The organism is Longibacter salinarum (assembly GCF_002554795.1).
Taxonomy (GTDB): Bacteria; Bacteroidota; Rhodothermia; order Rhodothermales; family Salinibacteraceae; genus Longibacter; species Longibacter salinarum.
This window is the reverse complement of sequence record NZ_PDEQ01000008.1, coordinates 135001-187939: the sequence shown is the minus strand read 5'-3', so window position 1 is coordinate 187939 and position 52939 is coordinate 135001. Positions and strand designations below refer to the sequence as shown.

Genomic DNA, 52939 nt, shown 5'->3' with positions numbered 1-52939 from the left:
AAGGTCGCCCTCGTCGCCTGCATGCGCAAACTGCTCGTCTGGCTCAATGCCATCATGCGCGAACAAGAGCCGTGGAATCCAGATTATCACGGCCTCACCTCTTGATCTTTAAGACAGTTGCTCCATAACCTGTTTGGCGGATGGATCGCAACAAAGTAAACGCGGTCGTTCGTTTTTATTCGCACGCCTGAAGGTGATCCTTTGGCACGGGCGATGTAGACTCGGTGCGCGAAATCGAGGACGCCTCGTGTTGCGAACGCAGCAAGGACCGACCACTGGAAGGTCTGGCCCTTTGGGTGGCCAAAGGCTGTCCTCCGACACGTTAACACGTCAACACATTCACACTTTCAAACGTCCAGCCCCGCCGATTTTCTGTTAAGGTGAGGCCTCTGGCTTGCTTTCTGCGCTCCGGTTCGTAGGTTATCGTGCTGATTTGACAGCGTCTTCGCGTGTTCTGGGCAAAACAACTCCCCGCACGCGTCGTTATACCGAATCAGAGTTTTCTCGCCGAGCAACAGACTGAGCGCCATGCCTAAGCGTACGTACCAACCCAGTAAGAAGAAGCGGAAGAACAAGCACGGCTTCCGCGCCCGCATGAAAACGAAAAGCGGTCGTGAGATCCTCAAGCGTCGCCGCAAGAAAGGCCGCAAGAACCTGACGGTCAGCGACAAGGACAGCGGCAAGCCTGTGTAGCATCCGCTTCCTAATGAGCCCTGGCACGTGGCTGACGATTCCGACGCTTCGCCGCGCCTCACGTTTCCGCGCACGCACCGCCTGAAGCGCAAGCGACTGATCCGGTCCCTCTTCGACCGCAGCCGCGACGACGTGCAGACCGTGGCCGTGGGATCCATCCGGTTACTGTACCGGACGGCGTCCACGGACGAAGTCGGATACGACGTGCCCATACAGATTGGATTTGCGCCCGGACGCCGCGTCTCTCCCGGCGTGGAACGAAACCGCGTCCGGCGCCTGCTGAGAGAGGTCTACCGGGTCCACCAGCACCTTCTGGTAGACCTCTTCGTGCGACGCCCCGATGTCCTGCTGGTGATGGCACTCTTTCGGGGAGACCCCAATCGCGCTGATGCCATCTCGCGTGACCTTCCCCGCGCCATGCAACGCCTGGCCGATCGCCTCTCGTCCCCTCCGCCCCCGGCCGCGGACCCCGCATAATCCCCGCACGTGCTGTCGTCGACCCAATTCATCGGTTGCGACGGCCTTTGCGTACGGCCTCCCGTTCCATTAACCCGTCTGCACGCCTGTGCCCCGCTCGCTCCGCAACACTCCCTCGTCTGAGGACCAGCGGAACCTGATCATCGCTACGGTCCTGTTTGCGCTGATCATGTTCGGTTGGACGTTCTGGTTCGGCCCACAGCCGCCCGAGCAATCTCAGCCGACCGCCTCTGACACGACCGCGCAGACGGCGTCCCAGCCTTCTGCCACAGCAGATACAGCCGCTGAGCCCGCCCCGTCCGGGCAGGACACGACCGGCGACGCTGCAGGGGAGGCGACGGCAGCCGCCGACACGTCTGCCGAATCGCAGCAACCCTCGATTCCGGACGATGCGGTTACAGCCGCCGCGCGCACCGGAACGGAGCGCATCATCGTCGTGGAGACGGACCTCTACACGGCCCGCTTCTCCACGAAGGGCGGAACGCTGGAGCAGCTGACCTTCAAGGAGTACAAGAATTTCGACCAGGAGACGCCCGTTCAACTCGTCGATGCCTCGACCAGCGAACGGGGAGCGACGGCGATTCTGTTTACCACGCCATCGAACCGCCGGGTCGACACGCGCGATCTGTTCTTCTCAAGCGATGTGGAGTCCGATACTCTTCGCATCACGGATGAGGCTCGAAGCCTGACATTTGAAGCGGCCTTAGGGGAAGGGACGCTCCGGCAGACGTTCACCTTTCAGCCGGACTCCTACGACCTCGGGCTCGATGTCCAGCAAGTGAACGCCACGGCCTTCGCCAGCAATGACGGCTACGAGCTCGTATGGGATGGCGGTCTCCCGCTGACGGAAGGAGGCACACAGAATGAGCTTACCAGCTCGGGCGTCTTCGCGATGGGGGCGGACGAGGAACTGTGGTCGGTTCGTCTGGAGGGAGATGACCAGCATGCGGAGAAGCAGATCTCCGGCGGCGTCTCGTGGATGGCCGTGAAAAACAAGTACTTCACAGCGGCCATCATGCCGGATAATCCGGAGAACGTCCGCGGCGCCGAGATCGTCGGCGATCGTCTGAGCGGGGAGTCCGAAGCGGCCCTCGATTCGAAGGTGCTCAGCGGCCGGATGCAGATGTCGCCCCTGTCTGCGCGGCGCGACACCGACACGTTCCACTTCTACACCGGACCGCTCTACTACTACCAGCTGGTCGATTACGACCGTGGTTTGTACGAGATGGTCGACTACGGCTGGGACTTCTTCGAGTGGATGACGCGTCCGCTCGCCAAGTTCCTCTTCATCCCGATGCTGACGTACCTCGGCGGCTACCTGCCGTACGGCATCGTGGTGATCCTGATGGCCGTATTCGTCAAGATGCTGGTGTATCCGCTGACGAAGAAGTCGTATCGCTCGATGGCGCAAATGCGCGAGCTTCAGCCGCGGATGGAAGAGCTGAAGGAGAAGTATGGCGACGACCCGCAGAAGCAGCAGGAGGAGATGATGAATCTTTACCGCGAGACCGGGGTGAACCCGCTCGGGGGCTGTCTGCCGATGGTCCTCCAGTACCCGATTATTATTGCGCTGTACCAGTTTATCCCGCAGTCTATTCAGCTGCGGCAGCAGAGCTTCCTCTGGGCGGCCGACCTCTCGGCGCCGGATAAGATCATCATGCTGCCGTTCGATGTGCCGTTCCTCGGCGACTACCTGGCCGGCTTTACGCTGCTGATGGGACTGTCGATGGTTGTCACGATGCGCCTGCAGTCGACGCCGGGAAGCGCCGGCGGTCAGGCGAAGATGCTGATGTACGGCATGCCAATCTTCATCTTCTTCATCTTCAACCAGTTCGCCTCGGCGCTGAGCCTCTACTACCTGTTCTACAACGTGGTCACCGCCGCGCAGCAGAAGTGGATCAACTACCAGCTTGAGCAGGAAGATGACGTCGTCGATGCCAGTAAGAACGGCAAGAGCAAAGGCTTCCTCGGTCGCCTGATGGACGCCGCCGAAGAAGCCCGCGAGCAGCAGAAGTAAGTCTTCTGGATTGTTCTGGTTGTCTTGGGCCCGGGTCGGCGGATCGCTGATCCGGGCTTTTTGTCATACTCCTATTGTCTCATTTTTTTGGGTCACCAAAAAAACGAGACGCAAAAAAAGCGACCGGCGGTCCGCACTTCGTCTAGCGCTCCGCCTTCGCCACTCAACGAATCTAAACTCGCCCACTAAGTGGGCTCAGACAGAGATTCGTTCGAGTCGTGGCTTCGTCTCTGCGCTCAAGACGACGAACTGCGGAAGGCCGGGGGAATGTCCCGAACTTTCAGGAAGAGCGATACCCGACTATGCGCAGTTTCGGCCCTTGCGAAGATCGGCGAAGCGAGGGGCCTGGAAGCGGAGCGTCCCATCACTTCCACGGGCCGCGGATTGGCGACTCGCATCGGCGGGGAAATTCTTCTTGTCTGAAACCTCGAAGCGATACGCCTAATTTCGAATCGAAGGCCTACAGAGAGGTTGAGTTTGAAGAATTTCAGCGAAGTGGACGGGCCCGTCAGCCGATCTTCGGCAGGCCTTGACTTTTTTACGCCGGTTTTTTGGTCAAGCAAAAAACCGGCACCAACCGGACGGAAAACCAGCAACGCCTCAACGGCTCATCCAAAAGAACGTAAGCCAGACCAGAGACGTACGTTCGATAGCATCATACAGCAGGACTGAGGCAGCAACGCTCTAAAGAACACCGCCAGAATGACCACCGCCACGACTGACACGATCGCAGCGCAGGCGACCGCCCGCGGACGCGCCGCCCTGGCCATCATCCGCACATCCGGGCCCGACGCGATCTCCGTGGTGGATCAGTGCTTTCGCGGCGCCGACCTGGCGGAGGCGGAGTCGCACACGGCGCACGTCGGATACATCGTCGACGCCGACGGGGAGGATGTCGACCAGGTCGTGGTCACGATCTTTCGCGCGCCCCGCTCGGCCACGGGCGAGAATGTCGCGGAGGTGTCGTGCCACGGTGGCGATCTGGCGCCGAAGCTGGTGCTGCAGACGCTCCTCGCGCACGGCGCGCGCATGGCGGAACCGGGCGAGTTCACTCAGCGCGGATTCCTCAACGGGAAGCTGGATCTCGCGCAGGCTGAAGCCGTCGCGGATCTTATCCACGCCTCGTCCACGCGGGCGCATCAGGTCTCGCTTCAGCACCTGCAGGGGCGCTATTCGGAGCAGCTGAACGAACTCCGCGAGGAGTTGCTTGACCTCTGCGGGCTCATGGAACTGGAGATCGACTTTACAGAAGAAGATGTCGAGTTTGCCGACCGGGAGCGGCTGGAGGAACTGCTCGGTCGCGCTGCCTCCCTTCTCGATACGCTTCTCGCAACGGCCGACACAGGGGAGACGCTGAAAGATGGCGTTCGCGTCGTCATTGGCGGACGACCCAACGCGGGCAAATCGACGCTGCTCAACGCGTTGGTTGGGCGGGATCGGGCGATCGTCAGCGCGACGCCGGGCACGACGCGTGATGAGATCGAGGCGGAGGTGGAAATCGACGGCGTGCTCTTCCGCTTCGTCGACACCGCAGGGCTTCGCGACACGACGGATCAGATCGAGGCGGAGGGCGTCCGGCGGGCGGAGCGGTCCATCGAGCAGGCGGACGTGCTCATATACGTGTATGACCTGCAGGAAGGGTTAGACGCTGAAGAGCAGGCGTTTCTACGCGACGTAGCGGACGAGAGCCATGCAGTCGAAACGATCGTGGTCGGCAACAAGGTCGATCTTGTGGAGACGCCGAGCGGCGACGGACAACCCGCGCGGGCCGCCGAGGTTGTCGACGACGTGCTGTACCTGTCTGCCGATGCCGCCCGCCGCGATGTCGACGCGCTTGAACCGCTACGCGACCGGCTGGCCGAAACAGTCGCCGACCAATTGAGCCGGGCAGACGCCAGCCTCATCGTCACCAATCAGCGTCACCGCAGCCACCTGCAGAGTGCGCGAGAGGCCATTCAGAACGCGCGAAACGCGCTCGACGCCGGTGTGTCCGGTGATCTGCTTACGCTGGACCTCCGGCAGGCACTTCACGAACTGGGGTCGATCCTCGGCACAATCACGAACGAGGACGTGCTGGGGCAGATCTTTTCCCGCTTCTGCATCGGGAAATAGACCGTCCGATTTGGGGGCGGTGCAGTTCTACCGTGTCGTTTCGACGAGCCGGAGGGTAGCGTCGACGGTCTGGGCGGTGACGTCTTCCCGTGAAGCGGATAGCAGATCGGATCGCTGCAGGACAATCGCACGCTGAGCCAGGCCCACGATCCATCCGGTGGCGAGCACCGGCGGGACGTCGCGAAAGACGCCGGACGTGGTCCCCGCCCGCAGCGTCCTGGTGAACAGTTGCATGGGCAGCGGCTCGTGGCTTGTGTCGACGCGGTTGAGGACGCCCTCATGAACGGAAAGCAGGTAGGCGAAGGCCGCCGGGTACTGTTCCGCAAAGTCAAAGATGCCCCGAACCATCGCTTTCAGTTGTTCACGGGGCTCCGTCTCGGTCTTCGCAGAGCGGGCGAGCACGTCGTGAAAGAGCGAGGTGTTCTCCTCAAAGAGAGAGCGCACCAGATCGTCCTTTCCGTCAAAGTGCCGGTAGAGTGTTCCTTCGGCGGTGTCCGCGCGCTCGGTAATCTCACGCGTCGAGGTGGCGTCCACGCCCTTTTCGGCAAAGAGCGCCAGCGCGGCCTCGATGATTGCGTCGCGTTTGGTTGTGGCCATGGGGGCGAAGGGTGTTGGTCGTGGGGGCGGCTGCGTCAAATCCGTCGACTCAGGTCAGGGGGTGAGCACGGGCCGGAGACGGTCGCGATACGCAGTATGACATCCCATGCATCCGTTCCGGAGACGTGTATGGGCGTCGAGAACACGCGACAGATTCTCGTTCGACGCCGCTTCAGCAAGCTCGGCTGCGGTCTTGTGCACGGTCTTGTCGTACTGGACGAACGCCTGAAACTCGTTCTCGAGCGCCGCCTTGATCTTCTTCATCTGCTCGGGCGGGATCTTCGGGTGGCGGGCGATGGCTGCAGCACCCTGTTGCATCAGGTCGTAATCCTCATGCCAGAGGCCGGTGCTGATCCGGTCCATGTCCTGTGCGAGTCCCACCATCAGCAGTCGGAGCCGCTTCGTTTCGACCGTATCTACGGAGGTCGATGAACGAAAGGGCGAGGAGGAAGAAGCAGGCGCGGCGGGCGCGCTCGACCAGAGAAGGCCAAAGCAGAGCGCACCCGCCGTCGTGAGGATGGAGAGAAGTCGCATGGTGTGAGGAGCGAGAAGAAAAAAGCTCGATGGATGCAGAAGCAGCGGCTTACACGGTTTCTGCGATGTCCCGTAGAAGCTTCTCCGTCTCCTCCTTGTGTTCGGTCTCGTCGCGGATGATGTCGTCGAGGTCTGTCGCGAGGCCGTACTCGCCTGCCTCTTCGGCCTGCCGGCGACGCTCGACGTAGCGGTCGATCGTTTCGGACTCGGCCTCCAGGACCTGGTGGAGCATGGCTGTCGGCTCGTTGGCCAGGGTCAGCGGGGCTGGTTCGGTCGTCGGCGTCCCGCCCAGCGCCGTGATTTTGTCCGCCAGCAGCTGCGCGTGGGCCAGCTCTTCCGGAAGCTCACCCTCAAAGAACTGCTTCAAAGTGGGGCGGTGCATGCCGTAGACCATCGCGGCGTAGCTGTTATACATCAGGATGGCCTGGTACTCGTGGGCGAGATCCGTATTCAGGCCGTCAATCAGAGCTTTTTTGGAGACACTCATGGGATGATAGGAGCTGATCTAGTAATGAGTGAGCATTCACTCACATCAAATCGCTCACCTTTGGAAAGGTTTCTCGATTGGGCTGCCCCGCGCTCGAATCCTATCGGCGGGCGAGGACGTTCCCCTCTACTACGATGCTCTCTTTTCTCTACCGACGAGTCGTCCCGGATTCATGAACGAGAACTACTTTGACTACGACGTCATCGTCGTCGGCGGCGGTCACAGCGGCAGCGAGGCGGCAGCCGCGGCAGCCAACATGGGCGCCAAAACGCTGCTCATCACGATGAAGCTCGACGCCATCGGCCAGATGTCGTGCAACCCCGCCATCGGCGGCATCGGCAAAGGACATATTGCCCGCGAGATCGACGCGATGGGTGGTCTCATGGGCCGGGTCACGGACCGGGCCGGCATTCAGTTTCGCATGCTCAACCGGAGCAAGGGACCGGCCGTCTGGGGCCCACGTGCGCAGTGCGACCGGGCCGCGTACGCTACGGCGGTGCGCGAGGAACTGGAGGCGATCCCGAACCTCTACATGCGCGCCGACATGGTGACGGAGGTCCTCACGTCCGAGGATGGCTCCACGATCGAGGGCGTGCGCACGAACCTGGGCCAGTCCTTTCACGCCCCGGCGGTCATTCTCACGACGGGGACGTTCTCCAACGGCGTCATACACGTCGGGGAAAAGAACTTCGGCGGTGGGCGGATGGGCGAGAGCGCGTCTCGTGGCATCACAGATTGCCTCCACGAGCTCGGCTTCGAGAGCGGCCGGCTGAAGACGGGGACGCCGCCGCGACTGGACGGTCGCACAATCGATTACAGTGTGATGCGGGAGCAGCCGGGCGACCAGGACGCCACCTCGTTCTCCTACATGTCGGACGAGCTCCCGCCGGTGGAGGATCAGCTCTCCTGCTGGCTCACAGATACGACGCCGGAGGTGCACGAAACGCTGCGCACGGGATTCGACCGGAGCCCGATGTTTGCCGGACGGATCGAGGCGAAAGGGCCTCGCTATTGCCCGTCGATCGAGGACAAGATCGATCGCTTCTCGGAGAAAAACTCCCACCAGATCTTTATCGAGCCGGAGGGGCGTCACACCGATGAGGTGTACGTCAACGGCTTCTCCACGAGTCTCCCGGAGGACGTACAGCTGGAGGCGATTCGAAAAGTCCCTGGGCTTGAGGATGTGCACGTGCTGCGCCCCGGGTATGCCATCGAGTACGACTTCTTCCCGCCCTACCAGATTCGCTACAGTCTGGAGACGAAGTACGTCGATGGGCTGTTCTTCGCGGGCCAGATCAACGGGACCACCGGGTACGAAGAGGCCGGCGCGCAGGGCCTGATGGCGGGCATCAACGCCGTGCAGAAGCTACGCGACGAGGATCCGATCATTCTCAAACGGTCGGAGGCGTACATCGGCGTTCTGATCGACGATCTGGTCGCGAAGGGCACCGACGAGCCGTACCGCATGTTTACCTCGCGCGCGGAGCATCGGATCCTGCTGCGTCAGGACAACGCGGATCAGCGTCTCACGGAGTTAGGCTACCGGCTGGGGCTTGCCTCACAGGAGCGGTATGATCGCATGGTCGAGAAGCAAGAGGCCGTAAAAGCCACGCGCCGGGCACTCGAGTCGACCAGCGTACGACCCGAGCAGGTGAACGACTACCTGGAGGAGCAGGGTACATCGGCGATTACGCAGCCCGGCCCGGTCATTCAGCTCGTGAAGCGGCCGCAGGTGGATGTGGACGACCTCCTCCGCCACGCCGGTATCTACGATGACGTCGTTACGCCGACGCCGGGCATGCTAAGCGCGTCGCGGCTCGTCGAGATCGACCTGAAGTACGAGGGCTACCTCGACCGGCAGCAGCAGATGGTCGAGAAGATGGAGGAGAAGGAGCGCTGGCCCATCCCGGAGGACTTCGACTACCACGAGCTGGACACGATCTCGAAGGAGGCCCGAGAGAAGCTCGACCGCATCCGACCCGGTAATCTCGGTCAGGCGTCTCGTATCAGCGGAGTCCGCGCGTCCGACGTGTCTGTTCTGATGGTGCTTCTGAAGCAGAAGGGTGTCAAGCCGTTGCCGAAGGAGCGTACGATCTCATCGCATTCCGACGTTTCGGCTTCCGGCGATGGTGCACCTGCATCCGCTGACGCGGTCACGTGATCCCGCCCGCAACCACGCATGGCGGATGGGCCCCGTGTTCACCCCTTTTCATTGCTAGCTTTCCTGATGCCTCAGTCCACCTGGGACCCCTTCGATGGACTATCGGACGCACAGGTCGAACAGCTCTCGGCGTATGAGTCCCTGCTTGAGCAGTTTAATCGCCGCGTCAACCTCGTTTCGCCAGAGAGCGCTCAGCGGATGTGGAACGAGCACATCCGCCACTCGCTCTGTCTCACGCGGCGGTCGTTCCCGGCCGGTTCGTCGATCGTAGACTGGGGGACGGGCGGCGGTCTGCCGGCCATCCCGCTTGCGATCGCCTTTCCCGACATCACCGTTTATGCGGTGGATTCCGTCGGGAAAAAGGTGCGCGCGGTTCGGACCTTCGCGCGGCGACTGGAACTTGAAAACGTGTTCGCGTGGAACGGTCGCGCGGAGGAGTGGACCGGCTCTGCTCATTTCTCCGTGTCTCGCGCCACGGCACCACTGGCGGACCTGTGGAGTTGGCACGAGCGCATCGTCGCGCCGATCGATGCGGATTCGAGTGATCACTGGCCGCCCGGGCTGATCTGTCTGAAAGGGGGAGATCTGTCTGTCGAAATTCAGGAACTCCACCATGAAGCAGATGGGGTCGCCGTGGTAGAAGAAGGGATCTATCCGCTGCTGAAGAACGACCACTTTCGGGAGAAGAAAATCGTCGCGGTGACGCGTCCGCCCAGTCCATCAGGTGATCAGTAGACATTTGTAAGACCAATAAAAACAGTGACCTGGGCGTGGTGTACCAGCGTGTAGTTTGTTCTTCGGATGCGATTGATCGACGTGTATCTTTGTTTGACAACCTGTTTCGCGGATGGATTGCGAAAACGTAAGTGCGGCCGTTCATGTTGATCGTCAGACTGACGATCTTTCTTTCGCAATGCCGTTGTAGACACGGCGTCTGAGATGGACTAGGCCTCGTGTTACACGGGTCGCGAGGACCGACCATCGGGAGGTCCGTGCTTTCGGATTGCCGAAGGCTGTCCGCGAAACAGGTTCTGATAACGCCAGACCACCGTTAGGCGTACACCATTTCGTTGAACAAGGGGGACGAGGGCAGTCATGTCGAGCCACGATCGGGACTTAAATCGAACGGAGCGGTTGTTTGCCGAGGTTCTGTTGCTGCAGAATCGGCCGAACATGACGTCCCGCGATCTGGCCGAGCACTTCGGCGTGAGTCGGCGCACGATCTTCCGTGACCTCCGTGCCCTGAGCGAGTCTGGCGTTCCGCTGACGTATGCGGAAGAAGGCGGCTACGAGATCCTGGAGGGATACCAGCTTCCCCCGTTGATGCTCTCGGCGCAGGAGGCGGCCACACTGCTGATCGGGACGGAGTTCACGAAGCTGCAGCCGGATCCGTCGCTCCGTCAGCAGGCGGACGAGGTCGAGCTGAAGATCCGATCGGTGTTGCCGCAAGAGGTGCGTGATTACATCGATCGTCTGCAGGAGCGGACCGTTCTGGATCCGTACTGGCTACACGCGGTGCCCGGCCCGTCGGACGACGACGAGGGGAGGTGGTATGAACTCAGCCGGGCGGCGGCGCAGCAGTTCTCCGTCGCGATGCAGTATTACGTGCCGAGCCGCGACGAGGTCACGCAGCGTACGGTCGACCCGCTCGGTCTGGTCTACTACACCGATCGGTGGAATCTGATTGCTTACGACCATCTGCGAGATGACATCCGCAATTTTCGTCTCGACCGGATGGAGTCGATGCATGTGACGATGAACCGGTTCGAGCCGCCCGAAGGCTTCGACCTGGAAGAGCATTTGGAGGCGCGGGGCGCGAATCAGGCGCACGAGGAGGTCGTCATTCGATTCGACAAGCGGGCCTACGAACGGGCCCGCCGCTACATTCCGGCGCAGGTACAGGAGGAGCGAGAGGTGGACGGCCGAATTGAGGTCACATTTTATTTCGAAAACCTCGACTACGTCGCCCGCTGGCTCCTCCGATATGGCATCGAAGCCGAGGTGCTAGCGCCCGATGCGTTGAAGGTAGCGGTCCGAGAACGAGCGGAAAAGGTGGCCGAGCAGTATAGCTAAATCGCGTGCCCCAGGACGGGGATTGGCGTCTGAGGCCGCTAAAGGCCGATATTTAAGGTTGTTTCACGTGAAACGGGATGCACTCTCCTCATTCAGAGAAGACCGCAATCCTCGAGTTGCCGGCTCCAGTCGTTTCCTGGGCGTGCCATCAGGATCAGTGTGCGCGGATCGTCCGTCACGCTGATCCGCGCACGATGCGATCGGTATCGTGAGCTAGCGTACGACCGTCATTCGCCGTGTCATCGTTTGCGAATCGACCTGGAGTCGATAGAAGTACGAGCCGCTGGGGAGGGTGCTAGCGTTCATGCGAATCTCCTTTCGCCCGGCCGTCTGTGGTCCGTCAACCAGTGTCCGCACTCTGCGGCCGAGTAGGTCGAAGACAGCCAGTTGCACCTCGCCGGCTTCGGGCAACTCATAGCGAATGGTGGTCTCGCTGCGGACGGGATTCGGAAAGTTGCCGTGTAGCGTGACATTATTTCCTGTGCGGATGAGCACCTTGGCCTCCCCGTAATACGTTTCCGTGCCATCAACATCGACCTGCTTGAGGCGGTAGTGAACCGTCTGCGCTTCGTATGGCACGTCCGTATCTTCGAATCGATACGTTTGCGGCTCGTCGGTCGTCCCGGCAGCCTGTTTATGTCCGATAGCGGACCATTCGCGATCGCCCGGATCGTCGAGCGTAGAGGTGGAACGCTGAATCTCGAATGTTGCGCTGTTCTTTTCTGAAAGTGTCTTCCACCTCAGGGTGACCGTATCGTCGTCGCGGAGGGCGTCGAAGCCAGCCAGTTCGACCGGGAGAGGCGCACCGCTGCTCGTCGCGGTCCACCGAGAGAAGGAATCGATCCCGCTCATAGCGATCACGTCCACGGAGGGGGAGACTGTCCCGCCCTGCGCCGTAAACGTGCTGCCACCGTCGTCGGAGCGCCATAATTCGAGTGTGGTCTCGTCGAGTCCGTTCAGCTCCGTGTCGTCGTAGAAAAACTCGAGCGTCGCGTTCAGACCGCTGTTTACGCCCGGTTGAATGTCGAAATACCGGGCGATTCCCTCGTTGCTGCTCGAACCGGTCTGGGGAGCATGACCGCGGGTTACCGTGGTGGCGCTCATGTTTTCGTCGGACGTGATGCGGGCGCCGAGACCGCCGACGTTGACGGCGTTCGGGGCGTTGAGGAATCGCGTGGCTGTGATATGACCGCTCGTTCCCGTCACGGTCTGTCCATCGGCCTCATCGAGCATTCCGGTCGTTCCGAGATCGATCACCTGACCGTTCAGGTTGAGGTCCCCGTTCGACACGGTTAGAAGCCCCGTGACGGAGAGGGGGTTGGCGAGCAGAACTGCATTCGCGGAGGCCTGATTGACGGTCAGGGACTGAATCGTCGCACCGGCGCCAGGGCTGAACGTCTGGTTCGTCGTGCCGATAAACGAGACGGTGCCGTTGCTGGCGTCGAAGGTGCCGTTATTTGCAAAATCGCCGCCCAGGTTAAGCGCGCCGTTGGAGACTGTGACGGTGCCTCCGGACTCGACGGTGAGTTGAGGTTGTGCTGCTGCAGGCACGGCGATCGTTAGCAGAAGCAAAACGGTGATGAGGCGACGCTTCCCGCGTAGCGCCTGCCTCAATTGTCGTAAACAGGATAGAAGAAAGGTAGTCATAGGGCTGGGCCAGGTTGAGGAGATCTCGCGCGGCAGGGGTAGATGCTTTACGCTACCGTCGAGCGACGGCGCCAGATAGCCGCGGCTCCGACCATGGCTAAGGCGAGCAGGGCCACAGGGCCGTATCCGCCAAATCCAGCCAGTACGCCATTCTGCTGCTGTATCGCTTCTTCGAGGCGCGCGACCCGTGCCTCGAGCGCTTCATTCTCCTCCTTCAGCGTTCGCGTGCGCTGCTCCAGGGCCTGGATGGCGCGCATGTTCACGCCGTCGATGTCCACTGTGCTGATCGCCTTCTCGCTGTCTCCCAGACCAAAGGCTGCGTGGAAGTCCTGGGCGGTCGGCCCCATGTGGCGTACCGATTCCGACTCCGCCTTGTAGCTCCACGTCTGAACAGAAATGTCGCGGAGCGCCTGCAGGACATTTTCGCCATCAACGGGGCGGTACTCCGCCTTCTTCGTTGAATCCGACGAGTTGGTCCAGGTGCCCCCATCCGTGAGGTACGCGCCGGATGACGTGGAAATCAAGTGTCCACTGTTGTAGGTGACACTCGCATTGTCTCCGAACCAGAAGTGGCGGGCGTTGGCTGCAAATTGCCCCGTACCCTGCAGCGAGGGGCCAGGTCCCGATGCCGTGTAATCGGCACTCAATACCATTCCACCTTGGTTCGCTGCCCCCGTGGACGCTTTCCACCCGATCGCGACGCCGGTATAGCTATTGACTTTCGCCTGCGAACCCAAAGCCAGCGCGTACCGGTCGTTTGCTTCGGCTTCGTCGCCGATTGCCACCGACTGATAGCCGCCAGCCACTGCACGATACCCCATCGCAATGGAATAATCGCCGTTTGCCTCTGAAGAAACTCCCGCTGCGAATGAGACCGGCCCACTTGCCGTAGACGAACTTCCTAGTGCGATGGCCGCACTCCCGGAGGCAGTCGTATTGCTTCCCAAGGCAACTGAACCGTTTCCGACATTCGCTGCGTCCCATTGCGTGCCAAAAACCCGACCTGCGCGGAAGGCGTAGGCTTCGGGATACCACATCATCCGTCTACCGGCGCCCGATGCAGGGATGCTGCCGGTGTTGCTTGCATCAGTGGCCACGAAGCCACCGTCGTCGTGAATCTGAAGCACTGCTTCGTCGTTGCTATTTGCGGCTTCGACGATAGGAGACTGCGCCTGCACCGTAAAACAGGTCGCAAGAAGGCCGAGAAGAGCAAGGGCAACGGTGCGTCGTATCAGTTTAGCGTGCATCGAGAGGCTGGGACTCTTATCTGTGGCGTGGTCGAAATGTGCAGGGGAGAGAAGGGATACCTCACCCCGTATACATTCATGCGCGGAAGCGCCCTTCGACCGGACAGTTCTTCGATCTGCTGTATCCTGATTGGCTTTATTTCCGCTATCATGTCCTATAGAGACTCGCACCGTGCATACCAATGCTTCCTCGCTTTTCGCGACGGGCCTGGTTCTGCTCGGCCTCTACGCGTGCGTCGTTCTCCTCGCCTTCGCGCTTCAGGACTGCCTCCTGTTCGTGCCGTCGTCAGATCTGATCGCTACGCCCGCGGACGTCGGAATGCCGTACGAGGAGGTGACGGTACGGACCGAGGACGACGAACGCCTGCACGGCTGGTGGATTCCCGCCTCGAATCCGAACGGAAAGACGATCCTGTTCTTCCACGGCAACGCGGGCAACATCTCCGGCCGCGTCTACTTCGTGCACCATCTCTGGGACGCGGGATACAACGTCTTCCTCGTCGACTACCGGGGATACGGGAAGAGCACCGGTTCGCCCTCTGAAAAGGGGTTATATCGGGATGCGCAGGCCGCCTGGCGCTGGTTAAGGGGCGAACGCTCGCTAAGCCCGCAGGACATCGTGCTTTACGGTCGATCGCTCGGCGGCGGGCCGGCCACGTGGCTTGCCACACAGACGTCGCCCGCCGCGCTGGTGCTGGAGTCGGCGTTCACGTCGGTACCCGACATCGCGGCGCACCACTACTCGTTTCTGCCGACGCGTCTGCTCTCGCGCATTCAATTCGACAATGAGGCTAGAATTGCAGACATCGATGTCCCGGTCCTGATCCTGCACGGTCGAAACGACGAAATCGTGCCGTTCTCGCACGGCCAGGCGCTGTTTGACGCCGCCAATGAACCCAAGCGCTTCGTTCCGACCGGCGAGAGCCACAACTCGCATTCGGCGGCGTCCGACCGGAAGCGGATCGAGGCGCTGCGTGAGTTGCTTGGCGGTTGACCCGGATGCCTACGCCGCCTTGGCGATGACCTCCTGATCGAGCTGCAGATTTTCCATCACGTCGACGGCGTCGTCGAGCGTGTGCACATCCTGCACGATCGCACGGAGTAGCTTCTTGTCTTTCTGATCTTTGAGCACGTACCGCTGGTCCAGTTCGGTGAGTACGCCCAGGAGTGGCTGGAAGACGTTTTCGTAGAAGTACGGGTCCGCGTCCTCGCTCGGAAGATAGAGGAAGAGGCGCTCGTTCTTGTAAAGCACCTTCGGCAGACGGAGGCGCTGTCCGTGGAGGCGGAGCGTGGCGGCCGTGAGAAGGTGCTCGACGGCCTCGGGGAAGGGGCCGAAGCGGTCGCGCATCTCCTCGCGCAGGTCCTCGAGGGTCTGGGCGTCCGGTGCATCGCTGATCCGGCGGTAGAGGTTCAGGCGTTCGACGTTGTTGGAGAGGTACTCGTTCGGGATGTACGCGTCTTCTTCGACGTCGACAGAGGTCTCGGGGCCCGGGGGCACGGCCTCGCCATCGAACACATCGGCGAACTCGTCCTGGCGTAGCTCTTTGACGGCCTCGTCCAGGATCTTGTGGTAGGTCTCGTACCCGACATCGGCGATGAAGCCGCTCTGTTCGGCACCGAGAAGGGAGCCTGCGCCTCGGATGTCGAGATCGCGCATCGCGAGCGAGAAGCCGCTCCCGAGGTCCGAAAACTCTTCGACGGCTTGCAGGCGCTGGCGTGCTTCGTCCGTAAGCGAGTGAATCGACGGGACGAGAAGGTAGCAGAACGCTTTGCGCTGCGACCGCCCGACGCGCCCGCGGAGCTGGTGGAGCTGTGAGAGCCCGAAGTAGTCGGCCCGGTTGATGATCATCGTATTCGCGTTGCTGATGTCCATCCCGTTTTCGATGATGGACGTTGAAACCAGCACGTCGTAGTCGTTATCGATAAAGCCCTTCATCACGTTCTCGAGCTTGCGACTCGACATCTGGCCGTGACCGACGCGCACGCGAATCCCGGGTACGATCGCGCGAACCATCTCGGCAACCTCGTGAATCGTTTTCACGCGGTTGTGGATAAAGAAGACCTGACCGCCACGGCTCGTCTCGTAGACAATGGCGTCGCGAATGAGGTCGCGGTCGAACGTGTGAATCTCGGTGAGGATGGGCTGTCGGTTGGCGGGAGGCGTGGAGATGATCGACAGGTCGCGTGCACCCAGGAGAGAAAACTGCAGCGTCCGCGGAATCGGTGTCGCCGTTAACGTCAGCGTGTCTACATTCTCGCGCATCTTGCGCAGGGCCTCTTTTGTCTTGACGCCGAAGCGTTGTTCTTCGTCCACGACCAGCAGTCCGAGGTCGTTGAACTCGATGTCTTTCGACGTGAGGCGGTGCGTGCCGATCACGATGTCGAGCGAACCCGCTTCGAGTCGTTCGAGAATGTCTTTCTGCTCGGCCTTCGTGCGGAAGCGCGAGATCGACTCGATGGTGACCGGATACCGCTGCATCCGCTTGACGAACGTATCGTAGTGCTGCTGCGCGAGAATGGTTGTCGGAACGAGGACGGCGACCTGTTTGCCATCCTGTACCGCCTTGAAGGCTGCGCGCACGGCAACTTCTGTTTTCCCGAATCCGACATCGCCGCATACGAGTCGATCCATCGGGACCGGCTCTTCCATGTCTTCTTTCACCGCCTCGCTCGCAGAAGCCTGGTCGGGTGTGTCCTGAAACTCGAACGATGCCTCCAACTCACGTTGCCACACCGTGTCGGACGAAAAGGCGTATCCGTCGCTGGCTTTTCGTTTTGCGTAGAGCTTGATCAGGTCGCGCGCGACCTTTTTGACCTTCTCTTTCGTCCGCGACTTCGTCTTCTCCCATTGACCGGAGCCGAGCTTTGTGAGCGACGGTTGGTGTCCTTCTTTCCCCGTGTATTTATTGAGCTTATAGAGAGCATTGACGTTGACGTAGAGCACATCCCCGTCAGCAAAGTTGAGGCGTACGGCCTCCTGTTTCTTCCCTCGCACCTCGATCTTCTTCATCCCGGCGAACTTGCCGATGCCGTGGTCCACGTGGACCACGAAGTCGCCTGGATTCAGGTTCTGCACGTCGCGTACAGTGAGTCCACCCTGGTACTGCTTCCGCTTCTTGGTGGAGGGGCGGTGGTACCGGTTGAAGACCTGGTGGTCGGTGTAGACGGCGAGGCCTTTTCCATCGAGTTCGTCCCACTCGAACCCTTCGTGCAGCGACTCGACCATGAGTCGCGCCATCCCGCGGTCGATCTCGGACTCCAGCAGGTCCCGGAGGCGCGAGCTCTGGCCCGAGCTATCGCACAGGATGAAGGTCTGCCGATCCTGCTTGCGGTTCGACGCCAGCTGCTCCCGCAGCACGTCCATGTTGCTGTTGAACGACGGCTGCGGTCTAGCCCCCACGTCCAGCGTCCGCGTTTCCGTATCTGTTCGCACCGTATCGGTAAACGTGCCGAAGAGGATGCGGGGTAGACCGTGAAGCGCCTTGCGGAGTCCGTCGCTGTCGAGATACTTCTCGTGTGGGCGTGGAAGGTCGAGGTCCGCATCCGGGTCGTCCGGGTCCATGCTTTCCTCCGCGACCGTAGCCATCATTTTCTCGAACGACTCGCCCGCTTGCTCGAACCGATCCTGGATGTGCTCCAGCCCCCGGGCCTCGTCGAAGGTCGCGAGGAGCGTGTCGTCCGGCAGGTAGTCGAAGAGGGGGATCGCACCGCGCGCACTGTTGTCTCGCTCCAGGTTGGGCACGAGTCGCGCAGACGTGAGCCGGCTCACAGACCGCTGGGTCTGCGGGTCGAACTCACGGAGCGAGTCGATCTCATCGCCGAAGAACTCGATCCGAATCGGGTACTCTCCGGCGAAGGGGAAGATATCGAGGATGCCACCGCGCTGCGCGATTTGTCCGGGATGGTCGACGAACTCGACGTGGGTGAAGCCCTGATCGATCAGGCGTTCCACGAGATCATCCGGCGGAATCTCGTCGCCCTGTTCGACGGCGAACGTTTCGCGCTGGACGGACGTCGGGGGGGGAACGAGTTCCGCGACGGCGTCCACGCTCGTCACCACGATGCCCTCGAAACCCTCGGCCAGTATTTGAAGAGCGTCGGCGCGCTCGATGATCGGACCGGAGTCCGTCATCTGCTCATTGTCGTATGGCTTCCGTTGCGTGGCCGGGAATCGAAGAACCGGGTCGTCTCCGATGATCTGCTCGAGGTCGGCCTGCAGATAGGCCGCCGCGTCCTCGTCCGGCATAAGCGCTACCATCGTCTCGGCGCGCCCGGTTAGAGGTGCCAGGAGAAATGCCGGAAGAGAGCCCGCCGCGTTCTTGACCTGGAGAACCAGTTGCGTGTCGTCGGATCTGTGAGATTGCATCGCCGCGTCCGCCCAGTCGTCTAGTTTGCGGACGGTGTCGGACGCGTTGATGCGCTGGGAAAAGTCGGTCAGTGACACGGAAGAATGTGGTGCTTGAGTAGAGCTGTGTGGCGTCGATGGATGCGCGAATCGTGTCGCGCTCGATGGCTGTGGTTCCCGCTCGATCACGCGCCTGACCCCGGCGTTAATCAGGGGGAGATCTGTATCGGAATTACATGCCGAAAGGCCGATCCCGGCGGGGCAGGATCGGCGTTCAAAATGTGGGCGTGCGCTGCGAGATGTCGCCGGTCTCCGTCTCTCAATCTGGTGCACGAACGGCGTCTGATCAAGCACGCGAAGACGGCCTTCGCCTCGTTCATCGTGGCGCGATATCAGCTTCCGACTCGGGGACTTCTCGCGCTGAAACGCTCGGGCATATACCATGCTGTGGTCGCACGTCACACGTCATCCCGCAATGGGTAACCATTCGGGTTGGTTGCGTGCTTAGGACAAACGACCCTGTTCATGGAGAAGGTTCTGGAGGATTCGCGAAAACCAAGGTTTGCGCGTAAAAATAGCCTCGTTGTTTCACGTGGAACAGGTCCAACCGTGTTTAGCGGCTTTAAGCGGGGGTCGTAATGTTTCACGTGGAACGAAACGATGGTTGCGTGAAGCCTTCCGGCCTCTGTTGTTTCACGTGAAACGTTCGGGTGCCGCCGGTTTAGGCCTCTGGAAATGCCCGTTCCAGAGGTTTGGGAATGTCTGTGTTTGTCTCTGGAAACCGGTTGTTCTTGCGTGAGGAAGAGCAAGTTCTGACCTTGGTTTTGCCGGTGGCGTTATGGTTCTTTCGGGATCGGTTGTTCGATAAATGTCCCGACCTCATCGAGAAATATTCAGCCTGCCAAATCGCCAGTGAGACGTCTGGTTGGATCGGGAAATATCGCGACGTCTAACGTCCAAAGTTCGAGTCTCGAGACGCATGTTCGACGGCGAAATGACAGCCTTCAGTTGGCGGCTTGCGTGGTCCGGTTCTGTGTCCCATCAGTGCCCCGAACGAGACCGTGCTGGTGGTTGAGATTGCGCCTTCGATAGGCGAAAATCGACTCGTCTACAGGGCGGGAAATGCGAGTGAGCCGGTCGGAGGTCCGCACGCCGAAATGGATCAAAATCGATGGCTCCGCCCTACCGTTTACGCTGACTGGATCGCCGGGCGAACGAAGCCGTCGGACTCGGAGAGTCGGCGCCTTGCTTCCTCTGCATCGACGTCCGCGAGCACCATCACGATGGCTGTCTTTACGTGACCGTCAGCGGCATCGACTGCCGCAACGGCGTCCTCGTAGTCGAGCCCTGTGACCATCATCACGGTGCGGTGCGCACGCTCCACGAGTTTCTCGCTCGTGCGCTGCAGGTCCACCATCATGTTCTCGTAAACCTTGCCCATGCGGATCATCGCCGCCGTTGTGATCATGTTGAGCACGAGCTTCTGCGCGGTTCCGCTTTTCATTCGCGTCGATCCCATGACGACCTCGGGTCCGACCGGGGGGCAGATTGCGACGTCCACATCGACGGCAAAGTCCGCCCGCGGTATGGTCGTGAGGAACAGCGTGCGAGCGCCGATTGTCGTTTTCGCATGATTGACTGCCCCGACGACGTAGGGCGTGCGGCCACTCGATGCAATGCCGCAGACCACGTCGTTGGACGTAACGTCGTGCTCGTCGAGTGCGGCGGCTCCGTCGGCCTCCACGTCCTCCGCGCCTTCCTGCGACTCAAAGACGGCAATGCGTCCGCCTGCGATGATGCCCTGCACCTGCGACGGATCCGAGCCAAAGGTGGGCGGGATTTCAGATGCATCGACTACGCCCAGGCGTCCACTCGTTCCTGCGCCGACGTAGAAGAGCCTGCCGCCCTTCTGGAACGCGTCGACGACGATCTCGACGGCCTCGGCGATGTGCGGGATCTCCTGGCGCACCGCGATGGGTACGCGATGGTCTTCGATGTTGATGACGCGCAGGATCTCACGAATCGACGCCGTGTCGATGTGAGATGAGAGCGGATTGCGTTGTTCGGTCGCGAGGCGTTGAAGCTGCTCGAAGAGGGCGGAGCGGTCGGACATAAACGGCGAGGCATAGACGGGATGAACGAGGGACGGCAACGAAGGTCGTCGCACATTGAAACGTACGAAGGTCCCATCGGAAAACCGAAGCCCCGAATACTCACCGCGTCACGCAGCCATTGGGAGCGGCGTCGCGTCGCACAGACCCGCGTATCGAGAGCAGGTGCTCAGGAGCTGGTCGTGCGTCCCGTATCCGACCACGCGCCCGTCTTCAATGACGCAGATGCGATCGGCATAGCGCGCGGACTCCACGCGGTGCGTCACAAAGAGCACCGTCTCGTCTTGAAGCGCCTCGAACATCGCGGGGAGCAGAGCGGCCTCTGTCTCCATGTCGAGGTTCGACGTCACCTCGTCCAGCAGGTACACGGGCGCCTTCCGGAGCAAAGCCCGCGCGAGGACCAGCCGTTGGCGCTGACCGCCCGACAGAGAGGCGCCCCATTCCGCGACGGCAGTATCGTAGCCGTTCTCCGTGTTCTGAATGACATCGTACACCTGGCAGAGCTTCGTGACGCGGTCGAGTTCGGCATCTGTGACGTCATCCAGTCCGAGGGTCAGGTTGGAACGAATCGTTCCCTCGAACAGCGTGAGTTCTTGCCACACGGGCATCACCTGACGGCGGACATCCGCAAGGGGAAGCGCGTCCATTTCCGTGTCGTCCAGGAGGATGTCACCGCATGTCGGCTGCTCAAGGCCGGATAGGAGACGGAGCAGCGTCGTCTTGCCTGAGCCACTTGGGCCCACGACCGCGACGCTTTCGCCGGGTTCGACGACCAGGTTGACTTCCTCCAGGATCGCCTCATCGTCATATCCGAACGATAGATCGCGCAATTCGACCTTGCCGTACAGTCGGCGCTTGATCGGGGTCGGTACATTTTCGTACACGCGCGTGGGATCTTGTTCTGGCTCGATGTCGAGATACTCAAACATACGCCAGAGATTGACCGAGGACTGCTGCAGCTTCGCGTAGAGGTCGACGAGTTGCTTGAGCGGGTCGTAGAGGAAGCCGACGTACGCGGTGAAGGCGATGTAACTGCCGAGCGTCAGCGAGCCGTCGAGAATGAACGTCCAGCCGAGCCAGGTGAACAGGGCCATATTGAAGGAGCGAAGCCCGTCGTTCGCGGCCTGCACGGCCTCTCCGATGTTGCTGGAGCGCCGATGTGTCTCCGTCGCCCGCGTCATGTGGTCGCGTGCCCGCTCGAACATGGTGTGCTCCACGGAAAGTGACTTTACCATCCGAATCTGGCTGAGCGTCTCCACGTTGTGCGCGTAGAGATCAGCGTACGCCTCCGACGCGTCCTGCCAGGCTTCTCGCCACCTGTTTCCGGCGATGGTGACGACCGCAACCGTCGCAGGAATGGCGATGACGGCCACGATGGCCAGCTTCCAGTGCAGGTAAAACAGGAAGGGGGGCACGAGAAGCAGGTAAATGCCCTGGGTAATACTCGTGCGGAAGAGGGTCGTCAGCGTGATGAGCGCCCCGGATGCATCCTTAAAACGCGACGTTATTTCACCCACTTTATGATCGTTAAAAAAAGAAGTGGGGAGGTGCTGCATGTGGTTGAAGAAGAGAAGCCGGATCTTATTTCGCAGCTCCACTTCGAAGTGCACGTTGTAGATACGCTGCAGATACCGAATCGCTGTCGACGCCACGGTAACGCCCAGAATGCCTCCAACGAGAACGTGCATGAGACCGACGTCCTGCGACGGATAGACCTCGTCGATCAGCAGCTTCGACAGATACGGCGTGGCCATGCCGAGGAATCCAACGATGGGACCCAGCAGGATGCCCTTGAGCAACGGCGTCCAGTACGAACGGATGAGATGAAGCAGACGCCAGACGTGATGAGCTGCAGAAGATAAAGACGGAGACTCAGAAGAGGCAATGGACATAAGTGCCGGTATCGGTCAACGGACGAAGCGAGCTGGCGCCCACACCGACGACCGGCCCCGCATGCGTTGCACGACCCAAGGGATGGTGCCACGCCACAACCCGGGAGCGTCCCCGATGGCGCCGAGATAGTAAGACGTACCGAGATTAATCGGCAATCACACGTGACGTCAAAGCCTGATCATCAAGGCATGCGTCGTTATACAGTATGACCGGATGTATATCGTATCCCGTCTGTCTGTAACCTCGATTATAAAACTAGACACCATTGCATTGACGAATGGATATTCGTGCCCTAAAATTGCATCCGATGGTAAAATAAGTGCCATTAAGTCCATCGAGAACGACTTGGGGATGGATTGCGGACGTATGCATGTGGCCTGAATGTGCGAGTCTATTGCGCCGGAGGCGACGTGAGGCCATTCCCTTTCGGTTATGGCTTCATGACGAACGAAGCGCTGTAACGTCACGTATCATTTCCGACCGTAGACTTTCGTCCCGCCTGTACCTTCATGATTCTTCGCACGCTTCGGTTGCGCTCGTTCCGGGCGCACGACGAAACCACCCTCGAGCTTCGGCCGAAGGTGAACCTGCTGCATGGAGCGAACGGCGTCGGCAAGACGAACGTGCTGGAGGCGATCCACTACGTGTGCCTGACAAAGAGCTTTGCGGCGTCGAACGACCGCTATGTGGTCCGCCAGAACGCCCCGTATTTGGAGGTGGAAGGGCTGTTCGAGGGTGTCCGGTCGACGGAGACGCGCGTCCGGATGGTGTACGTCCCGAGCGAGGGGAAGAAGGTGTTCGTGAACGGCGCTCCGCTCGATCGTCTCACCGAGATCGTGGGCATGCTGCCGGTCGTTGTTTTTTCCCCGGAAGACCACGCGCTTACCGCCGAAGGCCCGAGCGAACGGCGTCGGTTTCTGAATAACATTCTGAGTCAGGCTCGTCCCGTCTACATGGACGACCTGATGAAGTACCGTCGCGCACGCAAGCAGCGGAATGAGGTGTTGCGACAGTACAAGAAGCGCCCGAGTCCACCGCCCGAGCCGCTGATCGAGCCGTGGACCGAGAAAATCATTTCGATTGGAAGCCGGGTCATTCACCGACGAAACGCGTTTCTGCACACCTTCCGCGAGTATCTGGTGGATGCGTACGAACGCATTGATGCGGTAGCGGAGGAGCCGACGATCGAATACGACACGATCGGGGGCTTTGCGGACGGCACCGAGCTGGAGGACATTGAGGAGACCTTCCGCGCGGAGCTCGAACGCAAGCGAGACCATGAGCATCAGCGTGGGACCACGCTCGTCGGGCCGCAGCGGGACGAGCTCGTCTTTCGCCTGGACGACCTTGAGGTGCGGCGCTACGGCTCGCAGGGGCAGCATCGGACCTTTGCGATGGCGCTGAAGCTCGCTCAGTACCTGTACCTGACCGACCGCCTCGACACCCAGCCGATTCTGCTTCTTGATGACGCCTTCGGCAAGCTCGATGCGCGGCGAACCGATGTCTTCCTGGAACTCCTCCTGTCGGATGTCATCGGGCAAAGCCTGATCACGGCGACCCGACGAGCTCCGTTCGCGCATACGATTGACTTTAGCCGTCCAATGCACCGGTCGATGCACGTGACCCGGGTCGACGGAGCGGCTCGCGTCACTCCCGAGACTCATTCAGAGGAGGGCGACACAGTGAATGGCGGCGCGTCTGGTGAATCGGACGAGGCGGACAGACAGGCAGCACAGTCTCCAGCCACGGAGACGCAGCAGACGTAACGACCTTTCGGCGGGCGGAACGCACCGGTTTTTGTCTGGTCTGCTCCATTAGCTGTTATGCTGTCTTTCAGACACGAAACCATCCGCTCACAACCGTACACTTCGTCGATGTCTTCGACCTCGCCACCGTCTGTTTCTCACCGCACACGCTGGATGCGGTGGACGTTTCTCCTTTTGATGACGGCTGCACTCTCGCTCACTGTTCCGGCCTGCACAACGGGCGTGAACCCCGTTTCGGGCAACACGCGGGCGATGGGGTATTCCTGGGAGCAAGAGTTGCAACTGGGCAAACAGGCCGACCAGCAAATTCAGCAGCAGTTTGGCGTCTACGAGAGTGAGGAGCTCCAGCGATACGTGGACCGAATTGCGCAGGATGTGCTGGCGGTGAGCCACATGCGCCGCCCCGACACGCCAGACAAGTTTCGGAATGCGGAGTTTACGTTTCGTGTCCTCGACAGTGAGGTGATTAACGCCTTCGCATTGCCCGGCGGCTACGTATACGTCACGCGCGGGCTTCTAGCGCACCTGAACAACGAGGCGCAGCTCGCCGTCGTCCTCGGCCACGAAATTGCTCACGTCGCCGCCCGACACGCATCGCAGCAGGCGGGTCGTCAGCAGCTCACGCAGCTCGGAGTGCTCGGTGCGGGCGTCGCGGGGGGACTCGCCTTTGGCGGGGAAACCGCGCGCAGCATCATGGGGCTCGGTGGCCAGGCAGCGCAGCTGTTCTCGCTAAAGTACAGTCGGGAAAATGAGCGTGAGTCGGACCGACTCGGCGTCGAATACGCCGTCAAGGCTGGATACGAGGCGTCCGAGGGCGCGGACTTCTTCACGACTCTGAAGCGGAAGCGCGATCAGTCCGGGCAGTCGATTCCCTCGTGGCAGTCGACACATCCGGATCCGGGCGAACGCGAGACAAGCATCGTGCGTCTCGCACAGGAATGGCAGGGGCGCGTCGCTGAGCCCGCAAATGAGATTGATCAGGGGCCGTACTACAACGCCATCGCACGCATCATTCTCGGCAAGAACCCCAGACAGGGATTCACGGAAGACAATACGTTTTATCATCCTGATCTGCGCTTCAGCTTTCCATATCCCGCTGGCTGGCAGGTCATTAATCAGCCGCGCCAGGTTGCTGTGGTTGAGCCGGACCAATCCGCCTACGTCACCTTCAGCTTCTCCCAGGAAGACTCGCCTCGCGCTGCAGCGACGGCGTTCGCAGGACAAGAAGGTCTCACAACCGTAGACAGGAGTTCAACCAGCATCAACGGGCTGAACGCCGAGCGTCTCCTGGTGAGCGGAAAGACCCAGCAGGGAGGAGAGGTGCGTGCACTGAGTTACTTTATCGCGTACGACGACAACGTGTACCGCTTCACCGGCATCACGACATCCCAACGGTACAACCAGTACGAAAGCGAATTCGAGCGGACGATGCGCGGGTTCGACCAGCTGCGCGATCCGGCGAAGCTCAACGTGGAACCGGCGCGCATTGCGATTCGCGACGCCGACACGCGGCGAGCCTTCTCCCAGTTCGTCGAGCCGAGCCGTCTGCCGAAAGAGATGAACTCGGAAGACCTGGCCATCCTGAACCAGGTCGAATTGCAGCAGACGATCGAGCGCGGCCAGCCACTGAAGCTGCCGAATTAGTCGGCACCGACATCGTCAAAACAGAGAAACGGGGCGACCGCTGCCATCATTCGGCACGGTCGCCCCGTTTATTTTCAGCATGTCCAATTCCTTTCACAGACCAGAACCTGCTTGGCGGACAGCCGTCGGCCATCCAACGCGCCAACGTCCCAACGCCCTAACGCTCATCACCACGTCATTGCGAAGCGGAAGAAGCCATTGTCGAAGCGTTTCAGCGGCGCCGGATTATCCGCGTTGAAGTCGCCGTCAGTATCGTAGCCGATGCCCATGGCCGTGGGTTGGGTCAACCGGCATGACAGTTGCGCTTCCCCAAGTAAAGGGTCTGCATTACATGGATCGGAGAGAAGAATGCATTTGCGGTGTGTCGTACGGTGTATGATGAACGTGAATGTGAAAGAAACCCATGCAGATGTCACTAATTCGAAGAGACCGTGCTTACCTCACGAACATGGCTGGGCTTCGTTCAGGCGTTTCGGATTCGAGGTCTAGTATTCAGCTAATGACAAATGCGCAAGCACGATACGTGCGTCGGCGACTATAGCCTCACGGTCTTGCGTCATCTTCTCAATCGCCAGTAGGAACATTCCGTATGCCCCCGTCCTCACTTCCGAAAGTTAGCTGTCTTCTTGTAACGGCCGACCGACCACAACTGGTAAAGCGTGCACTACGGTGCTACGCGAACCAGACGTACGAAAACACGGAGCTGGTGGTGTTGGACAACGGCGAAACGCCTATTCAGGAGGTTGTCGAGTCCTTTGATCTCGACGGTGATGTCGTGTATCGCCATGTTGAGCGTGAACCGGACATGTGGATTGGTGCGCTGAGAAACCAGTCGCTTGAACTTGCAACCGGGAAGTTTGTGGTTCCCCAGTGGGATGATGATGACTGGTCTCATCCAGAGCGTGTGGAGCGGCAGGCACGCGTGCTACAAGAAGGGTATGATGCCTGCACGCTTCAGGGGACGCTGATGCACGTCGATTCAGAGGAGTATTTCGATCACCCCTTTATCGGGCCTCTGCCCGATGGCGTCCCTCCAACGATTATGCATCGGAGGAATGCTAACATCCGGTATCCTAACCTTCGTCGGACGAGCGATACGGATTTTGTAAATGCATGGCAGAAGCATCGATATAAAGTCCTGCCGATCGAAGAAGCGTATTTGTATCTTCGTTATTCTCACGGCGGCAATCTTTGGGAGCAGGATCACTTCTTGCGCCGGATGCGAAATACCCCGAAGCAGCTTCTGTTATATGCCTGGCACGCATACATCCGAGGGGATGTCTTTAATCACCCGCGCTTCCGTCTAACCTCCAAGATGGAGGAGGCCTTTGAACTTTATCTCGAAGACTCGATCGCGTCAGGTATTTTTGATGCGGATGCTATCCGCGCTGCAAAATGAGCGTGCGCGAGAGACCCTCTTCTGTCGATGGGAGGGTGGAACGAGGGCAGTTGAGGCTGGGCTCTACGGGCCCAGCCGTTACCATGTCTGAGCCATCCGTTTGCCGTCACGTTCACTCTGTCAGTACTTTTTCGCTTGATTCTCCGACCTGAATGAATTTTAAGCACCAGGATACTCAGATCACGGTTGCTTATGCCGCCATTTTAATACTTTTGTCAGCCGGGGTGTATTACCTCGTCAACGCCGAGGTTGCTGTTCTTGCAACCTTAGTGGCCGGGTTAACTGGAATTGTCGGCCTTGTCCTCAATGTGTACCGGAGCCGGGCGAAAGACGACATTGCCCAGAATGAACATATCCAGGCGCTTCTCTTCGTCTACGAGATGCTGGATGTTGAAGCACCTCTACCGGATCTTACCGAATGGGCCATTTCGCCGCAGCTCGCAGCTACGTTGATTCGTCTGGTTCGCGACAAACAGCCCGAGGTTGTCCTAGAGGTTGGAAGTGGTTCATCAACTGTGGTGATGAGCTATGTTATGGAGCAACTGGACCGTGGTCGGGTCATCTCGCTCGATCACTCAGCAGAATATACCGAAATGACGCGGTCTCAGATCGAGAAGCATGGCTTAAGTCATCGCGTCGACGTCATTCACGCCCCCTTGGTTGATACAGAGATCGGCGGAGAGGTTTGGCCCTGGTATGACGTTGGCGACGTCGATCTACCTCCGATTGATGTGCTCTTCGTAGATGGCCCACCTCAGAGCACTCGTTCGCTGGCCCGGTATCCTGCTGTACCGGTGCTAAGAGACAATCTCAGCGGTAACGCCGTGATTGTGCTGGACGATGCATACCGTCCTGACGAGAGCGAAATAGCCGACCGATGGGCGAGCGAACTGGAGACAGGGCCGCCTGAAATCGAGAAAAGCCCGTACGGGACGGCCGTGTTATACCGGACATCTTGAATCGAAACCGTGTGCTTATGCGGTACAGTCCGCAGTGACGACGTCCGGAAAGAAGATAGGATCGGAGAAATAGTTGATGACTGATTTAGATACACTTCGCGAACGGGTTCGGCGCTTTACGGACTCTGATCGTGGAAAAGTGCTTCTGCGCTGGTTGCGGTACCTTGTGGTCGGCGGGGTCATCATGTACCTGATCTACCAGCTGACCCAGATTGGATGGGGGGAGTTGTGGCGATCCTTGCCTACAACGCCCTACTTTTACCTTACCATCTTAGTGATCTATTGTACGCTGCCGGTTGCGGAAACCGCGATTTACGGACGACTTTGGGAGATGCCGAAGCTCGACATTCTCTCACTGATGATGCGAAAGCGTGTCCTTAACGCGGATGTCGTTGGATATTCAGGCGAGTTCTTTCTTCTCGCCCATGCCCGGAAGCGCCTCAGCCGACCGACCCGGCAGATTGCCGGCGAGATTAAAGATAATCTGATTCTGTCTTCGGTTGCCTCGATCACGGTTGCGGCGCTAATCCTCGTGAGCTTTCTCTCATTCGGATGGGTGGCTCTAGAAGAGCTAATCGGAAACGCAACACCGGGCTATATCGCGCTCGGCGGACTGGCGTTCATCATGATCATCGGCCTCTTTGTCCGCTTCCGGAAAACTCTTTTCACGCTGGGGGCGGGAACGCTGGGATACGTTCTGAGCATTCACTTCGCCCGCTTCGTCGTCACCAGCGTGGTGCAGGTGATTCAGTGGTGGGTCGTCGTTCCAGATGCGCCTTTTCAGGCCTGGGCAACGTTGCTCGTGATTCTGGTCGCCTTAAATCGAATCCCGTTCATCCCATCACGCGACCTTGTATTTGCTGGCGTTGGCATTCAAGCATCTGAGTCTCTCGGTGTCCCCGTCGCGGTTGTGGCTGGAATGCTGCTCTCTCGCAGTGTTATTGACCGCGTGCTTAACTTTGCGCTTTTTACAGCACTGTCTGTGAAAGACGGTGGAGAAGAGATTGGAGTAGACGATTCCAGCTTGACATCGATGGAGGAGGCAGCTGACAAGGAGGACGCTACCACAGAAGACGCGCTGCGCTCCGCCGGCGAGGTAGATCCATCGTAGTCCAGTCGTTGCTACCACGTCATCGCAAAGCGGAAGAAGCCGTTGTCGAACCGCTTGAGGGGCGCCGGTTTATCCGCGTTGAAGTCGCCGTCCGTATCGTAGCCGATGCCCATCGCGACCGAACCGCGACCGAAGCGGTAGCCAATCAGGCCGACGAGCCGGTAGTTGTCGGGACCGATGTCCCAGTATTTGCCAGACCACGGGACCAGGGCCCGGGCGTTTGCGGGAAGGCGCCGAAGAAACGTCAGGTACTCGACGCCGAAAAACGGCAATCCCTCCGGTTCATAGACGAGGCGCGAATGAACGCCGTTGGTCTCTGTTGTAAAGGCGAAGGCCTCATCGAGTGTGGACATCTCGAAGTTGTCGCCCGACTGAATGTCGTCGTAGAAGCCCGTAAACGCGTTGGCCTCAAGCCGGAATTTGCGCCATGACGTGCGCACGTACGCACCGACTCTCCGCTGCGTCTGCTCCGTCCGATATGATGTGTCGAGGCTGTCTCCCGCTGTCTCTCGGGCAAGCGACGAACCGTCTTGCTGAACGTAGACGCCGACCGTGACGGGGTCGAGCCGGTACTCAAGGAGAGCCCCGAGATAGTGGGCAGTCTCCGCGTCCCGAAAGCGGTACGAATCTGCCGTCTGAGAAAAGTAGAGGCTTCGCGTCTTCGGTTGCAGTCCCGCATGGAATTCTCCACGCAACGCGTAGGTTGTGGGCGAGGAGTAGCTTAGCTCGAGAAGAAGGGGCTTCGTCTCGTAGACGCGGACGATGTCCAGCACCTCCTCATTAATGCCGAGGCGCTCGTAGATAAAGTTGCTATACGCATTCAGGAACGTGAGGCCGACCGATGCCTGCCCCCATTTAGGAGATGCGTAGGCGTAATAGGGCGTGACGTCCAGGTCATATTTGTACTGGGAGAACGTGTGTCGTAGTCCGACCGCGTGGTGCGGCGCGAGACGATAGGCATAGCTCATCTGCAGCCACGATCGCTGCACCTGCGGGTCCTCCTGAATGATGCCATCGATCGTGAAGTAATGCCGGGCGCTATCACCGAGCGCAACGGTGTTTTTGATTTCGGTCTTGATCGCCCAGAGGTCGCGTTCCACACTGCCGGCTCGCATCCGCAGCCCACCGGATGCCCGTGTCCATTGTGCGTTTTCGAATGGGCTGAACCGGTAGGCCATCAGATCGAGCTCGTACTCGCGATCTGTGAACGGCGTGACATGCCGAAAGACGCCTCGGTCGAAGAAGCGGTTGCCCACGGAGTGCTCCCGATCCAGAATCATGAGCCGTCGCGACTGCGCCCAGTACGAGAGTGTGGCCTGCGGGGGAAGCGGCGAATAGTCTACACGGTTCGGTACGGGCGTGCACCCGACAGGACAAATCTCGCGCTCCGCCGGCCGCTCGTCGACGGATATCGGCGTGCGTGCGGAGTCGGCCGTCGTCGTATCCGCCACAACCGGGCGCGATGCCTCGGCAACGGCAGGCGTCAGCAGAGCGGCGACCAACAGGCCAACGATGGATAGCAGGTGCGTCATGCGGAGCGGGCGACACGGGGAGCGCCGGAGCGAGAAAACGAGCAAGGGGACGGGGGGCAGCGGGAAAAGAACGTACAGAGTGGGCCGATAGCGGTACATGAACGGTCGACAGACGGCTCGCGGAGAGGCCTTCGTGGCCTTTGTCTGGAAGGCCGACCGGTGGGGAGGAGCGTGCCTGACGTATTCGGCGACAACCGGTGCAGATCCGCGGAACGACGGCGCCGCGGCAGGATCACCGGAAGAGAGGAGGGAGACGATGCAGAAGAGTTCGCGACGGAGGGCCGGTGTTGAACCTCGTCCGGCCCCGGCATCAGCGACTACTTCTCGGGCATCTGCAGTTCGCCATCTTCTTCGGTCGGTGGAATGACGCGGCCTTCGCCCCCGAGGACCATCTTGTTCTCCTTGTAGATGTAGACCTTCACTTTGATGTGCTTGCTGGACTCAAGCTTCTCAGATACTTTGATCTCGACCGTAACTTCCGAGCCAACTGTCACGGGGCGGAGGAAGCGACAAGAGATCGCGACAGCGATGCTGCCGTGGCCAGGATAATCGCGACCCAGAACTTTAGAAATCAGGCCAAGCAAAAGAACACCGTGCACGACAGGGCGGCCGAAGCGGGAGTGTTCTTTTGCATAGTCCTCGTCGACATGGATCGGGTTGTCGTCACCGGTGATCTGTGCGAACGACTTTACGTCCTCCGCCGTGACGACCTTATTCCACTTATAAGAATCGCCGACCTGGATCGTCTCGTAGGTGTTGGGCATCAGGAAAGCAGGGTACTTGTTCGCGCTGTGGTTTCGGACGGGGCTATGTCGCAAAGGTATGGAGGAACGAGGGGAAAACCCACCCTAAAAGATCGGCCCACCGGTCGCTTTCCATGAGAATCCAATCAGAACGCTCGTACGATCGGCGTACAGCGCGCCAGAATCGGCGAAAACCGCTGCTCGAAAAGTAAGTGCATTTACCGTTTTCGAAAAATCCGCCATGAGAGAGTACTGATCTGTGCGCGGTGTTCGACGGTCGATCCGCTGGGTGCAACTTGCATCACTGCAGACGTGCTGCGCTCCGTAATTCCGGCTGTAGGTTGCCTTCAGTCGGTAGTCCACGTCACCGGGAAGTTGACCCGCAACGCCGAGGTGGTGCGCTACCACGATATTGTTTGAGACGCCCGGACCGTTCTCATTCTTCAACATGAGCGGTGATCCGAGCACCCAGTTCTCGTACGTCCACCCGCTCAAGTACAGCGAATTGTTGTAGTACGTGTCTTCTCCGCGCTCTTCCCCCTGCGAAAACCTGGCGTTTTGCCGCGTGGTGCGCAGGTGATTCCAGAGAACCGTTTCCAGAAGCTGTCCCTGAGGGCGCTCGACCCGAAGTCCCCAGATCCCGTCCCATGGGTTGCGGAAAAAGAGGGAGGGCCGATCGGTGTGGTGGAAGTATCGGGAGAGGAGGACATCCGTGCTTCCATACGAAAACGATGCGCCTAGATCGTAGCCGGCCGACGATGCGCCGAGGGATCCGTCTTGCTCGATATCTGGGGCATCAACGTCGCCAGCACGGCCTCCCATCACGCGAAGAAAGGTGATGGGTCCGTCGGGCAGATCACCGTACCGCGGATGCGTCCCGGCCCAGATCGTGTGCATGAGCAGGCCGACGTGAAGCTGTGCACGCTGGTCGGGACGGAAAACCCGGAAATAGAGCGACTTGTCCTGAAGCAGCGAGCCCGGCACGTAGCGATCGTCGCCCAGCCAGCCGTGAGCGAAGTACCCCTTGACGGCGAGAGCCTCATTCGTTCCCGGCACATCTACATACGATGGCGCGCGAAGGGCGATTTTCGGCAGGGTTGGAGCGTGGCGGCTACGCCCAAGCGAGCCGATGGATAGCGTCGGATGGAGCAGTCCGCTCGGCGCGTCTTCCCACCAGCCGGCCTGCAACTCGAAGTCGTGATACCGGAGCCGTCCGTAAAGTTGGTGGGCAAATGCGTCCGGGTTCTCCGACGTGCGCGCAATCACTTCGCTTCCCGTGGCGAACGTTAGTGAAGGGGAAAAGGATGTGCGACGCTCTGCGAAGGCCCGAATGAGTCCGTTCGACGACGTGCGGTCTACCGTCCCATACTGATTGCTGTACGCCCAGAACGCTGGGCCGTCGTCCGACGCCAGCAGGGCATCTGCTCCCAGCCGGACGGTCCAAGCCGTCGTCGTGTCCGACGATGTCGTCTGGGCATGGGCGACAGGCGAACCGCAGAAGAGAGCCATCACGATCAGAACGATGGCGATCCTGGCGTTTTGCCCGATAGCGGAAACCGAGGCGGGAGGACGAAAGAGCGGCATGAAGTGGAAGTGGACCAAACAGCAGTTAGCGAATCTCCTCTGGAATGGCAGTTTCATCATCCGGGGTGGGTTCACTCCCCGTAGCCTCTGCGGCGGTGGTTCCGATGTATACCAGAAAGTTGAGCCCGCGATCGATCAGGTTCTGTGCCAGCAGCATGCTGGCGACAGCGGCAGCAGGAACTTCAAGCGTTCCCGCAAGCTCCACACTCGCTGTCACGAAGAAGAGACCACGTGCCGGGATAAGGGGCACCTGGTTGATGATGATGTAGAGCGAAAGCAACGTGATCCACGTGCCGAGCGGGACCTCCGGAATCACGAGCGCCCACTGCGTGACCTGGAACCCGTTGTTGAAGACGAACCGGGCCAGGTGGCCGAGCGCAAATACGCCGAGCAAGGAGGCCGACAGCGAGAAAATGGCCCTGCGGAAGGCGAGACCGACGGCTACCACAACGATGATGATTGCAACAGCTGCGGCAAGGGTCGACGTGGCGTCCGGAAGATACTGCTCCAGCAGTTGGACCTGCCCCGATAGGAAGAACGCCGCGAGGAGCAAAAAGGCGACGGACGTGGACGCGACGGACGAAATGATCATGTTGTCCTTGATCGTCGTCAGCAGGCGGCGCCGCTCGATCTGCGAATTCCGCTGCATCCACAGGAAGAAATAGGCTTCTCCCGAATAGCCAAGCACGTCGTTGTTAAGGACGCGCTTCCGGAAGAGGACCGGAAGGAGCTTTCGAGATGAGACCTCCCAGGCCTTTCCGTAGATCACGGCTTCGGTTACGGGAAGTGTGACGTACATCAGAACGAGCAGGATGTAAAAGGCCGGCGTCGTCGGCAACGACGTCCAGAGCTTGCGCCAGCCCAGCTCGCTAAGCTGGTAGACTAAGTAGCTTGCTATTGCCCCAACGACCACCCAACGGAATACCTTTATTACTTTCTGCCCCGTGGGGTTCTGCGAGACCGTTTGCCACCTTTCTTTCAGAGAACCATAAAGGTGGCGGAGTCGATGGGGCATTGGATAGGAAATGGCACAGGGAAAGAAGAGAAAGCGTCCGGCAGAGAATCAACATACTAGAGTTGCCCGACCACGAAATGCTGCCCCATCGGTCGTGTGCAAATGCGGGGACATCTGTATGAGGCATGATCGATGCCAAGCATCACGGGTCGGGCCGAGCGTACTGAAGATACGCTGAAAACAGTCATCCGTGCGCAATATTACGCTCAAGACGCGCTCATTACCGAGGGACTTCGCTCGTCTCCGCTCAGAGTGTTGCCCGGATCTCGTGCAACATCGCGTTGGCTACGTGATCCCAACTGGCTTCTCCTTCCGTGTGCAGGCGTCCAACTTGTCCTATCTCTCGTGCGCGAGCCGGATGCTTGAGCAGATCAACGAGTACATCTGCTAGGGCATCCGGGTCTGCGGGAGGCACAAGGTAGCCGGTGACTCCATCAATAATGGCATCAGGCACCCCACCCGCGGCGGCACCCACGACGGGGGTCCCGCAGGCATTCGCCTCAAGAAATACGAGCCCGAAGCCTTCGACATCCGGCGGGTCTTCGCGCGAGGGCATGACGAAGACATCTGCTGCGTTATAGTACTGTGGAAGACTGTCCCACGCCACACGTCCGATGAAATGAACAGAGTCAGTGAGGTCGTGATGGGAGACGAGATGCTGAAGTCGTTCCTGGTCTGGGCCTGAGCCAACAATGAGATACTGCGCATCAGGAACGCTTTTTAGAACGGAACGGAGGGCGCAGATCGTAGTGTCGAGGCCTTTTCGCGGCACGAGTCGTCCAACCGTCAAAAGTGTGGGGCGGTCGGCCATATCCAACTGCGCCCGCACGTTCGAGTGCGTGAGTGGCTGAAAGCGTGTTGGGTCAACGCCATTAGGCATAACGTGAGTACGTGCTGGGTCCACTCCTTCGCTATGGAGAAGGTCCGCCGTGTAGCGACTCACAGGAACGAACAGATCCGGTATCCGCAGCAGCGACCGCCGCAGAAGGGTATAGGTCGATCGTACGAGTGGAATAGAGTGCAGTGGGTTGAATAGAAGTTCGCGCCCATGGGCAGCACATACGATTCGTCGGGGGAAGCCCGTAAGACGTTGTGCAAGCAGTGAGGCTCCCAGTGTATGCCACTGGCCGTGAAAAGCAATATCCGGCTGAAATGAGCGGGCTACTCGAATGATCGACGGGATGCCACGCAGGGGCAACGTTTCCGGAGCTGTCGGTACGCGCGTGACTCGTGCCGAAAGGGAAGTATCGACATCGCTAGCATCTTTGTGACTCGGGGCAATCACGTGAACAGCTCCAACATCTGACCACCGGCGAACCAGTTCCCAAGAGTACGTTTGGATTCCGCCGACAGCCGGAGGAAAATCCTGCGTGACAAAGAGGAGTCGCATGAGCGTAAACCGGTAGAAGCAAGAGCCAGAGGGGACGGACCTACCAGCAGATGCGTTTCTGGATCCGTTTTTATAGCTCAGGTGCATGTAGCGTCGCTGAGCGTGGCTTCCAATCCTTTCTAACGCAAGTGGGAAAGGATCACCAAGATGCAAGGATGACGAATGACGCAACTCTCCGATACAGCGTACCCCTCATGTGAGGGGTACGCTGTATCCTGCGGTTGGCGCGGTCGGATTCACGCAGCATTGCGAAAGCGCGATTTAGGGTCTAGGATATTTCCTTTCCAGCGACTCTATTGCTGGCTCGACGATTCGACGTTGGGTTTAAGCGGGCGATATAATTCGTGGCCGAGTCTCACACTGCGGTTCCACATTTTCAGGATGACAAGAGCCAGCACTGTAAGCAGACCGAGGACCACAACCAGGATGTCGACCGGTTGAAGGTCGGACGCAAGGCCGAAGTCGAGCCAGAGAAGAGGAGAACCTACGATTGTGAAGAAAATAGCGACGATACCCGCTGCAGAGACGTACCTTGCTGTACTAAAAGGACGTAACCTAGACACCCATGTGTGAACGGGTTCTGCCATGCGAGACCATGGCAGAACGGCCGCGTAGACGATGAAATTGGTGGGGAAGGCAATGTTCATGATGAGCATCACGCCTGTGTGGAAGAACACTGCGCCGGCTGCAAACAGCCGTGTTGACCACGGACTTACGAGAGCAAAGAGAAATCCGATCTCGAAGGCCACAGTGGCTATATCGAGTAGCTCCCATAGAACGTCGCTCTGGACCGTCAACGCCGCCTCTGCAAGAAGGTCGGTCCGGTCGTTTACAAAAAAGCCCTTCACGAAACGGCTCCGTGCTGCCTGCGTCACGGGGTCGAGCCACCCGCCCAAGATTTTAGGAAAGCCAGCAGTAAACATGGCAAACCCGGTTAGGAGCATCATGAGCGGAATGGGCCAGCTTGCGGTATCAGGAGAAACGCGACCTCTCTTGGCATCGATTGAAAAGGCAGCTCCCCAATTCGATAGGCCCATGACAAACGGAAGCAGCACGAACAGGATGTTGTGATTTATCTTGCCGACCGAATAGGTGTAGCCAAATCCCACGAGCATTAAGACAGTCGCCAGCGGCGACGCAATTCGCGTTTGGTATCCAAATAAAATGGCAACCCAGGCGAGAACGATCATCACCTGAAGTGTTTGAAAAAACACCTCCGACGGGAATCCGGGAATCAGTTGCATCACACCCGGGGGCGGCAAGTACATCGCATCCGGAAGCGTTGCGAACGGGGCAAACGCGAAGTACGGATTGAATCCGGGCCCTCCGAACAGTAAGACGAAACTCGCGGTCGCGATGCGATAAAGAGCGAGTCCCTCTGCTGTTACCTTGCACGAGTCAAATATTCGGTGGTGAAGCCAAGACGACAACGTAGCCATTGGACAAACCTCAGCCAGAAAGCAATTCTTCGTTAGTAGGCAGTAAACGCACCAGAGGGCGTTTAGACACTGAGCCGGAGGGTGTCGAGCGGTGTATGACGCGGTTCTGCATCAACGTTAGGGGCAAATCGGAGGCGAGACCACACGATGTCCACGCTCTTCACCGATCGATCTGGAAAGAATGTGTGTGCGCGGGAGACGAACCACTGCCGCTTTTCATCGCGCATGCATCGCTCTGTAGCACGGGTCCCACTGAGGGAGGCCGGGCGGCATTGCCTCGATAGGAAAACTGCGTGGTGCGATCCGGGCATTTCATGCAAAAACATAGGTGTGCGAACAATTGCCGACCCTCCGTCTGTAAAGCGGATCTGTATCGAGGCCTTGTCAAATACAATTTCGTCTCCATTGTCGTATACCGATTTGAATCCCGGTAGTACAACTGCAGGCCAGGGTTCGGACGCCACAGTACCCATCACGCCGACAAGAGCGTATTGAGCGATCAGGCCGGCAAAAATAAAGACAAACAGGCGCTGAACGGTCGCTTTGGTCATTACCGATGAGATAGTAGGGAAAGAAAGATTCGATTTCAGCGATGCCGCAAAGCGAGTTGTATGCGGTCTTGAATCGGTTTTGGGTTGAGGCAGGTGCGGCTTATTGCGTGCGAAATGAGAGATCCTCAACGGTCATCCCATCAACGGCGGAGCAGTTTCTGATACCTCTCGCTTCGGAAAACCCAGAAGTTTGTCTCGACCGAAGTTAAGCAGGTCGTGCCAGGGCAGCCCAAGTAGAAGCAAAAAGTACGTCGATGCCTCGAAGAAGATGTTCATCGAGACCACAATGCCAATGTGCATGGAGAAGACAAGCATCACGATGACGTAGCGGAGTTTTCTAAACCACATCAGGAAACTGCTCGCCTCCGCGAGAAGACCAAACATCAGGATGAGGGTGCCCCAGCGGTAATCGCCAAGTACGAGATTCTGGAGTCCGTTTGGCTGGAAGGCACCGAACTTCGAAATCACGTCCACTCTTCGCTCGGTGATCCACATGATGAGGTGGTGACCATCGGGCCAGTAGATGCCGGTCCCGACGAGCTTGCACACTGCAGCCGAGGTGTAGCCGAGACCAATGAAGAAATACAGCGATCCCATTAAAAACCGTCGCCGTTCCGACGCCCCGGTGAAAAACAGGTGCGCGAGACCCAGAAGGAGGATGCCCATCCCGACGAGGTTGGAACCATGAGAGATCTCGCCTAGGCAGTTGCGGGCCACATACTGCAGGTGGAAGAGTACGATGGCTACACCGTATGCAGGGCGCCACAGGCGGAAAAGTCCAAGAAACAGCAGTGCCGTAATGATCGCGGCGTTCCAGATCGCCAGATTGTGGTCGAAGAGAAAAGAGATGTCAATATGCTCGGCGATTCCGAGCGGTAGCATCACCTCCGTGATGTTGTTCTGGATATATGTCCCCCAGGTCCAACAGAAGTCAAGCGTGTAGCCAATCAGAAACAGCTCCACGAGCCGAACATGCCAAATGTCTCCCCACGTTTCATCACGATTGAAGTCAAAGAGCTGATGACTCAGCGCCCGGGCGTAATTCTTCATGTCGGCACCATGCGGCAGGGATAGAGCGGGAAGAAGTCGTCGAAGTCAAGATTGCTCCAGAAGTAGGAGGGTTAGCGGTCAGATGTTGTGCTGGCGTAAGCGGACTGTTCATGTCGGGGGGATAGATCGACAGCTACGGATGGATGAAAGAACGTGGTGTCCGCAGTCATTTCTAAGAGGGGCGTCACCCAAACATCGACACTGTCACCGGCCAGGGTTCCTCGGACTCTGTAAGCACGAAGCGGTCGATCGAATGAATGCGTGCCTTCAAAAAGACTCCGGAATCCCCGGAGTCGGGAATGAGTCCATACGTCCGTTTTTGAGATATAATTGGCGATATCGTTCTGGTTGATGCCATTGGGGCGCATAGGAAAGGCTGTCCCCGGCAGCTGGTCGAGACGAATGCTTTCCCAGGATGTAGCATCGGCATCGGTCGGGACTTCACGCACGATAGCTCGCGACCAGGGTTGACCCGCCTTCGAGAACATGGGGTAGATGCTAAATGGCCAAAACTCGCCGAGATGAGTGGCGACGAGCACGACGTACACGAGAAGAGTGCCCGAAACTACGCGGAGAGATCTCTGATATGGATTCATAGGTCGCGCAAGGAATCTACAGTGCTACTTGACGGGGAAGCCCGCTCTTCACGTAAGAACGGGCAATGGGCCCGAGTCCAAGTGATAGATTCGGCCCAGCTTGACGTGAGGTTTTCCCTTATGCGACATCCCGAAATACCAGCTAGGGATGTACGCCAATGGAGGCACTGGCGTGTCTTGAACCTCCTTGTGGTTGGTGCTGAGCAAGCAATTATATCTTGAGGAATTTCCCTTTCGGTTCTGCTGTAACGTAACTGTGTGCTTCAGTTCAAACAGGTGATATTGCGAACGTTAGAGGTATAAACGTCAAACTAGCCCCCGTGCTCACAGTTAAACACCGCCGATACTGAAATCGTGTATGCGGTGGGTGGACCCGAGCACGAATTGCAGCGTGTCCGCCGTTTAATCATTGCTCGTGCGAAGGTGGACTCGTTACCTCTTCGACTTGGCGAGCGGCTATGTCATCCCGTTCTTCGAACAAAAGCATGTCTTACTATGGAGCGTACCGCTCTGATGAAAGCGCCGGTCTTGGAGAGCCCGCCCCTCGTTCTCCTTGTTTCCGTTTTGATCGGCGTGCTGCTGAGTGCATCAGCCGCTCCGTCTGCCGTCGAGGCTCAGCCGTTGAGTGACGCGGCAGAGCAACAGGCTGCACCGTCTCCGATCATTGTAGATGATTTCGAGTCGTATAAACCCGGAAGTTTTCCGGAGCAGTGGGTTTTTGTGAAGCGTGATAAGAGTGTCATTTCATATGATCAGGCGAGCGATCCCGGCGAGACGGTCGAAGTAAAAAAACAGTCTGGGAATCGATACCTCCGCGTCTCGACCAAAGGCGAAGCGCTCCGCTACACGCAGCGCAACGGTAAGGAATTTGACTGGAATCTGAAAACCCATTCACGGATCGCATGGCGATGGCGAGCCGTGAAACTTCCGGATGGCGCAAGCGAGCGGGGAGAGAATGATACAGGAGGCGCTCTCTACGTGACGTTTGGGTCCGACTGGCTCGGACGCCCGAAGAGCATCAAATACACCTATAGCTCGTCGCTTCCCGTGGGCTCGGTCGTATCTTTCGGACCGCTCAAAGTGATCGTTGTGGATTCGGCAAGAGAACCTCGCATGGGCGAGTGGAAAGAGGTCATGCGAGACATCCCCAGCGATTACCGTCAGGTCTTCGGCGAGGACCCGCCCAACCGACCGCTTTCGATCACGTTCTGGAGCGATTCCGACACCACCGATGACACGGCTGAAGTTCACTTCGACGATATTCGTCTTCTGCCACCGTTCGAGCGCAAATAACAGATGACATCCAGGCGTCGTCCAGCCAGCTGTGGCCTGCACGACCGCTGATCCGACGCACACCCTTCTGTCGCCCGGCTTTCGAATTCAGTCGGGTATTTGTTCTGATCTCACCCAACCTCGGCTTTCATGCATCGCCTTTTCGAATCGCTTCGTCCCTTCATACGCGGCGTCGTTCGCAATGCTGGCTGGGTCCTCCTGGCCGCTGCTCTGCTTACGGCGGCGGGGGGCATGCTCGCGCGGAACCTCAGCATCGATTCAGACCTTGCGAACCTCATCCCCGAAGATCGTCCGTCGGTGCAGGCGCTGAACGAGCTGAAAGAGACCGTCGGGGGCGAAAGTGACGTCGCCGTGGGCATTACGAGCCCGTCGTTCGAAGCGAATAAGGAGTTCGCCGAGGCGCTGATTCCGAAAGCGCTCGACCTGAAAGGGCCGGATGGCGAGTCGTATCTCACGCGTGTGGAATACAAGCGGGACGTGGAGTACCTGAAGGATAACGCACTCTACTTTGCGTCAGATCAAGAGTTGAGGCAGGTCGAGAATTATCTCGATGAACAAATCGAGCAGGCGAAACTCGAGGCGAACCCGTTCTACTTCGATCTCGACGACGAGGAAGAAGAGGATGGAGAGGCATCGGGGCGAGAGCTCGAAGCAATGTACGATGATCTCGTCGGGAAGCGGTACCCTGTGTCGCCGGACTCCACAACCCTCGTTCTGCGCTTTTACCCGGGCGGCACGAACACGGACATTGCTTTCATCGAGCAACTCTATAGCGATCTCCGTGGACTTGTCGACCAGATGGAGCCAGACGCGTACAATGCGGAGATGGAGGTGACGCTCGCCGGGCGTCTGTACCGCCGCCTGGTCGAAGTGAAGACGATTCAGAATGATGTGGCTGGATCCTTCGGGACGGGCGTCCTTGCCGTAATCCTGCTTGTCGTTGGATACTTTTTCTACAAAGCGAACATGGCGCGTACCGGGGGCGGGGGATTCCGTCCTCGCGTCATGCTGCAGGAGCTTTTTCGTACGCCCATCATGGCGCTTGTGATCGGTCTGCCGCTGTTGATGAGTCTGGCATGGACCGGCGGGTTTGCCTATCTGATGTTCGAGCGCTTAACGCTCATGACCTCGACGCTGGGCCTTGTCCTCTTTGGCCTGGGGATCGACTTTGGCATCCACTTTTACGGGCGCTACGCGGAGGAGCGCGCGGAAGGTCGAAGCATCACCAGCGCCGCGGAGGAGACGTTCGTGTCCACCGGACAGGCGATTACCGTCGGTGCACTGACCACCGCGTCCGCCCTGTACGTGCTCACGCCTGCCGACTTCAAGGGATTCTCTGAGTTTGGTGCCATCGCCGGAACGGGCGTTATTTTCGCCCTCATCGCCATGACGATCGTGATGCCGGCGCTTCTGGGGCTACTCGAGCGCGGGAATCTGCTTGACCTCCGGAGCAACGTCGCGATGGCCAGATCCGGCGACGGCGAACCCCGGCATAACCGCACTTCGACCCGTGAGGATCGCCGTTTCCCGGCCGCTCGCCCGATTGTGGTCGGCAGCGTCCTGGCCGTAGTGGCGGCCGTGATCATGATTCCTCAGGTCGGATTTCAGTACGACTTCGGTGCGCTGGAGCCAGACTATACGCAATATGAAGAGCGAGCCGAGGTGATCGGTCGTATTTCGCCACCGGACACGACCAGCGGTCCGTCCAAGCGAAACCCGGCGTATATCCTTGCGGACTCGCAGGAGGACGTGCCGGAGATCGTGGAAGCCGTTCGTGAAAAGGCACGTCGCGACACAACCTCGCCGACCATTCTTAGCGTCGAAAGTCTGCAGGAGCGCTTCCCGCTCGCGGACACGGCTCGTCAGGCGAAGCTCCAGCGCATCGCGAACATCCGTGACCTGCTGGAGAACAACAAGTACCTGAAAGGGCAGGAAGGCGAAGCCATCGATAAGCTCCGCCGCGCCGCGCAGACGAGGGACGCAATCGAACTGATCGAACTGCCCGACTTCCTGCGCAAGCAGTTTACGACCAAGTCGGGGGAAATCGGCACATTTGTTATCATTTACCCGTCGGTCGGTCTGTCGGACGGGCGTAAATCGATTGCCTTCCTCGAGGATGTGGGCACAATTCGAACAAATGAGGGCGAGGTCTACCACGCTGCATCGACCTCCCTGGTAGCGGCAGATATGCTGCGGATTATGCGAAGCGAGGCGCCCTGGATGGTCCTCGGCACCTTCCTGATTGTCGCACTTCTCATGTATCTGAACTTCCGCAGCGTGCGCTGGGCCGCCCTCGCGCTCGTCCCGCTCGTCGTGGGAATTCTGTGGATGCTGCTGCTCATGGAAATCTTCGGCCTGCAACTCAACTTCTACAATATGATCGTCCTGCCGGCGGTTCTTGGAATTGGCAATGACGCAGGCGTCCACCTGGTGCACCGCTATCGCGAGGAGGGCTGGGGCTCGATTTTTCAGGTGCTTCGCTCAACGGGCGAGCACGTGACTATCGGTTCACTTACAACCATGATGGGATTCGGTGGACTGCTACTCAGCTTTCATCCTGGGCTCAATTCGATTGGGTCGCTCGCCGTTGTGGGAATTGGTACGACCCTTCTATCGGCGGTCGTCTTCCTTCCTGCATTACTGCAATGGTTCGAAGATAGAATGGGCCAGTGGTATCGCCAGAGCACGGACGACGAGAATGGCGGAGATCGTGCGTCGGCGACAGACTCGGCGGCAACGGTCCCAACGGCCCGAACGGAAGACTGACAACCTGTTTGGCGGATGCACTTTGAAATCTTTAGCGTACCCATTCATGTCTATCATTCGATCCTCTCGCAATGACGCAGTAAACACAGTGCGCGAGATCACCCGAGCCTGGTGGTGAAAGCCTCGCGAGGACCGACCGTCGGGAGGTCCGTACCGTTGGATGGACGAAGGCTGTCCGCCAAACAGGTTCTGAACTCTTCTTCCTGAAGAAGCACCGGATCATTTCATGGCCACCACGCTCGCTTCATCAATTCTGCGAATGATGGGGCAAAAGCACATATCTGAACCATTCCTTCACAAAAACGACCCTTCAGATTGTCTTGTGCGGCGACATCGTGCCGTGATCCAGGGGTTGGGTGGCGTTCGGTAGAAGTCGCGTTTCGGGGCGATCTCGATACTCTCGCGACTAGTATTTCGCCCCGGGTGCCAGTCGGGGCAAAATGTGGGTTTATATGTGGGTATGTTTATTCTTTCGCCTTTCCGCTGTGGTTTGGGCGAGTGTGCTGCACGATAATCACTCTGGTCGAAGGCTGGTCCCTGAGTCAGGGCCAGCCGCACAGGGGATGTTGAAATTCAGTGGACCTGAACCCACTTCCATAGCAAGCGTTTATCGTCTTCCTTCGAGCCCGCGGACCAGCCAGAAGACATGGCGTCCGCGCGATCCTCATGATCGTTACACGCGTGCAATATTCCACGCTTCGTGTGCACGGTCGCAGCACTTCGACGTACATACGTCGTCCCTGTCATCTCGATGCACCCCACTGATCCCGTCCGCCCATGACGCCCCGCGAGTTTCTGCGTCGCTACAACTACGAAAACTACAATCAGGACCAGCGCATCGTCGATGGGTCGTTCTTCTCCGCGGACGCGTTAGACGTCCAGCCGGGCGACACTGTCGGCGTAGTTTTGCTAAATCTCGGAGGACCGGACTCGCAGGATACGGTTCGCCCGTTTTTGTACAATCTGTTCATGGACCCGGCGATTATTGACATCCCACTGCCCGGGTTCTTGCGCCACCCCGTTTGCCGGCTGATCTCGAAACTTCGCGCGCCATCTGTCGCAGAAGACTACGCGGAAATCGAGGACAGCGGTGGCTCCCCCATCAACGATCTCACCCGGGAGCAGTCCGACCATCTTGAGCAGATGCTGAACGAGCGCTACGGCGAGTCCTCGGGCGCGACGTTCAAGACGTACATCGCGATGCGGTACTGGAAGCCGTTTAGCGAGGAAGCGGCCGAGCAAATGGAGGAGGACGGCGTCGACAAAGTCGTACTTCTCCCACTGTATCCGCAGTATTCGAAGACGACGACGGGTGCGTCGCTCTCCTACTGGAAAGAGCTGGAAAAGGCCGGCGAAATTCCGGAATGGCCGACGTCGTACGTGTTCGAGTACGCAGCGTATCCGAAATACGTACAGGCCATCTCTGACCGCATCGACGAGGGGCTGAAGAAATTCCCTGAAGAGATCCGCGACGACGTACACCTTCTCTTCTCGGCCCACGGGACGCCGGTGAAGGAAATGAAGAAGCGGCGCGATCCGTACTGCTGCCTCGTGCACTCGACCGTAAAGCACGTCATGGAGGAGAGAGGCCATGACCGCGAGTTTACGACGGCATTCCAGAGCAAGGTCGGCCCCGCCGAATGGCTGACACCCGGCACACCCGATGAACTCATTCGACTCCACGAGGAGCAAGGAAAAGACGCTATCCTCGTGATTCCCGTCGCCTTCGTGACGGAGCACATTGAGACGAGCTACGAGCTAGCGATCGAGATTCCGGAGGAGCTGGAGGAGGACGACGGCGTGGTGATTCCACATTACCACGTGATGCCGGCGCTCAACAGCCACCCCAAGTTCATCGAAACCCTGGCAGAGGTCACGGCTGCGCAGCTCAACCTTCCCGAAGCTCCCGCGCCATGGAGCACGCGCCCGTGTTTCAAGGCGAAGGATCGGGATATCCGCTGTCACCAGTGCGAAAAGATCGCCGAAGCGCGCAACTGGACGGCGGATACAGAAGAGTCGGCGTCGCGCGAGCCTGCGACGGCCTGACCGAGAAACGGAACGCCGACCGATTGTCCTTTGATGTCGGATACAACCTCGATCCTCGATCCGAAGACGCTCCGCATCGCCGCACTCGTTGTGGCGGTGACGGGGCTTCCTTTTGTTTATTTTCGCGATACCTGGATGATCGCCGCTGCAGTGACCCTGAGTGGCGGACTCATCTTGCTGGCGGGCGCAGAGGCAGAAGATGATCCGCGTCAGCGCCGGTTTGCTTACGTCTGCTTTGCCCTTGCCGTCGCGTTTATGCTGATCGATGCAATCGGTACGCTGGTCGCTCCGGCATGACTGCGCTCGTCTTCATCGGAACTGAACGATACCGGGAGGCGTCCATCTGATCGAACCGCAGACGTGGTTCTTGCATCTCTGGCTGTCTCACAGCTCTTCTTGTTCTATGTCCGAGCCGCCTTCTGATCCGGGTGCTGGTCCGGAGCCTACGACGGTTTCTACCTCAACGCTTTTTAGCGTCATCGCCTTTGTTTTCCTCGCGGGCATTCTCGCGATTCTTGGCGATGTCGGTCTCGCCTCGTTGAGTGCACTTCTCGGCGTCGGGGTTCTTCTCCTCGCACTCGCCAACGATCATCGACCCCACTTTGCGCGTCTCGGCGTTGCGTGCACTGCATTGGGCGGCGTGGCGTCGTTTGTCCACGTTCTCCTGCGCGTGATCGGCCCTTGACCCCTTACGGAGCGGTCGACATCTCGGCCGTGGAATCCGAGGAGAGGGCGAAGCGCATGCTGACTGCGCAGTGGTCCGATGGCGGATCATCCGCTGGTCCACAGTGAATTGCGGTCGCAATGGGCTCAATGTGAGCGGGCGTATAGAAGATGTGGTCGATCATCGCCTTCGGATCACGGGCCGGATATGTGCCACTCGGGGACGAGACCGACGGCATTGCACGTTTTAGATCGAATCCCGCCGTCGCGAGCTGGAGCGTTTTATCGTTGGGATCGTCCGGTATCGCGTTAAAGTCGCCGATCAAAAGCACCGGTCGCTGCGATGCGACCAGCGGCTGGAGCAGCGCACGAACTTCTGTCGCCTGCACACGGCGAACGGAGTCTTCGAAAGCTTCGAGGTGCACGTTGACCACCGACAATGTGTCTTCGCCAACAACAATGTCGGTTTGCTGCGCCAGTCGGTCCAGGTAGAACACGCGGCTCACGTACGGACGCGAGGTTTCTGCAAGCACAGTGCGTTCGTGTTTGACGATTGGGTACCGGCTGAGCACCGCTTGACCGGAAATGACCTGTCCGAAGTGGACGGACGGCCAGCCGTACGGAAACGGTAGATAACGAACGTCCCAGTTAACCACCTTTGCCGCGGTTGGGTACGACAGGCGTTGTGCGAGCGTGTCGAGTTGGTGAACGCCGAACGATCGCGCAGCGGCAAAATCAATCTCCTGGAAAGCAACGATGTCTGGGTCTGCCGTCTCGATCAGTTCGATCGCCGTCTCGAGGTTCCGGTCGTACAGCGCCTTCTCTCGTTCAACCGGCTCGTTGTTCGTCATGCCCGACAAGTAGCCGATGTTGTACGTCATCACCGACACGGTGTCGGACGGGAAAGTGGACGACCCGTAGTTATTGACCTGTGCACGTTCGCTTTCGGGAAGCGTCCCTGACGACGCCCAGAACCAGAAGCCGACGAAGAGAAGCAGCAGGACGACGATCACGGCACCTGCGGTGCGAAGAAAACGAGCCATGGAAAGCGATCCGTAGGGAAAAAGAGCGATTTGTCACGTGGGCGCACCGGGGGACGAGCGTCTTCATTCGTCTGATTGAAGGAGGACTCGGTGACTACCAGGACGTCTCGAACGGGCGTGAATAGTCGCGCGGTTGTGGCAGAACGGCCACGCGAACGCGACGATTGGCCCGGCGCCCCGACGCCGTTCGGTTGCTGGCGACCGGACGAGTAGCGCCATACCCGACGGCTACAAATTGGTTGGCATCGAGTCCACTCAGATCGATCAGCGCGCGCACGACGGCAGCGGCTCGAGCGGTGGAGAGTTCCCAGTTTGATGGGTACGTCTCTTTCATCGACTCACCGAGCGGCGTATCATCCGAGTGTCCTTCGACTCGAACTTCGCGTTCGGGATACGCCTGACGCAGCTGGGCGGCGACCGGCTTCAGTGCTTCCAAGCCACCCTCCGTAAGTGTGGCTGAAGCAGGCTGAAAAAGCTGATCCACTCGTCGCTCCGAAAGCGTTTGTCCGCCGTCGCGAAGGGCATCCAGTTCGTACGTCATCCGCGCCGTCTGGTCGCGCAGGGCCCGCAATTCGCGGTAGTATTGCCCGGAATCGACGTCGTCGTAAAACTGGAGCGAGTCGCGGAGCGTCCGGACCTCATCTCGCAACCGGACAACCTCCGTCTGGAGCGGCTCTTCGGGGGTACCAGGATCAGCGGAGGGAGTAGACGCAGTCTCCGTAGAACTGCATCCGGTAATTAGAAGGGTGAGGACAAGAGAGAAAGATAGAAAAAGGCGCATGGGGGCGATACGTCGAGGAGAATGTATCAGAGCACACGCGAGAACGCACGCCGGTCCAACATAGGGCATGGAGAAGAGAAAATTGAGGTGGGCCCGGACGTGGATGGGCGATCATTCGACACTTGCCTGGACCGTATCCTTCCGGGACCACCAGATCAACCCGATTACGGCAGCAAAACCTGCAATGCCGAGACCGATAACGGGGAGAATCGGCTCACCGGGGACCGGTCCGCGAAGACCGCCATCCGCGTTGACGTACGGCCAGAGGGCGCGAAGTGCGCCTGCGATCAGACCGAGCAGCGCCGCCATCGTCAGGTCGTGCCGATGTTCGAGGAGCCAATCCAGCACTTTCGCGAATGCGCCGAGCCCAGAGGCAGCGCCCGCGCAGAAGGTCAGTACGTACGGAAGGTGGGCAGCATTCATTTCCAGCACGCCATTTAGCGCTTCGAGAGTCGGCTCGTAAATGCCCATCGCCTTCAGTAGAAAGGCGCCGCTAATGCCCGGCAGGATCATCGCGCAAATCGCTATAGCCGCAGAACCGAAGACGCGCAGCAGCGACGGGGCGTCGGTCGCGAAAACGGGAAGCCCGACGAGGAAGAAGGTTACGACGCCAAAGACAATCGCGACCGCGAGGTACATCGGCCGAAACCGGTCGATCCGCAGCGCGGGGATGACAAGCGACGCCGCGACGAGCCCGAGGAAGAGCCCGTTCATCTGTTGCGGGTGGGCGTCCATCAGCGGCGGGATCGTCCGAGCGCCGATGGCTCCGGCGACTACGATGCCTGCCCCGAGTGGTAGAACCAGAATCCACGGGATTTCGCGAACATGTTGGCGCGCATCGGCAAAGTCCAGGCGAACGAGGGCAACCGCAAGCGACGTTGCGGAGCTTACGGCCGCGACCAATCGTTCGTAGACGCCAACGATGAGCGCCATCGTGCCTCCACTGACACCGGGAATGATGTCCGCGCCGCCCATAAGCAGGCCGGAGGCAAAGAAGCGTAGAAGGGAGCGAATCATAGAGGGGAAGAGACGAAAACAGAATAGAGCGTCGTGCGCAGTACGCAAAAAGGCCGATGCATAGAGCACCGGCCTGGAGGTCGTTGAGGCAAAAGAGGTGACTGCGGGGGATCAGCGTCGGTCGAGCCCCAGCATCTGGCGAACTTGGTCGTTTCGGTACAGATCGGGGTAGGCGAATCGAAATTCTTCCTTCGTCGCTGGATCCAGCTGGAATGCGGTTTTCAGGGAGCGAATGGTTTCGTCGGCCCGCCCGAGCGCGAGAAGGGCTTTGGCCTGGCGGAAGTACGTGCCGGCGGAGTCCGGCGCAAGCTGGAGGGCTTGCCGGTATGCCTCAAGCGCCTTCTCCGGACGCTGAGATTCGAAGAGCGTTTCCGCATAGCCGACCCAGGCGTGTTCGTTCGTGTTATCAAGGTCAACCGCATTGCGATACGCATCGAGCGCGGCATTCACTCGGCCGGCCTTGTATGCAGAATCGGCTTTTGCACGCCAGAATTTCGGAGAGCCGGGTTCGAGCTGCAATGCATGCTCGAAGCACTCGATTGCGGAGTCGAACTGACCGTAGGCATCGTAACAGCTTCCGAGTCCGTACCACGCCTCGGGATACGACGACTCTTCGTCGATAGCGCGCTCGTAGTATGAGAAGGCGTCGTCGAATGCCTCCTGTTCCTCGTACGCGAGCGCGATATTATAAAACGTCGCCGCGTCCGGACCTTCCAGTTCCAGCACACGCTTATAGCTCTCGACCGCCCTATCGAGTGCGCCGAGATTGGCCAGGGCATTCCCCTGGTTGTAATGAGCCGACGCAAAGTCGTCCTGGATCGCGATCGCCATCTCGTAGCTGGATACGGCGTCTTCGAAGCGACCCATGCGGTTCAGCACGATGCCGCGGTTGTACCACGCATCCTGCGAGAAGGGGTCAACGTCCAGATGCTTGTCGTAGCACTCAACGCTCCGTTCGTCCTGCGTGAGTCGATCAAAACAGTACCCGAGCTCATACCAGACTTCCGGGTGCTCCGGCTCGATGTCGGCACAGGCTTCGAATGCTCGCACCGCCGCCTGAAGCTGATCATCTCGTTCCAGCGTGATGCCCCGGTTGAAGAGAGCCTCGCTGTGAAGCGGATTAATCGAGAGCGCGTCCTCGTACGCCGTCAGCGCTTCTTCGGTGCGCCCCAGACTGTCCAACGTAATTCCTTTGTTGATGAGCGTCTCCGTATCAACAGGATTCAGCGACAATGCTTCCTCATATGCCGCCAGCGCCTCCTCATGCCGACCGAGGTTATTCAGCAAGATGCCGCGACGCATCCACGCGTCGGATGTATACGAATGGAGGTGGAGTAGATGGTCGATCACCTCTAGCGCCTTCTCCAGTTCTCCGCTCTCGAAATAAAAGGTAGCAATGTCCTCCAGAGCGCTGGAGTCGAAGTACGAATCAGGGTCGTCCTCGTAGGACGCGACGAGTTCGCGTACGTGAGACTCGTATGCCGAGTCTTCGTAGTCGTCGAAGCCGAAGTCGAACATGCTCATGTCGCGCCGGTAGCTGGTTCGTCGGTGGAGCACGTTGTGCAAAGAGAGCCCAGTGGATGTGTAATCCGACAAGGACCCGGAGTCGGTATATTATACTGCGCACACCTGTTCAGTTGCAAGAAGAGACGATGTGCTGGAGTATCACCTTTTGTTGTGAGTAAAGGTGCGCCAGATTCGCTCGAAACTAAACATGCACGCGCATTCAAAGGGAACGACACAGCGGATGGAAAGTGCCCTGAGACGTGTTGCAGCAAATCGGAATGCGCTATTCGTTGCCTCCGGATGAGCATTTCCAATCATCTAGCTCAAGTCCGAACATAAAGCGGCAACACAGGGCTACCGGTCCGCGCGCGTGCCGGTATACGAGGTGCCGGGTTGTTTCCATGATGACGATTAGACGTTCATGCTACTCATTTCATTCGAGGGAATTGACGGCAGCGGCAAGAGCACGCAGGTTGAACTGCTCCGTGAGTACCTCGTCGATGCCGGTTATCAGCCTCTGATCGTCCGAGAGCCCGGCGGCACGGACCTGTCCGAACGTGTGCGGACGCTGTTACTCGACGAAGACGTGGACATCGAGCCGATGGCAGAGCTCCTGCTGTTCTCCGCGGCCCGCGCGCAGCTCTCTCGCGAAAAGATCCGCCCCGCTCTCGAAGCCGGGCGCATCGTCATCTGCGACCGTTTCTACGATTCCAGCACCGCCTATCAGGGGGCGGGCCGGGATGTCGCTGTGAGCGAGGTCGACAATGGGTGGCTCAAGGAACTCCATCGCCGCGCAACAGGCGGACTCGTGCCGGATCGCACCTACCTTGTCGAGGTAGATGCGCAAACGGCGCTGGACCGTCGAAGCAGCCAACGAACGGGGCCGGACCGTATGGAAGGCGCACCAGAGAGTTTCTACACACGCGTCGCCAGCGCATACGACATCCTGGCACGAAACGAACCTGAACGCTTCCTTCGCCTGGATGGAGAAGACTCAATCTCAGGCATTCAGGGGAAGATTCGAGCAGACGTAGATCGGTTGCTTGACTCCGCTCGCACAGGGGCATAGAGAGGAACCCCATGATGGAGCGACGGTTCATCCGACACGGACTTCGGGCGGCATATACGGTCGAGCCGAATCCCGTTCATGTATGATACTTCAGGTTTCACACGGACGCTCATGTCGACGTTGCCGCAGCAGAAGCTCGACGAAGTGCGATCGATCTTCGAGGCATTTCTCAAAAAGCGAAACAAGCGCCAGACGCCAGAACGCTTCTCGGTTCTCGAAGAGATCTACAAGACAGACGATCATGTCGATGCGGACGAGCTGTACCTTCGTCTCAAGCAGGACGGCACACGCGTGAGCCGAGCCACCGTCTACAACACCCTGGAACTGCTGCTGGAATGCGAGCTGGTCGTTCGCCATCAGTTCGGAAAGAATCAGGCGAAGTACGAGCGCGCGTACAGCTACTGGCAGCACGACCACCTGATTTGCATGGATTGCAATGAGCTCTTCGAGTTCTGCGACCCGCGCCTTCAGAGCATCCAGGAGATGGTCGCTGAGATCTACGAGTTCGAAATCAAGCACCACTCGCTCAACATGTACGGCCACTGCATCCGGGAGAATTGCCCGAATCGGTCGAGTGACGACGAGCCGGCAAAAGCCGAAGCGGCGGGCGAGTAAGAAGGCGCAGAATATCGACCGAGCCGAAGTACCACTCCATCTCTTTTTCTGGATTGCAGCCCTTCATGCCGACCGTCGAAATCATGTCGACGAAGCGGGTCCGGCGCACGCTTCGCCGCCTCGCATATGAACTGGTCGAACGCAACCGTGGCGCCTCAACCCTTGAGTTGTTCGGCATTCTGAAAAGTGGCGTTCCGCTTGCAGAGGCGCTCGCCGAAGAGATTGCAGATATCGAGGGGCACGATGTCCCGGTTCATGAGCTGGACACCACACCGTTCCGCGACGATCAGCCCGACGGGGCAAAGCGCCCGAGCGTAACCGATGGCGCCCCGGATGTCGACGGCCGCGATGTTATTCTTGTCGACGATGTGTTATTCACCGGACGAACGGCCCGCGCGGCCCTTGATGCGGTGATCCAGTACGGCCGACCATCATCGATTCAACTTGTCGTTCTGATCGACCGGGGACACCGAGAGTATCCCATTCAGCCCGATTATGTAGGGCGCCTGATCCAGACGAAGCACGACGAACAGGTTCGCGTCGATACGGGCGAAAACCTGAACGTGTCGGTCGAAGACTAGCGCCGGACCGGAAAACGCAATGGCATAGCGACGGGTGACCTGACGTATTGTGGTATCCCCATTAATAGGACATACGTTTGTGTTACAACAGCGCTAAGGTGCGTGTGTCCGCACGGAGATCGCCAACACGTATCGGGCGACGCGCAGATTCGGTATATGAGAAAAGGGCTGCCCCGAAATGGGAAGGCCCTTTTTCATTAATGCTGCCTCGTACGAGCATCAAGTCTAGAACGAGATGTCATTCGACTCGTCAGACTCATCGGATGGTTCAGTCGAAGAGGTATCCGACGGCGGCGTCCGTGGCTGAGGTTCTGGAACGGCCGTCGAGTCAGGCGTCGCAAAAAGGCGAACTTCTCTTCCGCTTGCGACGCGGCGTCCAGGTTCAA

At 59.1% G+C, this 52939-nt stretch carries 41 protein-coding genes and 1 pseudogene (1 of these 42 cut by a window edge); 22 read left to right on the top strand and 20 right to left on the bottom strand.

Translation table 11 applies throughout. The features are described from left to right. From CRI94_RS18105 to mnmE, 5 genes and pseudogenes are all read left to right on the top strand, one after another. Positions 1 to 105 (top strand): annotated as a pseudogene (locus tag CRI94_RS18105) (IS110 family transposase); the annotation flags it as partial. 423 nt (positions 106 to 528) lie between these two features. Next, positions 529 to 693 (top strand): 50S ribosomal protein L34, encoded by a 165-nt coding sequence (gene rpmH / locus CRI94_RS15120; protein ID WP_098077680.1) that lies wholly within the window; start codon positions 529 to 531, stop codon positions 691 to 693. A 27-nt stretch (positions 694 to 720) separates the two neighbouring features. Beyond that, positions 721 to 1170, top strand: coding sequence for a ribonuclease P protein component (locus tag CRI94_RS15115; RefSeq protein ID WP_098077677.1), 450 nt, complete (start codon positions 721 to 723; stop codon positions 1168 to 1170). A gap of 88 nt (positions 1171 to 1258) precedes the next feature. Continuing rightward, positions 1259 to 3187 (top strand): membrane protein insertase YidC, encoded by a 1929-nt coding sequence (gene yidC / locus CRI94_RS15110; RefSeq protein WP_098077674.1) that lies wholly within the window; start codon positions 1259 to 1261, stop codon positions 3185 to 3187. Positions 3188 to 3889: 702 nt separating this feature from the next. Next, complete coding sequence (gene mnmE, locus CRI94_RS15100) at positions 3890 to 5299, top strand: tRNA uridine-5-carboxymethylaminomethyl(34) synthesis GTPase MnmE (protein WP_098077668.1); 1410 nt, start codon at positions 3890 to 3892, stop codon at positions 5297 to 5299. 27 nt (positions 5300 to 5326) lie between these two features. On the opposite strand, the gene CRI94_RS15095 is transcribed toward mnmE, so the two are convergent. Genes CRI94_RS15095 through CRI94_RS15085 form a run of 3 tightly spaced genes read right to left on the bottom strand, consistent with a single transcriptional unit; the run spans position 5327 to position 6917 of the window. Beyond that, complete coding sequence (locus CRI94_RS15095; protein ID WP_098077665.1) at positions 5327 to 5896, bottom strand: TetR/AcrR family transcriptional regulator; 570 nt, start codon at positions 5894 to 5896, stop codon at positions 5327 to 5329. A gap of 54 nt (positions 5897 to 5950) precedes the next feature. Beyond that, positions 5951 to 6430: a cytochrome c gene (locus CRI94_RS15090; protein ID WP_098077662.1), complete on the bottom strand. Its 480-nt coding sequence runs from the start codon at positions 6428 to 6430 to the stop codon at positions 5951 to 5953. Positions 6431 to 6479: 49 nt separating this feature from the next. Beyond that, positions 6480 to 6917 (bottom strand): ferritin-like domain-containing protein, encoded by a 438-nt coding sequence (locus CRI94_RS15085; protein WP_098077659.1) that lies wholly within the window; start codon positions 6915 to 6917, stop codon positions 6480 to 6482. A 172-nt stretch (positions 6918 to 7089) separates the two neighbouring features. Between CRI94_RS15085 and mnmG the strand changes: the two genes are divergently transcribed. The 3 genes from mnmG (at position 7090) to CRI94_RS15070 (ending at position 11151) form a co-directional block, all read left to right on the top strand. Further along, a complete protein-coding gene (mnmG, locus tag CRI94_RS15080) occupies positions 7090 to 9078 on the top strand; it encodes a tRNA uridine-5-carboxymethylaminomethyl(34) synthesis enzyme MnmG (protein ID WP_098077723.1) in 1989 nt (662 codons plus the stop codon). Between the two features lie 66 nt (positions 9079 to 9144). Continuing rightward, entirely contained in the window at positions 9145 to 9813 is a 669-nt protein-coding gene (rsmG, locus tag CRI94_RS15075) for a 16S rRNA (guanine(527)-N(7))-methyltransferase RsmG (RefSeq protein ID WP_098077657.1), read from the top strand. A 360-nt stretch (positions 9814 to 10173) separates the two neighbouring features. Continuing rightward, the gene (locus CRI94_RS15070; protein ID WP_098077654.1) at positions 10174 to 11151 is read left to right on the top strand and encodes a helix-turn-helix transcriptional regulator; all 978 of its coding nucleotides are present in this window, start codon (positions 10174 to 10176) and stop codon (positions 11149 to 11151) included. A gap of 213 nt (positions 11152 to 11364) precedes the next feature. On the opposite strand, the gene CRI94_RS15065 is transcribed toward CRI94_RS15070, so the two are convergent. Both CRI94_RS15065 and CRI94_RS15060 read right to left on the bottom strand, forming a co-directional pair. Further along, a complete protein-coding gene (locus CRI94_RS15065) occupies positions 11365 to 12798 on the bottom strand; it encodes a T9SS type A sorting domain-containing protein (protein ID WP_098077651.1) in 1434 nt (477 codons plus the stop codon). Positions 12799 to 12845: 47 nt separating this feature from the next. Beyond that, positions 12846 to 14045 (bottom strand): tail fiber domain-containing protein, encoded by a 1200-nt coding sequence (locus CRI94_RS15060; RefSeq protein WP_098077646.1) that lies wholly within the window; start codon positions 14043 to 14045, stop codon positions 12846 to 12848. A 172-nt stretch (positions 14046 to 14217) separates the two neighbouring features. Here CRI94_RS15060 and CRI94_RS15055 point away from each other — a divergent pair, with 172 nt between their 5' ends. Beyond that, a complete protein-coding gene (locus CRI94_RS15055) occupies positions 14218 to 15039 on the top strand; it encodes an alpha/beta hydrolase (RefSeq protein WP_098077643.1) in 822 nt (273 codons plus the stop codon). A 9-nt stretch (positions 15040 to 15048) separates the two neighbouring features. Here the strand turns inward: CRI94_RS15055 and mfd are convergent, their stop codons facing one another. From mfd to CRI94_RS15030, 3 genes are all read right to left on the bottom strand, one after another. Further along, entirely contained in the window at positions 15049 to 18489 is a 3441-nt protein-coding gene (gene mfd / locus CRI94_RS15050) for a transcription-repair coupling factor (RefSeq protein ID WP_245846219.1), read from the bottom strand. A 1090-nt stretch (positions 18490 to 19579) separates the two neighbouring features. After that, the gene (murQ, locus tag CRI94_RS15035; RefSeq protein ID WP_098077633.1) at positions 19580 to 20503 is read right to left on the bottom strand and encodes an N-acetylmuramic acid 6-phosphate etherase; all 924 of its coding nucleotides are present in this window, start codon (positions 20501 to 20503) and stop codon (positions 19580 to 19582) included. Between the two features lie 108 nt (positions 20504 to 20611). Next, positions 20612 to 22393, bottom strand: a complete 1782-nt coding sequence (locus CRI94_RS15030) for a peptidase domain-containing ABC transporter (protein ID WP_098077630.1) — start codon at positions 22391 to 22393, stop codon at positions 20612 to 20614. A 510-nt stretch (positions 22394 to 22903) separates the two neighbouring features. Here CRI94_RS15030 and recF point away from each other — a divergent pair. The 5 genes from recF to CRI94_RS15005 all read left to right on the top strand — a co-directional run bounded on the left by recF (position 22904) and on the right by CRI94_RS15005 (position 29273). Continuing rightward, positions 22904 to 24160 carry a DNA replication/repair protein RecF gene (gene recF, locus CRI94_RS15025; protein WP_098077626.1) on the top strand — a complete coding sequence of 419 codons (1257 nt, stop codon included), beginning with the start codon at positions 22904 to 22906 and terminating at the stop codon, positions 24158 to 24160. Between the two features lie 108 nt (positions 24161 to 24268). Continuing rightward, positions 24269 to 25804, top strand: a complete 1536-nt coding sequence (locus CRI94_RS15020) for a M48 family metalloprotease (protein ID WP_245846218.1) — start codon at positions 24269 to 24271, stop codon at positions 25802 to 25804. Between the two features lie 589 nt (positions 25805 to 26393). Next, positions 26394 to 27203, top strand: a complete 810-nt coding sequence (locus CRI94_RS15015; protein WP_098077623.1) for a glycosyltransferase family 2 protein — start codon at positions 26394 to 26396, stop codon at positions 27201 to 27203. A 152-nt stretch (positions 27204 to 27355) separates the two neighbouring features. Then, positions 27356 to 28162 (top strand): O-methyltransferase, encoded by an 807-nt coding sequence (locus CRI94_RS15010; RefSeq protein WP_098077620.1) that lies wholly within the window; start codon positions 27356 to 27358, stop codon positions 28160 to 28162. Positions 28163 to 28238: 76 nt separating this feature from the next. Beyond that, positions 28239 to 29273: a hypothetical protein gene (locus tag CRI94_RS15005; RefSeq protein WP_098077617.1), complete on the top strand. Its 1035-nt coding sequence runs from the start codon at positions 28239 to 28241 to the stop codon at positions 29271 to 29273. An 11-nt stretch (positions 29274 to 29284) separates the two neighbouring features. Here the strand turns inward: CRI94_RS15005 and CRI94_RS15000 are convergent, their stop codons facing one another. The 7 genes from CRI94_RS15000 to CRI94_RS14965 all read right to left on the bottom strand — a co-directional run bounded on the left by CRI94_RS15000 (position 29285) and on the right by CRI94_RS14965 (position 38577). Then, a complete protein-coding gene (locus CRI94_RS15000) occupies positions 29285 to 30805 on the bottom strand; it encodes a hypothetical protein (protein WP_098077614.1) in 1521 nt (506 codons plus the stop codon). Positions 30806 to 31122: 317 nt separating this feature from the next. Further along, complete coding sequence (locus CRI94_RS14995) at positions 31123 to 31569, bottom strand: MaoC family dehydratase (protein ID WP_098077611.1); 447 nt, start codon at positions 31567 to 31569, stop codon at positions 31123 to 31125. A gap of 84 nt (positions 31570 to 31653) precedes the next feature. Then, entirely contained in the window at positions 31654 to 33132 is a 1479-nt protein-coding gene (locus CRI94_RS14990) for a capsule assembly Wzi family protein (protein ID WP_179862341.1), read from the bottom strand. A 25-nt stretch (positions 33133 to 33157) separates the two neighbouring features. Then, a complete protein-coding gene (locus CRI94_RS14985) occupies positions 33158 to 34045 on the bottom strand; it encodes a hypothetical protein (RefSeq protein WP_245846217.1) in 888 nt (295 codons plus the stop codon). A gap of 349 nt (positions 34046 to 34394) precedes the next feature. After that, complete coding sequence (locus CRI94_RS18060) at positions 34395 to 35537, bottom strand: glycosyltransferase family 4 protein (protein WP_098077601.1); 1143 nt, start codon at positions 35535 to 35537, stop codon at positions 34395 to 34397. A gap of 293 nt (positions 35538 to 35830) precedes the next feature. Continuing rightward, a complete protein-coding gene (locus CRI94_RS14975; protein WP_098077598.1) occupies positions 35831 to 36976 on the bottom strand; it encodes an HTTM domain-containing protein in 1146 nt (381 codons plus the stop codon). A 683-nt stretch (positions 36977 to 37659) separates the two neighbouring features. Beyond that, positions 37660 to 38577 carry a hypothetical protein gene (locus tag CRI94_RS14965; protein ID WP_245846215.1) on the bottom strand — a complete coding sequence of 306 codons (918 nt, stop codon included), beginning with the start codon at positions 38575 to 38577 and terminating at the stop codon, positions 37660 to 37662. Positions 38578 to 39668: 1091 nt separating this feature from the next. Between CRI94_RS14965 and CRI94_RS14955 the strand changes: the two genes are divergently transcribed. From CRI94_RS14955 to CRI94_RS14935, 5 genes are all read left to right on the top strand, one after another. Continuing rightward, a complete protein-coding gene (locus CRI94_RS14955) occupies positions 39669 to 40466 on the top strand; it encodes a DUF3047 domain-containing protein (RefSeq protein WP_098077590.1) in 798 nt (265 codons plus the stop codon). A 129-nt stretch (positions 40467 to 40595) separates the two neighbouring features. Further along, the gene (locus CRI94_RS14950; RefSeq protein WP_098077587.1) at positions 40596 to 43232 is read left to right on the top strand and encodes an efflux RND transporter permease subunit; all 2637 of its coding nucleotides are present in this window, start codon (positions 40596 to 40598) and stop codon (positions 43230 to 43232) included. 777 nt (positions 43233 to 44009) lie between these two features. Then, on the top strand, positions 44010 to 45278 hold the full coding sequence (gene hemH, locus CRI94_RS14945) for a ferrochelatase (RefSeq protein WP_098077584.1): 1269 nt from the start codon (positions 44010 to 44012) through the stop codon (positions 45276 to 45278). Positions 45279 to 45311: 33 nt separating this feature from the next. Further along, positions 45312 to 45575, top strand: coding sequence for a hypothetical protein (locus tag CRI94_RS14940; protein WP_098077581.1), 264 nt, complete (start codon positions 45312 to 45314; stop codon positions 45573 to 45575). A 106-nt stretch (positions 45576 to 45681) separates the two neighbouring features. Further along, positions 45682 to 45963: a hypothetical protein gene (locus CRI94_RS14935; RefSeq protein ID WP_098077578.1), complete on the top strand. Its 282-nt coding sequence runs from the start codon at positions 45682 to 45684 to the stop codon at positions 45961 to 45963. 4 nt (positions 45964 to 45967) lie between these two features. Here CRI94_RS14935 and CRI94_RS14930 read toward each other — a convergent pair whose 3' ends face one another. The 4 genes from CRI94_RS14930 to CRI94_RS14915 form a co-directional block, all read right to left on the bottom strand. Next, positions 45968 to 46984 carry an endonuclease/exonuclease/phosphatase family protein gene (locus CRI94_RS14930; RefSeq protein ID WP_098077574.1) on the bottom strand — a complete coding sequence of 339 codons (1017 nt, stop codon included), beginning with the start codon at positions 46982 to 46984 and terminating at the stop codon, positions 45968 to 45970. A 94-nt stretch (positions 46985 to 47078) separates the two neighbouring features. Next, complete coding sequence (locus tag CRI94_RS14925) at positions 47079 to 47765, bottom strand: OmpA/MotB family protein (protein WP_245846214.1); 687 nt, start codon at positions 47763 to 47765, stop codon at positions 47079 to 47081. Positions 47766 to 47876: 111 nt separating this feature from the next. Then, positions 47877 to 48782 (bottom strand): DUF368 domain-containing protein, encoded by a 906-nt coding sequence (locus CRI94_RS14920; protein ID WP_098077571.1) that lies wholly within the window; start codon positions 48780 to 48782, stop codon positions 47877 to 47879. 111 nt (positions 48783 to 48893) lie between these two features. After that, positions 48894 to 50306: a tetratricopeptide repeat protein gene (locus tag CRI94_RS14915; protein WP_098077568.1), complete on the bottom strand. Its 1413-nt coding sequence runs from the start codon at positions 50304 to 50306 to the stop codon at positions 48894 to 48896. A gap of 403 nt (positions 50307 to 50709) precedes the next feature. Here CRI94_RS14915 and tmk point away from each other — a divergent pair, with 403 nt between their 5' ends. The 3 genes from tmk to pyrR all read left to right on the top strand — a co-directional run bounded on the left by tmk (position 50710) and on the right by pyrR (position 52553). After that, positions 50710 to 51357, top strand: coding sequence for a dTMP kinase (gene tmk, locus CRI94_RS14910; protein WP_098077565.1), 648 nt, complete (start codon positions 50710 to 50712; stop codon positions 51355 to 51357). Between the two features lie 111 nt (positions 51358 to 51468). Next, positions 51469 to 51972: a Fur family transcriptional regulator gene (locus CRI94_RS14905; RefSeq protein WP_098077562.1), complete on the top strand. Its 504-nt coding sequence runs from the start codon at positions 51469 to 51471 to the stop codon at positions 51970 to 51972. A 65-nt stretch (positions 51973 to 52037) separates the two neighbouring features. Beyond that, on the top strand, positions 52038 to 52553 hold the full coding sequence (gene pyrR / locus CRI94_RS14900; protein WP_098077708.1) for a bifunctional pyr operon transcriptional regulator/uracil phosphoribosyltransferase PyrR: 516 nt from the start codon (positions 52038 to 52040) through the stop codon (positions 52551 to 52553). 225 nt (positions 52554 to 52778) lie between these two features. Here the strand turns inward: pyrR and CRI94_RS14895 are convergent, their stop codons facing one another. Next, positions 52779 to 52939, bottom strand: the 3' end of a protein-coding gene (locus CRI94_RS14895; protein ID WP_098077558.1) for a PASTA domain-containing protein. It continues 754 nt past the right edge of the window; only the last 161 of its 915 coding nucleotides appear in the window; its start codon lies beyond the right edge, outside the window; the stop codon is at positions 52779 to 52781.

Bases quoted from the DNA above. Each gene is read 5' to 3' on its own strand.
- rpmH (WP_098077680.1), top strand. From the start codon at position 529: ATGCCTAAGCGTACGTACCAACCCAGTAAGAAGAAGCGGAAGAACAAG.
- mnmE (WP_098077668.1), top strand. From the start codon at position 3,890: ATGACCACCGCCACGACTGACACGATCGCAGCGCAGGCGACCGCCCGC.
- CRI94_RS15095 (WP_098077665.1), bottom strand. From the start codon at position 5,896: ATGGCCACAACCAAACGCGACGCAATCATCGAGGCCGCGCTGGCGCTC.
- CRI94_RS15090 (WP_098077662.1), bottom strand. From the start codon at position 6,430: ATGCGACTTCTCTCCATCCTCACGACGGCGGGTGCGCTCTGCTTTGGC.
- CRI94_RS15085 (WP_098077659.1), bottom strand. From the start codon at position 6,917: ATGAGTGTCTCCAAAAAAGCTCTGATTGACGGCCTGAATACGGATCTC.
- mnmG (WP_098077723.1), top strand. From the start codon at position 7,090: ATGAACGAGAACTACTTTGACTACGACGTCATCGTCGTCGGCGGCGGT.
- rsmG (WP_098077657.1), top strand. From the start codon at position 9,145: ATGCCTCAGTCCACCTGGGACCCCTTCGATGGACTATCGGACGCACAG.
- CRI94_RS15070 (WP_098077654.1), top strand. From the start codon at position 10,174: ATGTCGAGCCACGATCGGGACTTAAATCGAACGGAGCGGTTGTTTGCC.
- CRI94_RS15065 (WP_098077651.1), bottom strand. From the start codon at position 12,798: ATGACTACCTTTCTTCTATCCTGTTTACGACAATTGAGGCAGGCGCTA.
- CRI94_RS15060 (WP_098077646.1), bottom strand. From the start codon at position 14,045: ATGCACGCTAAACTGATACGACGCACCGTTGCCCTTGCTCTTCTCGGC.
- murQ (WP_098077633.1), bottom strand. From the start codon at position 20,503: ATGTCCGACCGCTCCGCCCTCTTCGAGCAGCTTCAACGCCTCGCGACC.
- CRI94_RS15030 (WP_098077630.1), bottom strand. From the start codon at position 22,393: ATGTCCATTGCCTCTTCTGAGTCTCCGTCTTTATCTTCTGCAGCTCAT.
- recF (WP_098077626.1), top strand. From the start codon at position 22,904: ATGATTCTTCGCACGCTTCGGTTGCGCTCGTTCCGGGCGCACGACGAA.
- CRI94_RS15020 (WP_245846218.1), top strand. From the start codon at position 24,269: ATGTCTTCGACCTCGCCACCGTCTGTTTCTCACCGCACACGCTGGATG.
- CRI94_RS15015 (WP_098077623.1), top strand. From the start codon at position 26,394: ATGCCCCCGTCCTCACTTCCGAAAGTTAGCTGTCTTCTTGTAACGGCC.
- CRI94_RS15010 (WP_098077620.1), top strand. From the start codon at position 27,356: ATGAATTTTAAGCACCAGGATACTCAGATCACGGTTGCTTATGCCGCC.
- CRI94_RS15005 (WP_098077617.1), top strand. From the start codon at position 28,239: ATGACTGATTTAGATACACTTCGCGAACGGGTTCGGCGCTTTACGGAC.
- CRI94_RS15000 (WP_098077614.1), bottom strand. From the start codon at position 30,805: ATGACGCACCTGCTATCCATCGTTGGCCTGTTGGTCGCCGCTCTGCTG.
- CRI94_RS14995 (WP_098077611.1), bottom strand. From the start codon at position 31,569: ATGCCCAACACCTACGAGACGATCCAGGTCGGCGATTCTTATAAGTGG.
- CRI94_RS14990 (WP_179862341.1), bottom strand. From the start codon at position 33,132: ATGCCGCTCTTTCGTCCTCCCGCCTCGGTTTCCGCTATCGGGCAAAAC.
- CRI94_RS18060 (WP_098077601.1), bottom strand. From the start codon at position 35,537: ATGCGACTCCTCTTTGTCACGCAGGATTTTCCTCCGGCTGTCGGCGGA.
- CRI94_RS14975 (WP_098077598.1), bottom strand. From the start codon at position 36,976: ATGGCTACGTTGTCGTCTTGGCTTCACCACCGAATATTTGACTCGTGC.
- CRI94_RS14965 (WP_245846215.1), bottom strand. From the start codon at position 38,577: ATGAAGAATTACGCCCGGGCGCTGAGTCATCAGCTCTTTGACTTCAAT.
- CRI94_RS14955 (WP_098077590.1), top strand. From the start codon at position 39,669: ATGGAGCGTACCGCTCTGATGAAAGCGCCGGTCTTGGAGAGCCCGCCC.
- CRI94_RS14950 (WP_098077587.1), top strand. From the start codon at position 40,596: ATGCATCGCCTTTTCGAATCGCTTCGTCCCTTCATACGCGGCGTCGTT.
- hemH (WP_098077584.1), top strand. From the start codon at position 44,010: ATGACGCCCCGCGAGTTTCTGCGTCGCTACAACTACGAAAACTACAAT.
- CRI94_RS14940 (WP_098077581.1), top strand. From the start codon at position 45,312: ATGTCGGATACAACCTCGATCCTCGATCCGAAGACGCTCCGCATCGCC.
- CRI94_RS14935 (WP_098077578.1), top strand. From the start codon at position 45,682: ATGTCCGAGCCGCCTTCTGATCCGGGTGCTGGTCCGGAGCCTACGACG.
- CRI94_RS14930 (WP_098077574.1), bottom strand. From the start codon at position 46,984: ATGGCTCGTTTTCTTCGCACCGCAGGTGCCGTGATCGTCGTCCTGCTG.
- CRI94_RS14925 (WP_245846214.1), bottom strand. From the start codon at position 47,765: ATGCGCCTTTTTCTATCTTTCTCTCTTGTCCTCACCCTTCTAATTACC.
- CRI94_RS14920 (WP_098077571.1), bottom strand. From the start codon at position 48,782: ATGATTCGCTCCCTTCTACGCTTCTTTGCCTCCGGCCTGCTTATGGGC.
- CRI94_RS14915 (WP_098077568.1), bottom strand. From the start codon at position 50,306: ATGAGCATGTTCGACTTCGGCTTCGACGACTACGAAGACTCGGCATAC.
- tmk (WP_098077565.1), top strand. From the start codon at position 50,710: ATGCTACTCATTTCATTCGAGGGAATTGACGGCAGCGGCAAGAGCACG.
- CRI94_RS14905 (WP_098077562.1), top strand. From the start codon at position 51,469: ATGTCGACGTTGCCGCAGCAGAAGCTCGACGAAGTGCGATCGATCTTC.
- pyrR (WP_098077708.1), top strand. From the start codon at position 52,038: ATGCCGACCGTCGAAATCATGTCGACGAAGCGGGTCCGGCGCACGCTT.